Source organism: Mycolicibacterium peregrinum, from assembly GCF_001665625.1.
Lineage (GTDB): Bacteria > Actinomycetota > Actinomycetes > Mycobacteriales > Mycobacteriaceae > Mycobacterium > Mycobacterium peregrinum_B.
On the sequence record NZ_LZSY01000156.1, the window covers coordinates 1 to 42,944 of the forward strand.

The following is a 42,944-nucleotide window of genomic DNA, read 5'->3' on the forward strand; positions in this document are numbered from 1 at the left end:
CCCGCCGCCTCTCCCCGCCTCTTCCTGACCTCACCCCGGTCGCTTCCGGCTGAGCAGACGCGCAGGTACCCGCTGCCCGGGTTTTTCGGGTACCCGCGCGTCTGCTCGGCACGGAGCGCTGTCCCGCGCCGAACTTTTTCTTTACGGATTCCTGACGGGCCACCCCCTTGACCAAGCGCTGAACGCGCGTTTAGCGTATTGAACATGCGTTCAGTCGATGATCGAGATGATCGAACAGCAGTGGCCCGGATCCGCGACGCCGCGATCGAGCAGTACGGGCAACACGGATTCAGCGTGGGACTGCGCACCATCGCCGAGGCCGCGGGCGTCAGCGCCGCCCTGGTGATCCACCACTTCGGTTCGAAGGAAGGGCTACGCAAGGCGTGCGACGCCTATGTGGCCGAGGTGGTGCGCGAGGCCAAGACCGAGTCGCTGCAGAACGGCGACCCCGCCACCTGGATGGCCCAGATGTCCGAGATCGAGTCCTACGCGCCGCTGATGGCCTACCTGGTCCGCAGCATGCAGTCCGGGAGTGACCTGGCGAAGACGTTCTGGCGCACCATGGTCGACAACGCCGAGCAGTACCTCGAAGAAGGCGTGCGGACCGGAGTGCTCAAACCCAGCCGCGACCCGAAAGCGCGCGCCCGCTTCATGGCGATCTGCAGCGGCGGCGGATTTCTGCTGTACCTGCAGATGCACGACGACCCAACGGATCTGCGCCGGGTGCTGCGGGATTACGGCGAGGACATGATGCTGCCGGCCCTCGAGCTCTACACCGACGGTCTGATGACCGACTCGACGATGTACGACGCATTCCTGCACCAGCGCGAACAAGGCATCCCGTTCAGTTCCGGCACCGACGACACCGCCACGACCACCGACAAGAAGGAGCCAGCGTGAACCACTCCGTCGAAATCCGCGGACTGTCAAAGTCTTTCGGACACACCAAGGCACTCGATGGGCTGAATCTGAGCGTGTCCCCTGGCGACGTCACCGGATTCCTCGGGCCCAACGGGGCCGGTAAGTCCACCACGATCCGGGTGTTGCTGGGCCTGCTCCGCGCCGACGGGGGCACCGTGCGACTCCTGGGCGGCGACCCGTGGCGCGACGCGGTCGCACTGCACCGCCGCATCGCCTACGTCCCCGGCGATGTCACCCTGTGGCCCAACCTGACCGGCATGCAGGCCATCGATTTCCTGTGCCGGCTGCGCGGGAACGGCAGCGACACCCGCAGACGCGACGAACTGATCGAACGGTTCGAACTGGACCCGCACAAGAAGGCCCGCACCTACTCCAAGGGCAACCGGCAGAAGGTCGCCATCGTGGCGGCGTTCAGCTGCCACTCCGACCTCTACATTCTCGACGAGCCGACGTCCGGGCTGGACCCGTTGATGGAACGGGCATTTCAGCAGTGTGTAGGCGAGGTGGCCGGGCAGGGTGCCGCGGTCCTGCTGTCGAGCCATATCCTGGCCGAGGTCGAAAAGCTCTGCGACAACGTGACGATCATCCGGTCCGGACGCACGGTACGTTCCGGCACCCTCGCCGAACTACGGCACCTGATGCGCACCAAGGTCAGCGCCCGCACCCGCTCCGACGGCCGGGCACTGCAGAACACCCCGTATGTGCACGACTTCGCGACTAACGATGGCACCGTGTCCTTCTCGGTGGACCGGGCCGACCTTGAGTTCACCCTCGAGCACCTGACCGACCTCGGCATCGAGGATCTGACGGTCACACCAGCGTCGCTGGAGGACATGTTCCTGCGCGAGTACCAGGGGGCGACCCGGTGACCACCGCAATCGCTCCGGCCCGGCCCGCCCGACGGCCGCGAACGGGCACATCGCCGTTCACCGGTATCAGCACGCTGCTGAAGTTGGCACTACGCCGGGACCGGGTCCGGCTGAGCGTGTGGGTCGCCACCATCAGCTTGATGATGGTGTACGCCCCCAACGCAATTCGCCTGGCCTACCCCGGAGAGGAACAACGCCTGGCCCGGGTCAACCTGCTGAAGACACCTGCCGGGATGATGCTGGGCGGCCCGATGTTCGGCGTGAACGAAACCGACCTCGGCGTGATGATGGCCAACGAGCTGACTCTCACCCTGACCATCGCCACCTCGATCCTGGCCATTCTCACCGTGATTCGTCATACCCGCGCCGAGGAGGAGAACGGCAGCGCAGAGCTGGTGCTGTCCTCCGTGGTGGGCCGCTACGCCCGAACGGCTGCGGCTCTGACGCTGGTCGGCGGAGTCAACGCGGTGCTGGCACTCACGATGACGCTGGCGATGGCCTCCACCGGTTTCGCCGTCGTCGACACCGCCGCCATGAGCCTGGGCATCACGGGGGTGGCGATGGTGTTCGGCGCGGTCGCCGCCGTGACCGCCCAACTCTGGCGCCAGTCCCGCACCGCGTCGGGCGCAGCGATGGCGACCCTGGCGGTGGCCGCGCTGGTGCGCGGGGCCGGTGACGTCATCGACAACTCCGGCAGCACCCTGAGCTGGTTCTCCCCCATCGCCTGGGCGCAGCAGATGCGCCCGTTCGTCGATCTGCGCTGGTGGCCGTTCGGGTTGTTGGTCATTCTGGCGGTCGGATTGATGGCCGTGGCCGCAGTGCTGGAGAGCCGTCGTCAATACGATGCGGGGACTATCGCGTCGACGGGTGAGCGTCCCGACGCCCCTGCCATCACCGGCCCGCTGCGGCTGCACCTGACGCTGCAACGCGGCCAGACGATCGGCTGGGCAGTGGGACTGTTCGTGGCCGGGCTGGTATTCGGCTCGATGACGAAAGCTCTGATGGACGCGGCCAAGACCAACGAGCTGATCGCCCGATTGCTGTCCGCGACGGGCAACGACGGCATCTACACCACCATGACTCAGTTCCTGGCCGCGGCGGCCACGGCGTATGTCTCATCGGTGGTGCTGCGGGTGTACACCGACGAGCAGAACGGACTGGGCGAGCCGGTTCTGGCCGGGGCGGTGTCACGGTGGCGCTGGCTGTTGGGCGCGGTCGGCTGCGCGCTTGCCGGGTCGGCGATCCTGATGTTCTGCGCCGGCCTGGGCAACGGCCTCGGTGCCGGGCTGACTCTTGGTGAGCCGGGCACCATCATCCGCCTCACCCTGGCCGCGCTGGCCTATCTCCCCGCGCTGGCGGTGCTCGCCTCGGTCGCGGCCCTGGCCGTGGCTCTGCGTTCGCCCTGGATCGCCTGGCTGGCAGTCACCTTCGTGATCACCGCGTTGTACCTCGGGGCGCTGCTACGGCTCCCGCGCTGGCTGATCGAGCTGTCCCCGGTCGGCCAGACCACCGTGCCGAGCCAGTTCCCGGCCATGGCCCTGGTGGTAATGCTCGTCACCGCAACGGTTCTGGCGGCCATCGCGGGCTTGATCTATCGCAACCGCGACGCGGTGTGAACCCGAACAGGAGACAGTTGATGAAACTTGCACTTCAGACGATCGCTTCGGGCGTGTTCGGCCTGGCATTGTTCGCCGTGACGCTGTTCTGGCCGGCCGGCACGTTCCACTATTGGCAGGCCTGGGTTTTCATTGCCGTGTTCATGGCAACCACCATGGTCCCGAGCATTTATCTCGCGGTCAGAGACCCGGCTGCCCTGCAACGACGCCTCCACGGTGGGCCCACCGCGGAAACGCGGATCGTGCAGAAGATCGTCATCTGGGCGGTCACGGGCTCGGCCTTCGCGGCGTTTGCCCTCAGTGCGCTCGACCACCGGTTCGGCTGGTCCAGCGTGCCGGTCGCCGTCGTAATCCTCGGCAACGTCCTGGTGGCGGTCGGGCTCATCCTCGCGCAGACGGTGGTCTTCCAGAACAGCTTCGCCGGCGCCAGTATCCAGGTGGAGGACGACCAGCCGCTCGTCTCGACGGGGCTTTACGGTCTGGTCCGACACCCGATGTATTTCGGCGCGGTGTTGATGATGTTCGGCACCCCACTGGCGCTGGGTTCTTACTGGGCCCTACTCGTTTCGATCGCCTCGATACCGATCTTCGGCGTGCGGATCGCCGACGAGGAGAAGATGCTGCGAGCCGAACTCGACGGCTACGACGGGTACACGCAGAAGGTGCCCTACCGGCTGCTGCCCTACGTCTGGTGAGGACTGCGACGTGAAGACCGGTCTATTCACCGCCGTGTCGGCCGTCATCGGACTGGTCGTATTCGGTGCACTGGTGTTCGGTCCGGCCGGGACGTTCGACTACTGGCAGGGGTGGGCATTCCTCGCGGTGTTCGCCCTGACCACTCTCCTCCCGAGCAGATACCTGGCGGTGCATGATCCGGAAGCGCTGCGACGCCGGATGCGCGCCGGACCGGTCGCCGAGACCAGACCACTGCAAAAGGTCGCCAGCACGTTGGCGTTCACTTTCCTGGCTGCGATGGTCATCGTGAGCGTCCTGGACCACCGGTTCGGCTGGTCGGCCGTCCCCGCCTGGGTGTCGGTCGTCGGCAACGCGTTGGTGGCCGTGGGACTCGGCGCCGCGATGCTCGTGGTGAGCCAGAACAGTTACGCCGCGGCCAACGTGATCGTGGAGGCGGGCCAGACCGTCGTGTCCACCGGCCTGTATCGGCTGGTGCGCCATCCGATGTACGCCGGGAACGTGATCATGATGATCGGCATCCCGCCGGCTCTCGGCTCGTACTGGGGATTGCTGCTCATGATCCCGGGTATCGCGATACTCGCCATGCGCATAGTCGACGAGGAGAAGCTCCTGCGCGCCGAACTCGACGGCTACGACGCGTATGCCGGGAAGGTCCGTTACCGGCTGCTGCCCTACGTCTGGTGAGGACTGCGATGTGAGAGGCCACGACGCGGACTCAGAGCCGATAACGACGAACCGCCGGGTCTGGGGCGGAGTTCGCCGCATACTGCAGTAATGGAACTGTTGACCGGCTTCGGCCTGGCCACTGCGGCGGGGCTCAATGCCTACATCCCGTTGCTGGCCCTCGGCCTGCTGTCACGCTTCACCCATCTGGTGTCATTGCCGCCGGGGTGGTCGTGGCTGGAGAACGGCTGGGTGATGGCGATCGTCGCGGTCTTGCTGATCGTCGAAGTGGTCGCCGACAAGATCCCCGCGCTCGATTCCATCAACGACACCATCCAGACCTTCGTGCGCCCGACCGCGGGCGGCATCGTGTTCGGCTCGGGCACCGCGTCCCAGACCGCCGCGGTCGCCGATCCTGGCGCGTTCGCCCAGTCCGGCCAATGGATTCCGGTGGCGATCGGCGCGGTGACCGCACTCGTGGTGTCGCTGACCAAATCGACGGTGCGGCCGGCCGCCAACGTCGCCACCGCCGGCGTAGCCGCCCCGGTGTTGTCCACTGTCGAGGACGTCACGAGTGTCGGACTGGTCTTCGTGGCGATCCTGCTGCCGATCCTGGTGCTCGTCGCGCTGTTGGCGCTGATCTGGGGTGCTTTCCGGCTGTGGCGGTGGCGCCGACGACGCAGTGAAGCCAAGGTCGGCATCAACGCACGCAGCAATGCAGCTCCCCGCCCTGCCGCGGTAGACCCCTGGGAGTGAATCCGGTTCGGCGATGCGGCGGACGCGTCAGATCCACACACCCTTGCCGACGGCGACCACGCCGCCCGCGCTGATCGCAAACCGTTCCCGGTCCTTGTCGAGGTCCACGCCCACCATCTCGCCCGGGCCCACCACCACGTTCTTGTCCAGGATCGCGTGGCGCACCACCGCGCCGCGGCCGATCCGCACGCCCGGCATCAGCACGCTGCCCTCCACGATCGCACCGTCGTCGATCACCACGTTGGAGGACAGCACCGAATTGCGTACGGACGCCGCGGAAATGATGCTCCCGGCGCCGACGACCGACTCCTGTGCCGAGCCGCCGTTGACGAACTTGGCCGGGGCCAGATTCTCCGACTCGCCGCGGATCGGCCAGCGCTTGTTGTACAGGTTGAACACCGGGTGCACCGACACCAGGTCCATGTGCGCGTCGTAGAACGCGTCCAGGGTTCCGACGTCGCGCCAATAGCCGTGGTCACGTTCGGTGGCGCCGGGCACCTCGTTGTTGTTGAAGTCGTAGACCGCCGCCATCCCGTCGGACACCAGCCGGGGAATGATGTCGCCGCCCATGTCGTGGTCGGAGTGGTCGTCGTCGGCATCGGCGCGGATCGCGTCGATGAGCACCTTGGTGGTGAAGATGTAGTTGCCCATCGACACGAAGGTCTGCTCGGGATCGTCGGGCGTGCCCGGCGGGTCCGCGGGCTTCTCGACGAAATCCTTGATGCGCCCAGAGTCGTCGGCGTCGATGCAGCCGAACGCACTGGCCTCCGCGCGGGGTACCCGGATGCCGGCCACAGTCGCCCCGGCCCCGCTGTCGATGTGGAACCGCAGCATCTGCTCGGGATCCATGCGGTACACGTGGTCGGCGCCGAAGATGATGATGTAGTCGGGATCTTCGTCGTAGATCAGGTTGAGCGACTGGTAGATCGCATCCGCCGAGCCGGTGTACCAACGCGGACCGAGCCGCTGTTGGGCCGGCACCGGGGTGATGTACTCGCCGGCCAGACCCGACAGACGCCAGTTCTGGCTGATGTGACGGTCCAGTGAATGCGACTTGTATTGCGTCAGAACACAGATCCGTAGGTAACGGGCGTTGACGAGATTGGACAGCACGAAGTCGATCAGCCGGTAAGCACCGCCGAAGGGAACTGCCGGCTTGGCTCGATCGGCGGTCAACGGGTACAGCCGCTTGCCCTCTCCCCCGGCCAGAACGATGCCCAGCACATGTGGCAACTCCCTCATGGGTCCAAACCTATCCGCCAACCAGCAACGCGGCCAGCCAATGGCAACAGAAGTCTGCGGCGCGTAGCTAGACCCGCCAAGACCTACTACCGTCTCGGATATGCGGGTGGCCATGATGACTCGGGAATATCCACCCGAGGTGTACGGCGGTGCCGGTGTGCATGTGACCGAACTCGTCGCCCAGTTGCGTCAGCTTTGCGACGTCGACGTGCACTGCATGGGCGCCCCGCGTGACGGCGCCTTCGTGGCGCAGCCCGATCCCGCGCTGCGTGGTGCCAACCCGGCTCTGTCGACGCTGTCCGCGGATCTCAACATGGTCAACTCGGCCGCCGCCGCCACGGTGGTGCACTCGCACACCTGGTACGCCGGAATGGCCGGGCACCTGACCGGGCTGCTCTACGGCATCCCGCACGTGCTGACCGCGCATTCCCTCGAGCCGCTGCGTCCGTGGAAGGCCGAGCAACTCGGCGGGGGCTACCGGGTGTCGTCCTGGGTGGAGCGGACCGCGATCGAGGCCGCCGACGCGGTCATCGCGGTGAGTTCCGGCATGCGCCACGACGTGCTGCGCACCTATCCGGCACTCGACCCCGGCCGGGTCCACGTGGTGCGCAACGGGATCGACACCGACGTCTGGTACCCGACTCCGCCTGCCGACACCGACTCGGTGCTCGCCGAGCTCGGGGTTGACCTGGGCCGACCCATCGTGGCGTTCGTCGGGCGCATCACCCGTCAGAAGGGTGTGGCCCACCTGGTGGCCGCGGCCCATCGGTTCAGCCCCGAGGTGCAGCTGGTGTTGTGTGCCGGCGCCCCTGACACCCCCGAGATCGCCGCCGAGGTGTCCTCAGCGGTGGCCGAGCTGGCCCGGGCCCGCACCGGCGTGTTCTGGGTGCGCGAGATGCTGCCGATCAACAAGATTCGCGAAATACTCTCCGCTGCAACGGTTTTCGTATGCCCTTCGGTGTATGAGCCGTTGGGTATCGTGAACCTGGAAGCGATGGCGTGTTCGACGCCGGTCGTCGCGTCCGACGTCGGAGGCATCCCCGAGGTGGTCGCCGACCGGCAGACCGGGCTGCTCGTGCACTACGACGCCAGCGATCCACGCTTCTTCGAGATGCGTCTGGCCGATGCGGTCAACTCACTCGTGGCGGAGCCGGAAACCGCCCGAAAGTACGGCGAGGCCGGGCGCCAGCGCTGCATCGCCGAGTTCTCCTGGGCGCACATCGCTGAACAGACCCTGGAGATATACCGCAAGGTGTCCGCCTGAGCGGTCACCTTGCGAGCCGATCAGCTGGTGACGGCCTTGAGTTCGTCGCCCAGCGCAGCGGCCTCGTCGGGAGTCAGTTCGACAACGAGGCGCCCACCGCCTTCCAGCGGTACTCGCATAACGATTCCTCGCCCCTCTTTGGTTGCTTCCAGTGGACCGTCACCGGTCCGGGGCTTCATCGCCGCCATCGAGTGCTCCCTCCAACAGTGCCGACCCGTGTCAGCGGGCCAGGTTGGGGCCGAAGCCGCCCACTCGTTGGCGGCACCCGGCGTTGAACTGCTACTGAACTAGCCCTATTGTTCCTTATCCGCGGCTGTGCTTGTGCAAAGACCCGTCGGATACCGACCGAAGGCATGTTTTACCGGTCACAATTACTGCGCCGGGACCCAGCAGGTCGCGACATGGTCGTCGACCATCCCGGTGGCCTGCATCAACGCATATGCCGTGGTCGGGCCGACGAATTTGAAGCCCCGCCGCTTGAGTTCCTTGGCCATCGCGGTCGATTCCGGGGTGACGGCAGGTACTTGGGCCAGGTCAGCGGGCCGCGGCCGGGCCGGGGGCGCGAACGACCACAACAGCTCGCCGAGGTCTACGTCGAGCTCGGTGACCGCCTGGGCATTGGCGATGGTCGCGACGATCTTGGCCCGGTTGCGCACGATCCCCGCGTCGGCCATCAACCGCTCGACGTCGTCGTCGGTGTACCTCGCGACGGCGTCCGCATCGAACCCGTCGAACGCGGCCCGGAAATTCTCCCGCTTGCGCAGGATCGTCAGCCAGCTCAACCCGCTCTGGAAGGCCTCCAGGCTGATCCGCTCGAACAGCGCACCAGAATCCCGCAGCGGGCGACCCCACTCGGTGTCGTGATAGTCGCGGTAGAGGGTGTCTCCCGCAGCTGAGCTGCTGGCTGAGACTGCCCAGCCGCAGCGGGTCTTGCCGTCGTCGGTCATGACTCGTCCGAGGTGCGGACCTCGCCTGCGGTGGCCGACACTTCTTCCTCGTCGTCGGCAACCTCGTCGAAGTCGTCGGGCACACCGTACGCAGCGCGCACCGCAGCCAGCTCCCCGCGCACCGCGTCGAGTTCGCGGCCCAGCCGATCGAGCACCCAGTCCACTTCGCTGGTCTTGTATCCACGGACGGCCTGGGCGAACTTGAGCGCATCCACATCGGCACCCGTGACACCCGAGGCCGGCAGGACCGTGGCGGTGGTGCCCCGTGGCAGCGGCGGCAGCGTCTCACCGCGGCCGAAGATGACGCTGCCCAGTCCGAACAGCACCGTGGCCACCAGAACCAGCACCACGAGGTACAGCAGTATCAGTGTCACTGCAAACACCACGCAATCACGTAGGAATTCGAGTCCATCAGGGTCCACTATCCACGACAGCACCGACGAGACCTGGCGCCACACCACCGGCCGGTGGTTACGTGGGCAGAAGATGCCGAATCGTCCCAGGAAGGTGGATCAGAATGCCTGGCAACCGAACGCCTGCAACTGCCCTGCTCATGGCTGGAGCCGCGACTGCGATGGCCGCGGTGGTCGCTTGTGGCGGAGGCCAAGCGCCGACGACAGCCAATCCGGACAAGCAGGACGGGACCAGCGCGGCGTCGGCCCCCACCCAGTCCCCGCCGCAGGCGACCGCGAAGGGCAACACCGCTCTGCTGGCGGCAGCGGAGACGGCGCGAGGCACTGTTCCCGGCAGCACCGTGTCCTCCATCGAGACCGAGCGCGACGACACGCAATGGGAGGTTCAGGTCGTCACGACCGATGGCGTCGAGCACGAGGTCGAGGTCTCCGCCGATGGCACCCAAGTTCTGAGCGGCCCGCTCGCCAAGCCGGAGGACGCCAAGGACACAGCCAAACACCGCAGCCGCATCCAGGCCGCCAAGCTCGACTTCCGCGCAGCTGTCGACGCTGTCACCAAGGCCGTCGACGGCCGGATCACCGAATTGAACCTGGACGACCGCGACGGCACCACGGTGTGGGAGGCGGACGTCGTCGATTCCGCGAACACCCTTCACGAAGTCAGCGTCGACGCCGCTACCGGTTCCGTCGTGGCCCGGAACTGAAGGCAGACCGTCAGCGCGGGCGCAGGGTGACCATGGGCGGGCGGTCGGCCAGGGACACCGAAGACACCCGCGGGGTGAAGTCGTCGCCGTCGGCGTAGAACTGCGTCAGCCCCACCCCCGAATCGGCGATCCCGCACCGCGACAGCAAGGTCGCGATGACCTGGCGGCTCATCGAGGCGAGCTCGGTCAGCGGCCGGTTCCGATGCGCCCGGACGCCGAGGTTCACCTGGGCAATGGCATCGAGGCCGAGCCGGTCGTAGGTGTCGACCAGCAGGCCGATCTCCACGCCGTAGCCCGGCGCGAACGGCACCGAGGTCAGCAGTTCGCGGGTGCCCGCGTATTCGCCGCCCAGCGGCTGCAACACGCAGTTCAACTCGGGACGCAACGAGGCCAGCAGCGGGCGCGCCACCAACTCGGTGACCCGGCCGCCACCGTTCGCGTCCTCGGCGCCGCTCACCTTGAGCGGCCGCCGGTAGAACCCCTTGACGAGGTGCACCCCGTCGGCGGTGAGCAGCGGGCCCAGCAGCTTGGGCACGAACATCGGGTCGGGATCGATCAGGTCGGAGTCGACGAAGGCGATGATGTCGCCCGTCGTGGCGGCCAGCGACCGCCACAGCACTTCGCCCTTGCCCGGTTGCGGCGCGATCTCGGGCAGCGCCACCTCGCGGCTGACCACCCGGGCCCCGGCGGCGACGGCGCGGATCTCGGTGTCGTCGGTGGACCCCGAATCGAGCACGATCAGCTCGTCGACCAGCCCGCCGAGCAACGGGGTGATGGTCTCGACGACGGACGCGACGGTTTCTTCCTCATTGAGGGCAGGCAGAACCACCGAGACCGTGCGGCCCGCCTTGGCGGCCTCCAGCTCTTCGATGGTCCAGCTCGGCCGGTTCCAGCTGTGGTCGGTCAGCCAGCGGTGGCCGACGACTCCGTCGGCGACGGACAGATCAGGCAGAGCGGTCATGCCAACCCCCTCACTGTTCGTGCGGGTGCCCGCACTCCCTGGATCGACGCGACCATCTCCAGCACGCGCCGTGTGGGTCCGACCTCGTGTACCCGGAACATCGCGGCTCCATCCGCGGCGGCGAGTGCCGTCGCGGCCAGGGTGCCCTCCAGGCGTTCGGTCAGATCCACACCCAGAGTCTCCCCGACAAAATCCTTGTTGCTCAGCGCCATCAGGACTGGCCATCCGGTCTTAACAAGATCTTTTACGTGACGCAACAAACTAAGACCGTGATGAGTGTTTTTACCGAAATCATGGGTGGGGTCGATCAGTATCCGGTCGCGTGGCACACCCGTTGCTACCGCCCGCTCGGCCGCCGCGGTCACCTCGGCGATGACGTCGTCGACGACGCCGCGTTCGGTGATCCCGTAGTTCACCCGGAACGGCCGGGTGCGCGGCACCGCGCCGCCGGTGTGTGAGCAGACCAGGCCGGCGCCGAACTCGGCGGCCACCTCGGGCAGACCTGGATCCGCACCTGCCCAGGTGTCGTTGATCAGATCGGCCCCAGCCGCGCAGGCCTGCTTGGCCACGGCGGCGCGCCAGGTGTCGACGCTGATCAACTGGTCGGGGTAGGTGGTGCGCAGCCATTCGATGAACGGCACGACGCGGGCGATCTCCTCTTCGGCGTCGACCATGCTGCCGGGGCCTGCTTTGACGCCGCCCACGTCGATCACGTCGGCACCGTCGTCGATCGCGCGCTGGGCAGCGGCCTTGGCCGCGTCGTCGGTGAAGGTGGCGCCGCGGTCGTAGAAGGAGTCCGGGGTCCGGTTGACGATCGCCATGATCAGGGCACGGTCAGCCGCGACCGGGCGCCCGCAGAACGTCGTCAACACGCCTCCATAGTGCCCGGTGGCTCAACCGCAGCAGTATTCGCGCCAGCTTCCGCGTCGTTTTCTACCTGTCGGTCGTCGCCGGACGCGATCGACGACCCAGGCGTGAAATCCGCGCGGAGCTGCAGGCGCCCGCCTACTTCGGCCGCTTACCGGCCGTCACTTCGTCGGGGTATTCCGGGTAGAAGGGCACGTAGCCCTCCTCGCGGCCGGCCAGCACGTACAGCGGATCCTCGATGTCGGATCCATACCCCTGCTTGCGCAGGTCGACCTTCTGGCTCTTGAAGGTCGAGGTGTGCGCCAGTTCGGTGACGACGCGGACGAACAGCGGCACGGCGTAGGCCGGCAGGTGCGCGTAGAACGCGTCGGCCAGCTCCTTGCCTGCGAATTCCTTGCCGCCCTTGAGCTGCACAGCGGCCATCCCGGCGCGACCACCGGCGCCGGGCACCTCGACGCCGAACACGGTGCACTCCTCGATCAGCGGATGGCTCGCAACAGCCGCCTCCACCTCGGTGGTGGCCACGTTCTCGCCCTTCCACCGGAACGTGTCGCCGAGCCGGTCGGCGAACGCGGCGTGGCCCAGCCCCTGGGAACGCATCAGGTCGCCGGTGTTGAACCAGACGTCGCCTTCCTTGAAGGCGTTGCGCACCAGCTTCTTCTCGCTGGCGGCCTTGTCGGTGTAACCGTCGAACGGCTGCAGCGCGTTGATCTTGGAGAGCATCAGGCCGGGCTCGCCGCGCTTGACCTTGCGCAGCCGGCCGTCGGCGCCACGGGCCGGTTCGCCACTGTCGGCGTCGTATTCGACGAAGGCGACGGGACTCGGGCAGATGCCGGTGGACTTCGACACGTTGAAGACGTTGACGAAGGCGGTGTTGCCCTCGCTGGCGGCGTAGAACTCGCAGACGCGCGGGATGCCGAAGCGCTGGGTGAACTCGTCCCAGATGGCCGGGCGCAGCCCGTTGCCGACGATCACGCGGACCTTGTGTGCCCGGTCGGTCGGTTTGGGCGGCTGGTTGAGCAGATAGCCGCAGATCTCACCGATGTAGACGAAGGCGGTCGCGTCGTAGGCGATGACCTCGTCCCAGAACCGGGATGCCGAGAACGACTTGCCCAGGGCCAGGGCGGCACCCGAGTTCAGTGCCGAACCGACCGAGACCGTCAGGGCGTTGTTGTGATAGAGCGGCAGGCAGCAGTACAGGGTGTCGTTGCTGTGCAGCCGAAGCCCGAGGCCACCGAATCCGGCCAGGGCACGCAGCCAGCGGTAGTGCGTCATGACGCTGGCCTTGGGCATGCCGGTGGTGCCCGAGGTGAAGATGTAGAACGCCTTGTCCTTGGCCAGGACGGCGGACGCGCTGGCCGGGTTGGTGGTCGGCGCGGTGGCCGCCAGCCGGCGCAGCTCCTCGACCGTGATCAGGCCGTTGACCTCGGCCCCGCAGTCGGTGACGTGCTCGATCAGATCGGACTCGGCCACCACGGCGGTGGCGTCGAGCAGTCCGAAGCTGTGGGCCAGCACCTTGCCGCGCTGGTGGTAGTTGAGCATGCCTGCGACAGCGCCGCACTTGACGATCGCCAGCATCAGCAGGACCGCATCGGGCGAGTTGCGCAGCATCACCCCGACGACGTCGCCGTGGCCGACACCCTTGGCGGCGAGGACTGCCGCATACCGGTTGACGGTCTCGTTGGCTTCGCGATACGTGATGCGCTCGTCGCCGAACTTGAGGAAAACCCGGTCGGCGTACTGGGCGGCGCGCTCCTGGAACACCTTGCCGATCGAGGTCTTGGCGGTCGGCCGGGCCATCATTCCGGTGACTACACCTCGCACGATGACCGGCGCATCCATCAGCAGACCGGGTACCTGGCTGGCGAGGTCGAGTAGGCCGACGCTGCTCCTGGTGCCCGATTTCTGGTCGGTCATGCGGTCTCCCCCTGCGCGTTGTTATGGGTCTCGAAGTGGCTGTCGTGTGGGCAACACCATAGCCGCGCTGGTAACCGCCGTTACCGCCGGTTCTAGGTAACCGACTCGCACGCCTCGAGCGCGGCGGAGACCTCGTCGACGACAATCAACCGATCCAGAGCTGCATCACTCACGTAACCCGAGGCGACGAGTCCGCGCAGCCATTTCAACAAGCCGTCGTAGTGACCGAACGGGTCGAGCAGCACCACCGGCTTCTCGTGCATCCCGAGATAGCCCGCTGTCCAGGCCTCGAAGAACTCCTCCAGCGTGCCGATGCCGCCGGGCAGCGCGATGAACGCGTCGGAGCGGTCCTCCATCTCCTTCTTGCGCTCCCGCATCGTGTCGGTGACCACCAGCTCAGCGGCGTCCACGTCGGCGAGCTCGCGGTGAACGAGTGCCTTGGGGATCACGCCGACCGTGCGACCGTTGCTCGATCGCGCCGCCCGGGCGACCGCACCCATCGCCGACACGTTGCCGCCACCGGAGACCAGCGTCCATCCGCGCTTGGCGATCGCCACCCCTACCTCACTGGCCAGGGCCAGCAGCTCGGGATGGGTGGGACCCGAGGCGCAATAGACACACACCGCAAACTCGCGGTCAGTTTCACCGGACACGCACACAACCTAGAGGGTGGTGGTGAACCGTCGATGTCGGGTGGCTGATGTCGGGTGGCGGATGACAGGTCCGTTGCTGATGTCTGTTGCTGATGTCTGTTGCTGATGTCCGTTGCTGATGGACTAAGCCCCGGCTCGCAGGGACACTGAGCTGAACGCGGAGGGACGATCCTGGTGACTGACGATGTCGATCAACCGACAAGGTTGAATCGCGAGTTCATCTTGGACACCGCGATCGAGCTGATCGACCGCGACGGTCTGACGAAATTGACCATGCGGCGACTGGGCACGGCGTGCGGTGTCGAAGCCATGGCGTTGTACCGCTATGTGCACAGCCGTGGCGACCTGCTGACCGGCGTGGTCGATCACATCGTGGACCGCCTGTACGCAGATCAGCTCGCCGCGCGCCGACAGGAGGACGGCTGGCAGGACTTCCTGCTACGGCTGGGTCACGGAGTGCGCCAGATCGCCCTCGACCATCCCGACGTGTTCCCTCTGGTGGCGACCGAGGCGCCGGAGGCCCCGTGGGTGCGGCCGCCACTGCGCAGCCTGCGCTGGATGGAGACCTTCCTGGAGACGCTGATCTCCTATGGGTTCAGCGACAGCGCAGCCGTGGCCGCCTACCGGACATACACCACGTTCCTGGTGGGCCAGTTGCTGCTGGAGGTGTCTGCACGCGGTGTCGCCCTCAGCCCGGAGGAAGCGACTCTCGACGCCGAGCCGCGGCCCGATACGTCGCTGGCCGACTACCCGAACTTGCGACGGTTGCAGCCGATGCTGGCGGAGGATCACAGCTCCGACGAGTTCGAGGAAGCGTTGGAAGCCCTCCTCGATCGCATCGAAACCTGGCTCGACGGGCACTGAGCAGCCTCGTTTACAACGTAAACCAAGATCGGTATGCTCGGTTTCATCGTGGAATCGAACCGGCAAGATCACGAGCTGCACTGGATGGCTCACCCCATACCCGAAGGCCTCATCGTTCAGGTCTTCGGACAGGTCGATGCCCACAACGAGCCCACGTGGGAACGCATGCTCGGTGAGTCGGCAGCCGCCGCTCCCGATGGTTCGATACTCGTCGTCGACGGCGGGTCCCTGGATTTCATGAGCTGCGGAGCACTGGTCGCCCTGGCCAAACAGGCCGTCGACAGCCGTCAGCAGGGAGTCACGGTGCGACTCGTCACCACGCTGCCGAGCATCCGACGAGTCATCGCCGGCTGCGGTATGGACGACGCGATCTCGGCGCACCCGGATGTCGAATCAGCGTTGAACGGCGGCGGCCCACCATAGGATTCGGTGGATGGCTGTCGACTGGGTGATCGCACCACGTGACCGTGTGCTCGACGGCCTGGAAGCCGGCCTGCACGAACGCTGCGGCGCGGCGCTACTCGGTCCCGCCGGAGTGGGCAAGTCGTCGGTGGCCCGCACCGCTGCCGAACATCTCACCCCGGATTTCCGTCGCGTCCTGTGGATCACCGGCACGGAATCGGCTGCGACAGTTCCCTTTGCAGCGGTCGCGCACCTGATCGACATCCCCTCGACAGGCAAGACCGCCGAGGTGATGCGCGCGGCGCGTGAGGCGCTCGGATCCGGACTGTTGGTTGTCGTGGACGACGCACATCTGCTGGATCGGTTGTCGGCGGCGCTCGTCTACCAACTCGCCGTGACCGGTGCGGCCAAACTCATCGTGACCGCATCTGCGGGGGCGCCCGACGACGTCGCGGCATTGTGGGGTGACCGGCTGGTGAACCGCGTCGAGATGTCGCCGCCGGGCCACGACGACGCCCGACTGGCCGACCAGGTGGACACGTTTCTCGCCGATCTGCCCGACGACGTGGCCGGGGTATTGCGACAGCTGGCGGTGCACGATCCGCTGCCCGTTGCCGATCTGGCGGCACTGACCAGCACCGGCGCCGTGCAAGCTGCACAGGACAGCGGCGTGGTTCGCGTCGGCGACGGGATGGTGCACTGTGTGCATCCGCTGTTTCTGAGCGCCATGCGTGCCACCGTCGGCGGGCCCGACCTGCGACGGTTGCGCAACGCGGTGGTCGAGAGATTGTCCGCGGCGCCGCGGCCCGGTGTCGTCGACCGGCTGCGTGTGGCGGTACTGGCCCTCGACAGCGACGTGCCCCTTCCCGCCGGGGAACTCGTCGGCGCGGCAGGCGAGGCGCTGCGATTGGGCGACCTGGAGCTGAGCGAACGGCTGGGACGGGCCGCGACAGCGTCCGGTGGCGAATTCACCGGTCTGCTGACCCTGGCGTATGCGTTGGCCTGGCAGGGCCGCGGCCGTGAGGCCGATGCCGTGTTGGGACAGATCGACCCGGCCGACCTGCCAGAGGATCAACTGATGGCGTGGGCGTTGCCGCAGGCGGCCAATCAGTTCTGGATGTTGTCAGAACCCGAACGCGCCACCGCGTTCCTGAAGGCCACCCGCCGACGGGTGTCGACGCCGAGGGCACAGACCACGCTCGACGCACTCGCAGCTACCTTTGCGATGAATGCCGGTGCGCCCCAACGGGCTTTGGGCCTGGCACTGGAGGTGCTGGCCTCCCCCGCCGCTGATGACACCGCGATCGGCTGGGCGGGGTCGACGGCGGCGCTCAGTTGCGCGCGCCTGGGCGCCTTCGACCGGGTGGACGCGATGGCCGAGCGCGCGTTGACGGCAGGGCATCCGGGCCTGTTGCGGTTCACCAGCGGGTTCGGTCAAACCACGGCGCTACTGATGACCGGCCGGCTGGACCGCGCCGAGGAGCTGGCTCAGAGGATCACCGATTTCACCCAGCTGCTGCAGCCCGGTCGCGCGGTGGGCGAGGTGCTGATGGCCGACGTGTTGTTGGTGCGCGGTCAGCTCGATGAGGCGATTGCCTTGTTACGCAAGGCAACTGCCGCGTTGGCGCCGACCGGGTACTCCTGGGGTCCGCTGGCGTGGATGCTGTCGGCTCAGGCCCTCGGGCAACGGGGCATGCCGGTCGAGGCCGGAAAAGCATTGTCACGTGCGGAATCCCGACACGGTCTCAAGTCGATGTTGTTCGCGCCGGAATTGTCCCTGGCCCGCGCCTGGACGTGCTTTGCCCGTAAGGATTCGTTGGGTGCGGTGACCGCGGCGCGCGAGGCCGCCAAGGCCGCCGAGCGCGGCGAGCAATCCGCGGTGATGCTGCGGGCGTTGCACGACGGCGTGCGACTCGGCGATACGCGCGCGGTCGACGCGCTCGCTCGCGTCGAGCTGGATTGCCTGTTCGGGCAGCTGACGCTGGACCACGCGCGTGCGCTGGCCGCTGGGGACGGTGCGGCGTTGGCCGACGTCGCCGAGCGGTATCGCGACGTCGGGATGGTTGCCGCGGCTGAGGATGCCTTACGCCAGGCGTCGCGTTGAAGTGAGTTCACGGATCGGATGTCTGTGACAGGACCGTAAACTTCGATCATGCCGACCGGGGAGACATCGGGGTGAGTGCGCTTGACGGGTTCTATTCGACGTGGAACAAGGCGCGGGAGACCTTCGGGGCGGGCACCCCGGACGACGGCTCGCAGTTCGACGGCAGCGCTCGCCTACGGCAGATGAAGGCCGGGGTCGAGGCGGCCGCACCCGATGCCCGTTGGCAAGGCACCGCGTCGGAGGCTTACGCGGCGGCCAACAAGAAGCACGCCGACATCTACGAGAAACTCGCAGACCTGGACCAGAAGATGGCCGCCGAAATCAAGAACGCCGCCAACATCGTCACCGCCGGCCGCGAGAGCCTCGATCGAACTCGCGACTGGGTCTCCAGCTTGGCAGCATCGGTCCCGAACAGCGAAGCCGGCAAGAAGATGCTGCTCGCCATCATCAGCAAAGGCATGGGAGACATCAGCGAGGTCATCGAAAGTTCCACGGTCGGCATGACCGAGAGCAAGGGCCGGATCGAAGCGCTCAAAGCCGGGTACGACGAGCTGAAGACCCAACAGTTCGCACCCGCAGGCGGCGACGAAAACGGCAAAAAAGACACCCAGATGCTCGGCGACCGATAGAGCAAAGAGGGCGGGGCCGGCAATCCGTGGTTGACTTGCCGCCCGGGCAACTGCCACCCAAATAACCCACGTGCCAGGACCCATGTGCCCGGACGGCCGGACCCCGATCGACGAACTGCCGCACAGCATCCGCCCGCACCGACCGTAGAATGCGCAGTTAGACTCAGCGATCTTGAGGGGGCTCGATGAATCAGTACATCGCCGACATCAGCGCCATGGGCAACTGGCAGCAGCAAATGGGCGATGTGAGCTCGGATGTCAGCAATCTTCTCGGTAGCGCCCCTGGTGCCTCCAGTCTGACCAGCAGCCTCGGCACCATCGCACACCCGGCACTGAATGCGACGAATGGCGCACAGTCGTCGAGGGAGAGCGCGCTGGGCGCCACCCAGTTCGCCGCCGGCAGAATGTCGGAACTACTCGGCCAGGCGTCGCAGGCATATGCGCGTGGTGACCTGGCGGCCGCCGAACGACTCAAGGCCCAGGCCGACCAGATCGAGGGCACCGGCTCCTCGGCATCCGCCGGTGGCGGTGCAAGCTCGGCCGGTGGCAGCGCCGACGGCGCAGGCCAGATGATGGGCCAATTCAGCCAGATGGCCGGGCAGATGATGCAGTCGGTCACTCAGCCACTGCAGGGCCTGACCCAGGCCGCGACGCAGGTACCGCAGCAGGTCATGCAGGGAGTGCAAAGCATCGTCGAGGCCGCCACGCAGGCAGCCGGGGGCGGCGGCGATGCTGCGGCAACGGCTGCCGATGTCGGCGGCACGGGAGCCGAGGACGCCATCAAGGCCAACGCCGCCGGCCATCAGGGCCCCGGGGATGGCCAGGGCGACGGCACTGACGGCGGCCCCGCGGATCCGCATGACGGCAAGCACGACGGAAAAGACGACAAGAACGACGCCGAGCACCGCAAACACGACGGTGAACCCGGCCATCGGGCCGAGGCCGGCGCCAGCGCCCTCGGGTACAACGAGCAGCTGGGCGACCGAGCCTCGGCCGGTGTGCGGCCGGAGGACGGCTATGGCGTCAGCACGTTGCCGGCCCAGGCCCACAACATCAACCAGCGCCGGCAGTAGCGCCCAGCTCGCCGCCATCCAGCCGCAGCCAGCGGTCGATGCCGATGGCCTCGAGAAACCGTTCGTCATGGCTCACCACGACGAAAGCCCCCTGATAGGCGTTCAGCGCCGATTCCAGCTGACCGACGCTGACCAGGTCCAGATTGTTGGTCGGCTCATCCAGCAGCAGTAGTTGGGGTGCAGGCTCGGCATAGAGCACGCAGGCCAGCGTCGCCCGCAGCCGCTCCCCGCCCGACAATGCCGCCACCGGCAGGTGGATGCGGTCACCGCGAAACAGGAACTGCGCCAACAGATGCATCCGCCGAGTGTGCGAGAGACTCGGGGCAGCAGCCGCCAGACTCTCGGCCACTGTGCGGTCCTCGGGCAGCAGATCCAGGCGTTGCGACAGGGAGGCGATACGCCCGTCGGCCCGTTGCACCGTCCCCGAGTCGGGCTCCAGCGCGCCGTCGATGATCCGGAGCAGGGTCGACTTGCCCGCCCCGTTGGGGCCGGTCAGGGCGATGCGCTCCGGACCGCGAATGGACAAGCCAATACCGTTGCCGGCGAACAGTTTCTGGCCGCCACGGCTGATCTGCAGCTCCTCTCCGGCGAAGACCGTACGTCCGGCAGGCACCACGGTGTCGGGCAGGTCCAGCGCGATCACCTTGTCTTCGCGCAGCATTCGTTCAGCTTCGTCGAGTCGGGTTCGCGCATCATCGACCCGCTTCGCGTGTACGTCATCGGCGCGGGCCGCCGATTCCTGCGCATCGCGTTTGAGCTTGCCGGCCACGATCTTCGGCAACCCGGCGTCCTTGACGTTGCGTGCCGCGTTCGACGAGCGTCGGGCAGCGCGCTCGCGCGCCTCCTGCATCTGTCGCTTCTCACGCTTGAGCTGTTGTTCGGCGTTTCGGATGTTGCCCTCGGCCACGGACTGCGCCGCCTCCACAGTTTCCTGGTAGGCGGTGAAATTGCCTCCGTAGAAGATGATTTCACCGCGGTACAGCTCGGCGATCTGATCCATCCGGTCCAGCAACACCCGGTCATGGCTGACCACCAACAGGCAGCCGGTGTAGCTGTCGAGCGCGTCGTACAGGCGGCGCCGGGCCGCACTGTCCAGATTGTTCGTGGGCTCGTCGAGGAGCAGAACACCCGGCCGCTTCAGCAGTTGAGCCGCCAGCCCCAGGGACACCACTTCCCCGCCGGACAACGTCCCCAACTGGCGGTCCAGCGCCAGGTCGTCGAGACCGAGCCGGTCCAACTGGGCACGCGAGCGTTCCTCGATGTCCCAGTCGTCGCCGATGGTGGTGAACACCTCGTCACTGGCGTCACCGGCGGCCAAGGCGGCCAGCGCGTCGAGCACCGGGGCGATCCCCAGCACCGCAGCCACGGTGAGATCAGAAGTGAACGGCAAGCTTTGGGGCAGGTAGCCGACGGCGCCGTCAGCCGTCACCGAACCCGCTGACGGCAGGTACTCACCGGCGATCAGCTTGAGCAGCGTGCTCTTTCCGGCACCGTTGGGTGCGACCAGTCCGGTGCGGCCGGGGCCGACCGAAAACGACAGATCCGAGAACAGCTCGACGTCATCGGGCCAGGAGAACGACAAATGGGAACAGACAATAGACATGCTGGTACTCCAGGGTGATGCGGGCATAAAGGCACCGCACAGAGGGACAGGAAGACGAATCGACTCTCGGGATCACCCGGAGATATCGTCAGTTCCCAGCATGTTTTCGGCCCACCTCGGTTGACAGCAGATGCGTTACCCATAGTACGCACGCATGCAACCGATTTAGATTCAGAAGGTTCCGCGCAGCCGATCCAGTTGGCGCCGTTCACGTTTCGTCGGGCGACCGGCACCCCGATCGCGGACGGGCGCGGCCGCCAGGATCTCCTTGGGCGGCGGTGGCGGACTGCGGTCGATCAGGCACTCCGCTGCGATGGCGGGACCGACCCGCTTGGCGATCGGGCGGATGACCTCCACGATCCGCTCCCGCCCGTCAAGCCGGACCCGCACCTCGTCGCCCGGACTGACGTGCTGCGCCGGTTTGGCCGGCACGTTGTTGACCCGCACATGACCGCCGCGACAGGCGGCCGCCGCCGCGGACCGGGTCTTGGTGATGCGCACCGCCCAGATCCAGCTGTCGACACGGACGGTGCTCACGACAGATAGCGCCTCAGCATGTCGGTGACCGCGGTGATCTGGGCGACCTCGACGCGTTCGTCGACCTTGTGGGCCAGGTTGGGATCGCCCGGTCCGTAGTTCACGGCAGGAATCCCCAGCGCGGCGAACCGCGACACGTCGGTCCAGCCGTACTTGGCGCGGACGGCTCCCCCGGCAGCGGCCACCAGCGCGGCGGCAGCGGGTTTGGCCAGGCCCGGCAGGGCGCCCGGGGCGGCGTCGGTCAATTCGATGTCGACGTCGAGGCCGTCGAACACCTCGTGCACGTGGGCGACGGCCTGATCGACACTTCGGTCGGGAGCAAAACGGAAGTTGACGGTCACCGAGGCGGCGTCGGGGATGACGTTGCCGGCGATGCCGCCGTCGATCCGGACCGCCGACAGCCCTTCCCGGTACACGCAGCCGTCGATGTCGACACTGCGGGGCTGATAGGCGGTGAGCCGGTCGAGCACTGCACCGAGTTTGTGGATCGCGTTGTCGCCCAGCCAGGAACGTGCGGAATGCGCTCGGGTGCCGGTCGCACCGACGACGACGCGGATCGTGCCCTGACAACCGGCCTCGATGTAACCGCCGGACGGTTCGCCGAGGATCGCGACGTCGGCCTGCAACCACTCCGGCAGCTCGCGTTCGATGCGACCCAGCCCGTTGGCGCTGGACTCGATCTCCTCGCAGTCGTACATCACCAGGGTGATGTCGTGACTCGGCTCGGCGATGGTGGCGGCCAGGTGCAGGAACACCGCGTCACCGGATTTCATGTCCGAGGTGCCGCAGCCCCACATCTCCCCGTTCTTGATGTGGCTTGGCAGGTTGTCGGCGGCGGGCACGGTGTCGATGTGTCCGGCCAGCATCACCCGTGACGATCGGCCCAGGTTGGTGCGGGCCAGCACCGCGTCACCGTTGCGGATCACCTCGAACCACGGTGCCTGCGTACGCAGCGCGGCCTCGATCTCGTCGGCGATGAGTCGTTCATGGCGCGATTCGCTGGGGATGTCCACAAGTGCAGCGGTCAGCGCGATCGGATCAGCACGCAGGTCTAGCCCCATGGTGTCCGAGGCTAGTCCAGTAACCTTGGCCAACGTGACTGCAGCATCTGGCGTCGGCCTGGCCACCATCACCGCCGACGGGACCGTCCTGGACACCTGGTTTCCCGCCCCTGAGCTGAGCGCCTCCGGCGACGCCGGCACGGTGAAGCTCACGGGTGACGATGTCCCCGCCGAGTTCGCGGGCCTGACCGGCCCCGATGCCGACCGCGGTGTCGAGGTGGTGGCGGTGCGCACCACGATCACCGACCTCGCGGACAAGCCGGCCGACGCGCACGACGCCTACCTGCGGCTGCACCTGCTTTCACACCGGCTCGTGGCCCCACACGGCGCCAACATGGACGGCATCTTCGGTGCGCTGGCCAATGTGGTGTGGACGAACTTCGGTCCGTGCGCGGTCGAGGGCTTCGAAACCGTGCGGGCCAAGCTGCGCCGCCGCGGTGCCGTCGCGGTCTACGGCGTCGACAAGTTCCCCCGCATGGTCGACTACGTGTTGCCGGCGGGCGTGCGGATCGCCGACGCGGACCGCGTCCGCCTGGGTGCGCACCTGGCCGCCGGGACGACCGTCATGCACGAGGGCTTCGTGAACTTCAACGCGGGCACGCTGGGCACCTCGATGGTGGAGGGCCGGATCTCGGCGGGCGTGGTCGTCGACGACGGCTCCGACATCGGTGGCGGTGCCTCGATCATGGGCACGCTGTCCGGTGGTGGCAAAGAAGTCATCAAGGTGGGCAAGCGCTGCCTGCTGGGCGCCAACGCCGGCCTGGGCATCTCGCTGGGCGATGACTGCGTGGTCGAGGCCGGGCTCTATGTCACCGGCGGCACCAAGGTGACCACCGCCGACGGGCAGACCACCAAAGCCGTCGAGCTCTCGGGCGCGAACAACCTACTGTTCCGCCGCAACTCACTCTCGGGCGCCGTCGAGGTCGTCAAGCGTGACGGCACCGGCATCACGCTCAACGAGGCGCTGCACGCCAACTAGCTTTCTTCCGCCGAACGTCGGCTTGTGTGTCACAAATCGCGGATAGGAGACACACAAGCCGGCGTCCGGGGACTCAGGCTATGTGCAGGGGATCCCGTGCGGGCCGCCGATCCAGTGACCTGGCGGGGATTGCCAAGGGCACCACTTCTTGATCTGCCCTGGCGGTAGATTCGGGCCTGGATTCCAGTCAACCCAGCCCGGACCGGGAACCCACGGAATACGGGGGCCGGGGTCAGCCTGCGCTGAAGCCGCGCCCAACCCGAGGGATCCGGTGCCCAGTGCACCGGCGATCATTGCTGTTCCCACGATCTTCTTGAGATTCACGTGTGGCCTCCAAACATCTGCAGGTTGACGTGCGCTTTCCAACCTCTCTATCGACCAAGCTACGCCTTTTGTTAACACGTCGGCGGAGCCGGACCTACTCGGCAGCGAGTATGCAGAACTCGTTGCCTTCAGGGTCGGCCAGCACCACCCAGGTCTCGTCGCCCTGGCCGACGTCGACGTGTCGCGCACCCAGACCGACCAACCGGTCCACCTCAGCCTGCTGATCGTCGGGGGTGAAGTCTGGATGCACTCGGTTCTTGACCAGCTTGCCCTCCGGCACGGCGGTGAACAACCAGATAGGGCCGGCACCGGGTGGCGGGGTGAGGATCACGTCGCCGTCGGCATCGGTGTGATGGGGCCAGCCGAGTACCTTCGACCACCACGCTCCCAGCGCTTCCGGATCGTGGGCATCGATACAGATCTCGGAGAACCTCAGTCCCATTGCGCCAGTTCCTTTTTCATCACCTTGCCCATGGCGTTGCGGGGCAGCCTGTCCACCAGCCGCACTTCGCGGGGTCGCTTGTGTGCTGAAAGTTGTTGGGCGACAAACTCGATCAATACTTCCGGTGCGGCAGTGCCGACGACGAACGCGACGATGCGCTGCCCGAGATCCTCGTCGGGCATGCCGACCACGGCCACCTCGTCGACGCCGTCATGGCCCAGCAGCACGGTTTCGATCTCACCCGCGCCGATGCGGTAGCCGCCGGACTTGATCAGATCCACCGATTCACGCCCGACGATGCGGTGCATGCCGTCGGCATCGATGACGGCAACGTCGCCGGTGCGGTACCAACCGTCTGAATCGAAGGCTTCGGCGGTGGCCTCGGGCCGGTTGAGATAGCCACCAAACACCATGGGGCCCTTGATCTGCAGCCGCCCGATGGTCTCACCGTCGTGCGGCACCTCGGCACCCTCGTCGTCGACCAACCTGGTCTGCACCCCGGCCAGCGGCAGCCCGACCCAGCCGGGCCTGCGCTCACCGTCCACCCGGGTGCTCAGCGTGATCAGAGATTCGGTGCTGCCGTAGCGCTCCACCGGAGCGTGCCCGGTCAGCCGGACCAACTCGTCGAACACCGGTACCGGCAGCGGCGCACTACCGGAGACCAGCAGCCGCGCCGTGGACAGGGCCAGCGCCGAGTCGAGGTCCTTGACCACCCGTGACCACACCGTCGGCACTCCGAAATACAGCGTGCCCTGGGCCTGCGCGTACGCGGCCGGTGTCGGTTTCCCGGTGTGTACGAAGCGGTTCCCGATCCGCAGCGAGCCGAGCAGGCCAAGCACCAGGCCGTGTACGTGGAACAACGGCAGCCCGTGCACCAGGGTGTCGGCGGACGTCCACTGCCACGCCTCGGCCAGCGCGTCGATGTCGTCGGCGATGGCCTGACGACTGATCGGCACCCCCTTGGGCGCTCCGGTGGTGCCGGAGGTGTACATGATGATCGCGGTCGAATCAGCTGGCGGTTCTTGGTAGCGGTGCCAGGACCGCGCGTGCAGCCGGACCGGGATCAATGGAAGCCCCGCAGGATCATCGCCGTCCTCAGGCATCTCCCCCAGCCAGGCCTGGGCGCCCGAGTCCGCGAGGATGTGCCTGCGCTCTGCCACGCCGACGTCGGCCGGGACCGGCACCACCGGCACGCCGGCGATCAAGCATCCGATGATGGCGAGGACCGTCGTCGGGGTCGGCGTCGCCAAGACCGCGACGCGGCCGGCGACAGCGACGCGCTCGGCCACCGAAGTGGCGGCGCCGACGAGGTCGCTGCGGCTCAGCACGGTCCCGTCGATCGAAACGGCATCGTCAAGTTCGGCCCCCGCGGCGACAGCTGCGGGGTTCAAGGAGGCCAGCAACACCCTTGTGAGGCTACCGTCGGGTGGTATGGGCACAGCAGCTGGACGCGACCGCGACGACTCCGGCCGGCCACGCAACACCCGCCCGCGTGACGCACTCGGCCGGCCGTTGCCGTACGGCAGTGAAGGCGTCGCACGCATTCCCGATGAGCTGGAGCTCACGCCGGCCGAAACTCTCGCCTACGCCCAGGATCTGCTCGACCGTGGTCAGGCGTTCAGCGCTCACGAAGTACTCGAAGCGGCGTGGAAGAACGGGCCAGGCCACGAACGTGCGCTCTGGCAGGGTCTGGCGCAGCTGGCTGTGGGCATCACGCATGTGCAGCGCGGCAACCGGACCGGCGCTGCCGCCCTGTTGCGACGCGCCGCAGCGCGGTTGGCGCTCGTCGAAACACCGGCGCCCTACGACATCGATGTGGCCCACCTCGTCGATTTCGCCGCCACTCTCGCCGACGACGTCGAGAGCACCGACGACATCGCGCCGGAGCGGCTGCGCACCGCCCTGACGGCTGCCATCCGCCGGACTGCGACGCGCGAGGTGTATCGGAACAACTGGCTGACGCTGCGCGAAGACCACATCGTCCGGTCTGACGGCAGCACCGGCGTCTACGCCGTCGTGGACAAGCAGACCTACGCCCTGGTGATTCCGTACGACCCCGATGGCGATCGGTTTCACCTCGTCGAGCAGTTCCGCTATCCGTTGGGGTTGCGGCGCTGGGAGTTCCCTCAGGGCACAGCGCCAGAGAATCAACATCTGGAGGCCACCGCCCTCGCCCACCGCGAGCTTCGTGAAGAGACCGGTCTGCGCGCCGAGACCATGGAAAGACTCGGCCTACTCGATGTGGCGGCGGGGATGAGCAGTCAGCGCGGCTGGGTGTTTCTGGCGACCGGCCTGACCGAGGGCGAACACGAACGCGAGCATGAGGAGCAGGACATGCACAGCGCGTGGTTCTCCCGAGCAGAGCTGAACGACATGATCCGGGACGGCGCGATCACCGATGCCCAGAGCTTGGCGGCCTTGACTTTTCTGCTGTTGCGCGAGAGGGAAATTCAGCGTTGACATCAACTTAGGTTGAGGTTCTACCGTCGAGCGCGTGAGCCAACCAGAGGTGATAGTCGACCAAGTTGTCCTGCGCGACGGCTTCGTCCCGTTGATCGACATCAGCAGCGCCCGAAACGGCGACCCACGTCAACGCCAAGCAGTCGCCGACGCTATCGGGCGATGCTGTGAAAGCAGCGGTTTTCTGCTGCTCGTCGGCCACGGAGTGCCCGATGGCGTGATCGAGGATGTCAACCGCGCGCTGCGCGAATTCTTCTCGCTGCCACGGGCCCTCAAGGAACAGGTCAGGGCCGATCCTGCCGATCCGCTGGCCCGTGGTTTCAGCAGTGCGGGCAACCTCGCGGCCACCAACGACGGGGCCGACCCGGTGGCCGAACACGAATCACCGGACCAGGTCGAGAAATTCGTGTACTTCCCGCAGGGAAATCCGGAGGGATTCGACGGGCCCGGATGGGCCGATGGACGGGTCTCGGTCGCCGAACGATGGCCAGAGGTACCGGGATTCCGCGCGGCCTACGAACGCTATTACGACGAGATGGCTTCGCTTGCGACCGAGTTGTCCCGGCTGTTCGCCTTGGCGCTGGGCCTGCGCGAAGACTGGTTCGACACGCTGATCGACCGGCACAACTCCAACCTGATGGCCAACCACTACCCGGCCGATGATCAGCCGGCCGGCCACATCCGGCTCAGTCAGCACAGCGACTGGGGCAACCTCACGATCCTGCTGCAGGACGAAACCCAGAACGGGCTACAGGTTCGGGACGATCGCGGTGAGTGGCTCGACGTGCCGGTGGTACCCGGCTCGTTCGTCATCAACATCGGCGACCTGTTGGCCCGGTGGACCAACGACCGGTGGGTCAGCACGGTGCACCGGGTAGTGGGCACCGGAGCACCCACCGCAGAGCGGTTCAGCCTTCCGTTCTTCCACCAGCCCAACTTCGACGCCGTGATCGAGTGCATCCCCACGTGTGCGACCGTGGACAACCCGGCGCGGTATGAACCGGTGGTGTCGGGACCGTATCTGCTCGACAAGTTCAAGGTCGCCTACGACCTGAGTCCCAGCTGAGGCCCTGGGTCAGTGGCGCTCGGCCAGGGCCCGCAGGAAGAACGTCAGGTTGGCCGGGCGCTCCGCCAGTCGCCGTACGAAGTAGCCGTACCACTCGTTGCCGAACGGCACGTACACCCGGACGTGGTTGCCCGCGTCGGCAAGCCGGCGTTGTTCGGCGTCACGGATGTTGTAGAGCATCTGGTACTCGAAACCGTCCACGCCCCGGCTGAATTCATCGACAAGGCCGGGTACCGCGTCGATGATCTGCGGGTCGTGTGAGGCCACCATCGGGTAGCCCGATCCGGCCATCAGCACCCGCAGGCAGCGCAGGTAGGAGTCGGTGACCTCGTCTGCATCGCGGTAGGCAACCGTGGCGGGCTCGTCGTAGGCGCCCTTGCACAGCCTGATCCGGGCTCCGGATGCGGCGAACTCACGGCAGTCCGCCTCGGTCCGGTGCAGATAGGCCTGCAGAACGGTTCCCAGCCAGTCGAATTCGGTGCGCAGATCACGCACGATGGACAGGGTGGAGTCGGTCGTGGTGTGGTCCTCGGCGTCCACGGTGACCCAGGCTCCCACCTCGCGGGCCTTGGTACAGACGGTGTGCGCGTTCTCGTAGGCGATCTTCTCACCGTCGCGCGGCAGTGCCTGACCGAGCGCCGAGAGTTTGAGTGACACCTCGAGCGGTCGCACGGAGGCGTCGATGTCGCCGCGTCGTGCCAGCCCGTCGAGCAGGGTCAGGTAGGCCTGCACAGTACGTTCGGCGTCGTCGTTGCTCGTCGTGTCCTCGCCGAGGTAGTCGACGGTGACGAATCGGCCCGAATCTCGCAGTGCACCAACGGTGTCGAGCGCCTCGGGTACCGTCTCCCCTGCCACAAAGCGGTCCACCACCTTGCGGGTGATCGGGAGGCGTTCGGCCGTGTGGCGCAGCCGCGCCGAGTGCGACGCGGCCAGGATCGCCGGGCGGGCGACGCGCTGGAAGACGCCCATGTCAGACCTCCATGTGGGGGTAGGTGTGGTGGGTGGGCGGCACGAAGGTCTCTTTGATGGAGCGGGCCGAGGTCCAGCGCAACAGGTTCAGCGCGGAACCGGCCTTGTCGTTGGTGCCCGAGGCGCGCGATCCGCCGAAGGGCTGCTGGCCGACGACCGCGCCGGTCGGCTTGTCGTTGACATAGAAGTTGCCTGCCGCGTTCCGCAGCCGGTCGGCGGCGGTCAACACCGCGGCGCGGTCGTCGGCGATCACCGCACCGGTCAGCGCGTAGCGGGCACCGGTGTCGACGACGTCGAGGATGCGCTCGTAGTCCGCGTCGGGATAGACGTGGACCGCGAGGATGGGGCCGAAGTACTCGGTGGAGAAGGCCTCGTCGGTCGGATCGTCGGACAGCAGAACGGTGGGCCTGACGAAATAGCCTTCACTGTCGTCGTATTCACCGCCGGCGGCGATGGTGACGCCCGCCGCGCCCTTGGCCCGCTCGATCGCCGCGACGTTCTTGGCGTAGGCGCGTTCGTCGATCACGGCACCGCCGTAGTTGGTCAGGTCGGTGACGTCGCCGTACTTGAGGTCCGATGTGGCCGAGAGGAAGTCGTCGCCCATCCGGTGCCACACCGAGCGCGGGACGAAGGCCCGGGAGGCTGCCGAGCACTTCTGTCCCTGGTAGTCGAAAGCACCGCGGATCAGGGCAGTGCGCAGGACATCAGGGCGGGCCGAGGAATGCGCGACGACGAAGTCCTTGCCGCCGGTCTCGCCGACCAGTCGTGGATAGGTGTGGTAGCTGCCGATGTTCGCGCCGACCTCGCGCCACAGGTGCTGGAACGTGGCGGTCGATCCGGTGAAGTGGATGCCGGCCAGTCGCGGATCCGCCAGGGCCACATCGGAAACCGCGATCCCGTCGCCGGTCACCAGATTGATCACCCCGGGCGGCAGTCCGGCGGCCTCGAGTAGTTGCATCGTCAGGTAGGCCGCGAAGGTCTGGGTGGGCGAGGGTTTCCACACCACGGTGTTGCCCATCAGGGCGGGTGCGGTGGGCAGGTTGCCGGCGATCGCGGTGAAGTTGAAGGGGGTGATGGCGTAGACGAAGCCCTCGAGTGGCCGGTGATCGGTGCGGTTCCAGACGCCGGGGCTGCTGACGGGCTGTTGCGCCAGGATCTCACGGGCGAACTCGACGTTGAACCGCCAGAAGTCGATCAGCTCGCAGGGGGCGTCGATCTCGGCCTGGTAGGCGGTCTTGGACTGGCCGAGCATGGTGGCGGCGGCGATCTTCTCGCGCCAGGGTCCGGACAGCAGATCGGCCGCGCGCAAGAACACCGCGGCGCGCTCGTCGAACGGCATCCGGGCCCACTCGGCCTTGGCGGCCAGCGCGGCCTCGATGGCGGCACTGGCGTCGGCGTGTTCGGCGTTGGTCAGGGTGCCGAGCGTCGCACTGTGGCGATGCGGTTGCACGACATCGATGCGTGCACCGCCGCCCATGGTGTGTTTGCCGCCGATGACGTGCGGCAGGTCGATCGGGGCGCCGGTGAGTTCGCCGAGCACAGTGGCGAGCCGGGCGCGTTCGCCCGAGCCCGGTGCGTAGTCGTGAACCGGCTCGTTGGCCGGCGCGGGCACGGCGGTGATGGCATCCATGAGTCAAGAATCCCCGACGTGACCCACGCAACACTTGTCTGTTCCGCCAAGCCTTGCTCGTCTGATCAGTAGAATCGGACAACATGCGGACCACTGGTGTCAGCCTGGGCCAACTGTTGTTAGCGCTGGATGCCACCCTGGTCAGACTGGTTGAGGCACCTCGCGGCCTAGATCTGGTGGTGGCCTCGGCCGCACTCATCGATTCCGACGACGTGCGCCTGGGCCTGGCCCCGTCCGCAGGCGCCGCGGACGTGTTCTTCCTGCTCGGATTGTCCGAAGAAGACGCGCTGAGTTGGGTCGAGCAGCAGACCGCACGCCGGGCGCCTGCGGCGATCTTCATCAAGAAGCCATCCGATGCGGTCATTGAACGAGCAGTGGCGGCGGGCACCGCGGTGGTTGCCGTCGATCCGCGGGCCCGCTGGGAGCGGCTGTACCGATTGGTCAACCATGTCTTCGAACACCATGGTGACGGTGCGTTGCACGATTCGGGTACCGACCTGTTCGGCCTGGCCCAGTCGGTGGCCGAACGCACGCACGGCATGGTCAGCATCGAGGACGCCCAGTCACACGTGTTGGCCTATTCAGCGTCCAGCGACGAAGCCGATGAGTTGCGTCGCCTGTCGATTCTCGGCCGAGCGGGTCCACCGGAGCATCTGGCGTGGATCGCCCAGTGGGGCATCTTCGATGCGTTGCGTTCCCGACCGGAGGCGGTGCGGGTGGCCGAGCGCCCCGAACTCGGGCTGCGGCCCAGGCTGGCGATCGGCATCTTCGCGCCCGCCGTCGACGAGCGCCGGGCCGCCGCGTTCGTCGGCACCATCTGGGTGCAGCAGGGCAGTCGCCCGCTGGCCGAGGACGCCGAGGAGGTGATGCGCGGCGCCGCTGTTCTGGCCGCGCGGATCATGGCGCGCCTGGCCGCCGCGCCGTCCACCCATGCCGTGCGGGTACAGGAACTGCTGGGGTTGGGTGAGGCGGAGGCCCCCGTCGAAGTGGAGTTGATCGCCCGGGAACTAGGTGTGGCCGTTGACGGCCGGGCCGCGGTGATCGGCTTCGACAGCCGCGCCGGAGCCAATCAGGCGAGCCGACTGGCTGATGTTCTGGCTTTGAGCGCCAGCGCCTTTCGCCATGACGCACAGATGGCCTCGGTGGGATCGCGGGTCTATGTGCTGTTCCCCACCACTGGTAAGGCGGTGACGTCGTGGGTGCGGGGCACCGTGGCGTCGCTGCGCACCGAGTTGGGACTGGAGCTGCACGCGGTGATCGCCAGCCCGGTGGCCGGGTTGGCCGGCGCGGCGGCGGCCCGCACCGATGTCGACCGGGTGCTCGACACGGCCGGACGCCATCCCGGAACGCTGGCCGCCGTCACCTCGCTGGCCGAGGCGCGCACGACGGTGTTGCTCGACGAGATCGTCACCGCCATCGCCGCCGACGAGCGGCTGATCGATCCGCGGGTGCGGATGTTGCGGGCCGACGAACCGGTGCTCGCGGAAACCCTCGGTGTGTACCTGGACTGCTTCGGCGACGTGGCCGCGGCCGCGCAGCATCTGCACGTACACCCCAACACTGTCCGTTACCGGATCCGCCGCGTGGAAGAGCTGCTGGCGACCTCCCTCAACGATGCCGATGTCCGGCTGCTGCTCGCGTTGAGTCTGCGTGCCACAGCGTGAGTCGCCTCCCCTGCCGAGCAGACGCTCAGGTACCCAGATGCTCGGCGTGTCGGGTACCGCCGCGTCTGCTCGCCAGAAATGTGGGCCCCTGTCCATCGTTCGGTTGACATACGAATCAGCCGCGAAGGCGTCGCGCGGACGCGGGCGAAGCGGCACCGTAGGGGTATGACGACCGAAACGGTTCAGCACACATACGAACATCCGTATCTGAGCGGGAACTACGCCCCGGTACATGACGAGGTCACGGTCACCGACCTGACGGTCACGGGGAACATTCCGGACTACCTCGACGGGCGCTACCTGCGCACCGGGCCCAACCCGCTGCGCGCTCCCGATCCGGAACGCCACCACTGGTTTCTGGGCGACGGCATGGCGCACGGGATCCGGCTGCGCGACGGCAGCGCGACCTGGTACCGGAATCGCTGGATCAGGTCGAGTTCGGTCGCGCGCCAGCTCGGCGAAAAATGGGCCGGCGGCGCGCACGCCGGTGGGTTCGACTTCCCCTCGAACACCAACATCATCGGCCATGCCGGCCGGACGTTGGTGGTCACCGAGGCCGGCGTGCGACCCTACGAACTCACCGACGAGCTCGAAACGGTAGGTCCGTCCGACTTCTGCGGCACACTGTTCGGCGGATTCACCGCACACCCGAAGCATGATCCGAAAACCGGTGAACTGCATGCCGTCTCGTACAACCCGTTGCGCGGCAACTTGGTGAGCTACACCGTCACCGGGGTGGACGGAAGGGTCCGGCGCACCGTCGACATCGCCTTACGCGCCCAGACGATGATGCACGACTTCACCCTGACCGAGAAGTATGTGGTGCTCTACGACCTGCCGGTGCTGCTCGATCTGACGACGATGGTCAAGAGTGCCCCGGCGCGTGCCGCCGCACGGTTGCTGACCGGATTCGCTGCCCGGCACGCGGCACCGGACTTCGTCCTGCGCGCCGCCATGCGCGGATCCGAACGCGCCGCGCTGCCGACGACGGCGATGCCGTACCGGTGGTCACCGGAGCACGGTGCTCGTATCGGGGTGATGCCCCGCGAGGGATCAGCCGCCGACATCCGGTGGTTCGACATACCGCCGTGCTATGTGTTCCACACCCTCAACGGGTACGACCAGACCGGACCCGACGGCGAACAGATCGTGCTCGACGTCGTCCGACATCCTGCGGTGTTCACAACCGGTGACCGGCTGTTCACCGACTCGATCACGTTGGACCGCTGGACCGTTGACCTTCGCACCGGAAAGGTGCGCGAGCAGCGACTCCACGACGAGACCCAGGAATTCCCCCGCATCGACGACCGCACAGTCGGGCGGCAGCACCGGTACGGCTACACCGTCAGCCTGCCCCCGGAACCGGACGCGCCGGCCGGCGCCATCCTGCGCCACGACCTGCGTGAGGGAACCACCGACCGGGTCGACTTCGGGCCCGGGCGCGAACCCGGCGAATTCGTCTTCGTCCCGTCCGGACCGGATGCCGACGAGAACGACGGCGTGGTGATGGGATTCGTCTACGACCGAGCCGAGAACCGTAGCGATCTGGTGTTGCTCGACGGGCAGAGTCTGGCACCCGTTGCCACCGTGCACATTCCGGTCAGGGTCCCACACGGATTCCACGGAAACTGGGTGGCCACCGAAGGCGGCGGCGGCCGTTAACATCGGCAGATGACCGAAACCGGTCCGTCCACTACAGCAGTCCTGCGGGAACCGTCGGACTGGCATTGGATGTGGGAGACCTACGTCTGCGGGTTGTGCGTCGCGGCGGTCGTCGCGGTGGTGCTGCTGCGACACACCCTCGGCGGCAACGTAGGAGTGGCGTGCGGCGCACTCGCCGCGATGGTCGTCGTCGTTCTGGTGTTCGGACGCAGCGTGATTCACGATGCGGATCCGATCACCGGCCCGGTGAGCGCACGGACGGCGGCGTTCCTGGCAGTGATGATCGGCCTCTGGCTGCTCGCGCTGCTGGCCGCGGCGCCGGCCGTCGCGGCAATTCCGGCGCTCTTCCCGCTGATCTTCGCCACGTTGCCGCTGACGGCGGCGTTGACGCTGACCTTCCTGGTCACCCTGGCACCGTTGGGCCTCGCCGTGGCCATCCACGGGCTGGGGTGGCCGAGCCTGCCGCTGGTGGCCGCGGTGACCCTCGTCGGTGCGGTTGCCGCCCCGATCATCGGTACCACCATCATGACCACCATGCGCCAGCGACAGAAGTTGGCGGAGACGGTCGCCGAGTTGGCGGCCAGCCGGGCCGAAGCCGCCCGCCTGTCACGGGAGGCCGGCGTGGCCGGCGAACGGGAGCGGCTGGCCCGGGAGATCCACGACACCCTGGCCCAGGGATTCACCAGCATCGTGGCGCTCGCCCAGGCGGTGCAGGCCGAGAGCGACGCCGATCCGGCCGCCGCCGCCCGGCATGTGGAGTTGATCCGCAACACCGCGCGCGACAACCTGGCCGAGGCCCGCACGATGGTCACCAGGCTGACCCCGGCCGCGTTGGAGGAGGGCTCCCTGCCTGCTGCCCTGCGCCGCCAGTGCGAGCGATTGGCCGCCGAGACCGGCATCGCCGTCGACATACACATCGACGACGACCTACCCTCGCTCGGCATGGCCGCCGATGTGGTGTTGTTGCGCAGCGCGCAGGAGGCGATGACGAACGTGCGCCGGCATTCGCAGGCCAGTGAACTCCGGGTCCACCTTGAGCCCGTACCGCACGGGGTACGACTTTGCCTGTCCGACAACGGTATCGGCCTGCAGCCCGACCACGTCGACGGTTTCGGCCTGCGCGGTATGCAGGCCCGGCTGGATCAGGTCGGCGGCACCCTGACGCTGTCGGTGCCCGACGGTGGCGGCGTGCGGGTGATCGTGGCGGTGCCGGCATGACCGGCACTGCGACAAGAGTCCTGCTGGTCGACGATCACCCGGTGGTCCGCGAGGGGCTGCGCGGCATGATCGACGCCGAGGACGACCTGACGGTGATCGGTGAGGCCGGTTCCGGGGCCGAGGCGATCGGGTTGGCCGGCGCGCTGCGCCCCGATGTCATCTTGATGGATCTGCGGATGCCCGGAATCGACGGCGTCACCGCCACTGCCCAGATTCTGGCCGCCGATCCTTCGATCCACATCGTCGTGGTCACCACCTACGAAAGTGACACCGACATCCTTCGCGCTGTCGAGGCCGGCGCGACGGGCTATCTGCTCAAGGATGCGTCCCGCGCCGAGTTGGCCCGTGCGGTGCGCGACGCCGCGCGCGGCAAGACGGTGCTGGCCCCCGGCGTCGCCGACCGATTGGTGAACGCGGTCCGGACGCCGGCGGTGACACTGTCGGTGCGGGAGGCCGAGGCGCTGGCCTTGGTGGCCACAGGTGCCACCAACGCCGATATCGGCCGCGCACTACACATCAGCGAGGCCACCGTGAAGACCCATCTGCTGCGGGCGTTCCACAAACTCGGGGTGTCCGACCGCACGGCGGCGGTCACCAAAGCGATGTCGCTGGGCCTGCTGGGCTGATTTTCTCCCGCGAGCAGACGCAAACTCGCACATTTTCAGCGGAAAACTGATGAGTTTGCGTCTGCTCGGCGGTTAGGAGAGGCGTGCGACCGCAGCGGCGATGCGCTCGTCGGTCGCGGTCAGTGCGACCCGCACGTACTGAGCTCCGGCCGGACCGTAGAACTCGCCCGGCGCCACGAGGATGCCGCGCTCGGCCAGCCACTTGACGGTGTCGCGGCACGGCTCGCCGCGAGTGGCCCACAGGTACAGGCCCGCCTCGGAATGCTCGATGGTGAATCCGGCCGCCTGCAGTGCGGGTAGCAGCAGCGCCCGGCGTTGCGCGTATCGCTCGCGTTGCACGGCTTCGTGCTCGTCGTCGTCGAGGGCGGCGACCATCGCGGCCTGCACCGCCGTCGGCACCATCATCCCGGCGTGCTTGCGGACCGCGAGCAGTTCGGCGACGACAGCCGGGTCACCGGCGACGAACCCGGCACGGTAGCCGGCGAGCGAGGAGGTCTTGGACAGCGAGTGCACCGCGAGCAGCCCGGTGTGGTCACCGTCGCAGACCGATGGATGCAGGACACTGAGCGGCTCGGCTTCCCAGCTCAGGCCCAGGTAGCACTCGTCGGAAGCGATGAGCACCCCACGGTCGCGGGCCCAGGTCACCACCTTGCGGAGGTGGTCGGCCGGGAGCACCTTCCCGGTGGGGTTGCTCGGCGAGTTCAGGTAGATCAGCGCGGGACGTTGCGGACCCAGCTGGGTGAGCGAATCGGCACGCAGCACCTGCGCCCCGGCCAGCAGGGCACCGACCTCGTAAGTCGGGTAGGCCAGCTCCGGGACGACGACGGCATCGCTGGGACCGATCGCCAGCAGCGTCGGCAGCCAGGCGATCAGCTCCTTGGTGCCGATCACCGGCAGCACCGCATCCGGCGCCAGGTCGGTGATGCCGTACCGGCGTCGCAGTGCCGCCCCGGCCGAGGCTCGCAGCGCCGGTGTCCCGGCCGTCGTCGGATAGCCGGGAGCCGAACTGGCGGCGGCCAGCGCCTCCCGGATGACCGGTGCCACCGGATCTACCGGAGTGCCTACCGAAAGGTCGACGATTCCGTCGGGGTGCGAGCGGGCCAGAGCAGTGACGTCCGCCAGGGTGTCCCACGGAAACTCTGGCAATGCCGCCGAACGACGCTGTCGCACCACGTCAGTCTCGAAGCCGGATTCGACCGTGCTCAGTCCTCGGCCTTGGCCGGCAGGTCCTTGATCACCTGCGGATCGTTGTCGGTCTGGCCGACCTTGGACGCGCCGCCGGGCGAACCCAGCTCGGAGAAGAAGTCAGCGTTGGCCTGCGCGTAGCTGCTCCACTGGTCCGGCACATCGTCTTCGTAGTAGATGGCCTCGACCGGGCAGACCGGTTCGCACGCGCCGCAATCCACACACTCGTCGGGGTGGATGTACAGCATGCGGGCACCCTCGTAGATGCAATCGACCGGGCACTCTTCGATACATGCCTTGTCTTTGACGTCGACGCAGGGTTCGGCAATGACGTACGTCACTGATGTCTCTCCTGTCCAGTGGGCTGCTGGGCTCGGTGGTCGGGACTCTGTTGAGTTCGACGTCACAGTATGCGTTGCCGATACTTGGACGCGCGTCTCAGTGTGTCCTAACTTCACGCGTCACCCAGTTATGGGTGGCGCGTGGTAACTGATACTAGCCGTCGCAGATACAGCTCGCCTAGCCGCCTGACCGATTCCTTTTGCCCAACCCAGATCACTCAATTAGTTGCATAGGACCGTCGGTCCCACCTACCCTGCGGACATGGGGTTGACCTATCCGCATCTCTTGTCGCCGTTGGACCTCGGCTTCACCGCGCTGCGCAACCGGGTCGTGATGGGCTCGATGCACACCGGCCTCGAGGACCGTGCCGGTGACACCGCGAAGCTCGCCGAATACTTCGCCGAGCGGGCCCGCGGTGGCGTCGGGCTGATCATCACCGGTGGCTACGCCCCCAACAAGACCGGTTGGCTGCTGCCGTTCGCCTCACAACTGGTGTCCTCCGCCGAAGCGCGACGCCACCGCCGGATCACCGGTGCCGTCCACGATGCCGACGGCAAGATCCTGCTGCAGATCCTGCACGCCGGACGCTATGCGTATCACCCACTTTCGGTGAGCGCATCGTCGATCAAGGCCCCCATCAACCCGTTCCGGCCGCGCGCCTTGCGGGACGTCAAGGGCACCATCGACGATTTCGTCCGCTGCGCGCTGCTCGCCCGCGAAGCTGGTTATGACGGCGTCGAGATCATGGGCAGCGAGGGCTATCTGCTCAACCAGTTCCTGGCACCGCGCACCAACAAGCGCACCGACGCGTGGGGCGGCACCCCGGATAAGCGCCGTCGCTTCCCGGTCGAGATCGTGCGACGGGTGCGCGAGGCGGTCGGCTCCGACTTCATCATCTGCTACCGCCTCTCGATGGCCGACTACGTCGAGGACGGTCAGACCTGGGAGGAAATCGTCGCGCTGGCAACCGAAGTCGAGGCGGCCGGCGCGACGATCCTGAACTCGGGCTTCGGCTGGCACGAGGCGCGGGTACCCACGATCGTCACCTCGGTGCCCAACAGCGCCTTCGCCGACATCAGCAGTGCGGTGGCCGAGCACGTCTCCATCCCGGTGGTGGCGTCCAACCGGATCAACATGCCGCAGAGCGCCGAGCAGATCCTGGCCGACACCCACGTCCAGCTGATCTCGATGGCGCGTCCCCTGCTCAGCGATCCGGACTGGGTGCTCAAGGCCGCCGAGGAGCGGGCCGACGAGATCAACACCTGCATCGCGTGCAATCAGGCCTGCCTCGACCATGCCTTTGTGCACAAGAAGGTTTCGTGCCTGCTCAACCCGAGGGCCGGGCGAGAGACGACATTGGTGCTCAGCCCGACGCGTCGGGCCCGTTCGGTGGCCGTCGTAGGCGCCGGCCCAGCCGGGTTGTCGACCGCGGTCAACGCCGCCCAGCGCGGTCACCGGGTCACGCTGTTCGAGGCGGGGTCGGCCATCGGCGGCCAATTCGACCTGGCCAGAAGGATTCCCGGCAAGGAAGAGTTCAACGAGACCATCCGGTACTACACGACGATGCTCGACAAGCTCGAGGTCGACGTGCGATTGGGGGTTCGCGCCGGAGCCGACGACCTGGCCGGCTTCGACGATGTGGTGCTCGCGAGCGGGGTCACACCGCGCCTTCCCGCCATTCCAGGGATCGACCATCCGAAGGTGCTCACCTACGCCCAGGCCATCACCGGTGCGCCCGTGGGCAAGTCGGTAGCGGTGATCGGCGCCGGCGGAATCGGCTTTGACGTGAGCGAATTCCTGACCACCGATGCTTCTCCCACCCTGAATCTCAAGGAGTGGAAGGCCGAGTGGGGTGTGGCCGACCCCCAGGAAGCCCGTGGCGCGCTCACCACTCCCCTGCCCGCCCCCGCCGTGCGCGAGGTGTATCTGCTGCAGCGCACCAAGGGCCCACAGGGCCGCAACCTCGGCAAGACCAGCGGGTGGGTTCATCGAGCATCACTGAAAGCCAAAGGGGTGCATCAGCTTTCCGGAGTGAACTACGAGCTCATCGACGATGAGGGTCTGCACATCAGCTTCGGTTCCGAACACCGGGACCGACGCGTGCTCCCGGTCGACAACGTGGTGATCTGCGCTGGACAGGAATCGGTACGTGATCTCGAAGCGGACCTTCGGCGCAACGGCATCGAACCCCACATCATCGGAGGCGCTGCTGTGGCAGCCGAACTCGATGCGAAACGAGCAATCAAACAGGGCACCGAATTGGCCGCGGCACTCTAGGCTGCGCTGCGCGAACTTTCCGAAAAGCCCGCAATGACGCTGCCCCGTCGGTATTTTTGACCCCGTCGAAGATTCCGCACGTGCGGGTTCAGATGCCGCCCGCACCCATGTGGTGGGGGGAGCAAGCGCATGGCCGTCGAGGAGTCCACCAGCCAACCACTGATCGGCAAGGGCTGGGTTCAGGGCGTCGCCCTGGTGATGATCTTCGGCTTCTTCATCATGGGGCTGCTGGCCTACCGGACCTACACGGCATCGATGCCGATGCCCGACAAGGTGGTCACCGAATCCGGGCAGGTGGTCTTCACCGGCGACGAGATCACCCGCGGGCAGGAGCTCTTCCAGTCACGCGGCCTGCAGGAGTACGGGTCGATCGTCGGTCACGGTGCCTACCTCGGCCCCGACTACACCGCTGATTACTTGCGCCGGGCAACCGAAGATGTCGCCACCCAGCTGCGGGACGGGGGTATGGCCGACACCCACGACGCCGTCGTCACCGAATTCCGGACCAACCGCTTCAACCCCGAGACCCGAACCCTGGTGTTCACCGGCCGACAGGCCGAGGCCTTCGACCGGATCACGCAGCACTATGCTGAATTCTTCGGGGAGGACTCCACCAAACACGGGCTGCTCCCCCGGCTCATCACCGACCCTGCCGAGATTCACGACCTGACCGCGTTCTTCGCCTGGACCGCATGGGCGTCGGCCGCTGACCGGCCCGGCCACAACTACAGCTACACCAACAACTGGCCCAGCGAACCCCGCGTCGACAACGGCCCCACCGCACAGCTCATCGTCTGGTCGACGCTCTCGTTGATCATGCTGCTCGGCGGGACCGGCATCATGTTTGCCGTCTACGGGCGGTGGAGTCAGAAGATCGGTTGGCACAGTGCCGAAGCCCCGATGCTGTCATTCCGCCAGCCTGGCGAAGTTCCGCTGACGCGTGCACAGCGGTCGACCATCTGGTTCTTCGCCATCGTGTCGCTGCTGTTCTTGGCCCAGGCCCTGCTCGGCGGCGCCGTACAGCACTACCGGGCCGACCTGTCGAACTTCTTCGGGCTCGACCTTGCCGCCATCCTGCCCTACAACCTGGCCCGCACCTGGCATCTGCAGCTGGCCCTGCTGTGGACCGCCGCGGCGTTCCTGGCGGGTGGAATTTTCTTGACCCCGTTCATCTCCCGGCGTGAGCCGCGACGGCAGCACTGGCTGTCCTACGGCTTGCTCGGTGCGGTGGTGATCGTCGTCGTCGGCTCACTGATCACCGAGGCGCTGTCGATCTACGGGATCGTCCCGTCGGGTTCACTGTTCTCGCAGCAATGGGAGTACCTGGATCTCCCGCGGCTGTGGCAGATCCTGTTGATCGTCGGCATGTTCTTGTGGATTGCGATCATCTGGCGCGGCATGAGGGCCCGGCTCAAAACCGAGTCCAAGTTGAACATGCCATGGGTGTTCTTCTTCTCGGGCCTGGCGATTCCGATGTTCTACGCGGTGGGCCTGCTCGCCGGCAGCGACACCCACCTGACGGTGGCCGACTTCTGGCGCTTCTGGGTGGTGCACCTGTGGGTCGAGGATTTCCTCGAACTGTTCACCACGGTGATGGTGGCCTACATCTTCGTCATGCTCGGGGTGGTCAGTCAGCGCATCGCGCTCGGGGTGATCTTCCTCGACGTGATCCTGTATTCGGCAGGCGGCGTCATCGGCACCATGCATCACCTGTATTTCTCCGGAACTCCGGTGGAACACATGGCCCTTGGCGCGTTCTTCTCCGCAGCCGAGGTGATCCCGTTGACGTTCCTCACCGTGGAGGCATGGGCCTTCCTCCAATTGGGGTCCAGACAGACCACCGGAGATGCCAAACCTTTCCCGCACCGCTGGGCAGTGATGTTCCTCGTGGCAGTCGGCTTCTGGAACTTCGTGGGCGCCGGCATCTTCGGCTTCCTGATCAACCTGCCGATCGTGTCCTACTACCAGATCGGCACCGCGCTGACCGCCAATCACGCTCACGCCGCGATGATGGGTGTGTACGGAATGCTCGCCGTAGGGCTGGCCATGTTCGCGTTCCGGTATGTGATTCCGGCCGACAAGTGGCCGGAGAAATGGGCGCGAGTATCGTTCTGGTGCCTCAACATCGGCCTGGCCTGGATGGTGTTCGCCAGCCTGTTGCCGTTGGGTGTACTGCAGCTGTATCACTCGGTCAACGAGGGCTACTTCGAGGCGCGCTCGCTGGGCTACATCACCCAGCCCGGTAACGCGGTGCTGGAGTGGCTCCGGTTGCCCGGTGATCTGATCTTCATCATCGGCGGAGTAGTCCCGTTCGTCTGGATCGCCCTGCAGGCGGTGCGGCACTTCAAGTCCGGCCCGACCACCGACGAGATGCCCGAGAATCCGCTGTACACCGAGGTCAGCCCGACGCCCGTGCCGGAGGCGCGATGAGCCCTCCGAGCACCGCGGTGTGGCTGATGGCGGGGTACGCCCTGGCACTGGTCGCGGTGGCCTGGGGATTCGACATGATGGCGCGGCGCGCCTCGATGCGCGCGGCGCGTTGGCGCACTGGGCAATTCACCTATCACGCCGATCACGACGCCTGGATGTGCCCGCAGGACCAGTGGTTGTGGCCCACGTCCTTCGACCCGGCCAACCGGGTGATGAGGTACCGGGCGAAGCCGTCGGTGTGCAACAGCTGCCCGGTGAAGTCCACTTGCACCAGCTCCGATCACGGCCGCGAGATCAGTCGGGAGGTCGATCCGTGGCCGTACTCGGAAGCCGGACAGTTTCACCGCGGGATCGCCTGCGCGGTGGCCGGATTGGCGCTGGTCATGGTGGCGGCGATGGCGATCGGGCAGCACGGTGCCGGTGATGTGGTCGTCCTGGTGGTGACGGCGACGGCCATCGTCGCCGCCGGTGTGCCACTGGCGCGCCACCTTTGGGCCAGCCCGGCCAACGCCCCCGACCATCTCCCGCACCGCACCGGTGAACAGGACATCACGGCCGTCAGCGTCGACCGGTTCACGACGAAGTGGGGCGGCGGCTGGGCCGACAGGAAGGAGACCCAGTGACCGGATTGTGGTTCTTGCTCGCCGCGGCGGGGCTGATCGTATTGGTGGCGTTCGCGTACTTCTCGCTGAAGGTGCTGCGCGAGTACGAGCGGGGCGTGGTGTTCCGGATGGGCCGGGCCCGCCCGCTGTACGGGCCCGGACTGGTGGTCCTGCTGCCACTGGCCGATCGGATGGTTCGGGTCGATCAGCGGGTGGTGACGCTGACCATCCCGCCGCAGGAAGTGATCACCCGCGACAATGTGCCGGCCCGGGTCAACGCCGTCGTGATGTTCCAAGTCACCGATC

Annotated in this window: 41 protein-coding genes and 1 pseudogene; 25 read left to right on the top strand and 17 right to left on the bottom strand. The window is 67.0% G+C overall.

The features are described from left to right. Positions 1–204 precede the first annotated feature (204 nt). The 6 genes from A5779_RS24085 (at position 205) to A5779_RS24110 (ending at position 5,521) form a co-directional block, all read left to right on the top strand. Positions 205–900, top strand: a complete 696-nt coding sequence (locus A5779_RS24085; RefSeq protein ID WP_064886264.1) for a TetR/AcrR family transcriptional regulator — start codon at positions 205–207, stop codon at positions 898–900. Then, positions 897–1,790 carry an ABC transporter ATP-binding protein gene (locus tag A5779_RS24090; protein WP_064886265.1) on the top strand — a complete coding sequence of 298 codons (894 nt, stop codon included), beginning with the start codon at positions 897–899 and terminating at the stop codon, positions 1,788–1,790. The genes A5779_RS24085 and A5779_RS24090 overlap by 4 nt, the downstream gene beginning before the upstream one ends. Further along, the gene (locus A5779_RS24095) at positions 1,787–3,406 is read left to right on the top strand and encodes an ABC transporter permease (RefSeq protein WP_110777679.1); all 1,620 of its coding nucleotides are present in this window, start codon (positions 1,787–1,789) and stop codon (positions 3,404–3,406) included. The genes A5779_RS24090 and A5779_RS24095 overlap by 4 nt, the downstream gene beginning before the upstream one ends. Before the next feature lie 20 nt (positions 3,407–3,426). Next, complete coding sequence (locus A5779_RS24100) at positions 3,427–4,101, top strand: methyltransferase family protein (protein WP_064886266.1); 675 nt, start codon at positions 3,427–3,429, stop codon at positions 4,099–4,101. A gap of 10 nt (positions 4,102–4,111) precedes the next feature. Next, positions 4,112–4,786, top strand: coding sequence for a methyltransferase family protein (locus A5779_RS24105; RefSeq protein WP_064886267.1), 675 nt, complete (start codon positions 4,112–4,114; stop codon positions 4,784–4,786). Between the two features lie 90 nt (positions 4,787–4,876). Beyond that, positions 4,877–5,521: a DUF4126 domain-containing protein gene (locus A5779_RS24110; protein ID WP_064886268.1), complete on the top strand. Its 645-nt coding sequence runs from the start codon at positions 4,877–4,879 to the stop codon at positions 5,519–5,521. Between the two features lie 27 nt (positions 5,522–5,548). Here the strand turns inward: A5779_RS24110 and glgC are convergent, their stop codons facing one another. Continuing rightward, positions 5,549–6,763 (bottom strand): glucose-1-phosphate adenylyltransferase, encoded by a 1,215-nt coding sequence (gene glgC / locus A5779_RS24115; RefSeq protein WP_064886269.1) that lies wholly within the window; start codon positions 6,761–6,763, stop codon positions 5,549–5,551. 100 nt (positions 6,764–6,863) lie between these two features. Between glgC and glgA the strand changes: the two genes are divergently transcribed. Continuing rightward, positions 6,864–8,027 carry a glycogen synthase gene (gene glgA, locus A5779_RS24120; protein ID WP_064886270.1) on the top strand — a complete coding sequence of 388 codons (1,164 nt, stop codon included), beginning with the start codon at positions 6,864–6,866 and terminating at the stop codon, positions 8,025–8,027. 20 nt (positions 8,028–8,047) lie between these two features. Here the strand turns inward: glgA and A5779_RS24125 are convergent, their stop codons facing one another. From A5779_RS24125 to A5779_RS24135, 3 genes are all read right to left on the bottom strand, one after another. After that, a complete protein-coding gene (locus A5779_RS24125; protein ID WP_003885506.1) occupies positions 8,048–8,215 on the bottom strand; it encodes a DUF3117 domain-containing protein in 168 nt (55 codons plus the stop codon). A gap of 183 nt (positions 8,216–8,398) precedes the next feature. After that, positions 8,399–8,974, bottom strand: coding sequence for a DNA-3-methyladenine glycosylase I (locus A5779_RS24130; protein ID WP_064886271.1), 576 nt, complete (start codon positions 8,972–8,974; stop codon positions 8,399–8,401). Then, complete coding sequence (locus A5779_RS24135) at positions 8,971–9,348, bottom strand: DivIVA domain-containing protein (RefSeq protein ID WP_064886293.1); 378 nt, start codon at positions 9,346–9,348, stop codon at positions 8,971–8,973. The genes A5779_RS24130 and A5779_RS24135 overlap by 4 nt, the downstream gene beginning before the upstream one ends. Before the next feature lie 143 nt (positions 9,349–9,491). Here A5779_RS24135 and A5779_RS24140 point away from each other — a divergent pair, with 143 nt between their 5' ends. After that, positions 9,492–10,091 carry a PepSY domain-containing protein gene (locus tag A5779_RS24140; RefSeq protein WP_064886272.1) on the top strand — a complete coding sequence of 200 codons (600 nt, stop codon included), beginning with the start codon at positions 9,492–9,494 and terminating at the stop codon, positions 10,089–10,091. Between the two features lie 10 nt (positions 10,092–10,101). Here A5779_RS24140 and A5779_RS24145 read toward each other — a convergent pair whose 3' ends face one another. From A5779_RS24145 to A5779_RS24160, 4 genes are all read right to left on the bottom strand, one after another. Continuing rightward, positions 10,102–11,052 (bottom strand): glucosyl-3-phosphoglycerate synthase, encoded by a 951-nt coding sequence (locus tag A5779_RS24145; protein ID WP_064886273.1) that lies wholly within the window; start codon positions 11,050–11,052, stop codon positions 10,102–10,104. Then, complete coding sequence (gene folP, locus A5779_RS24150; protein ID WP_064886274.1) at positions 11,049–11,924, bottom strand: dihydropteroate synthase; 876 nt, start codon at positions 11,922–11,924, stop codon at positions 11,049–11,051. The genes A5779_RS24145 and folP overlap by 4 nt, the downstream gene beginning before the upstream one ends. Before the next feature lie 133 nt (positions 11,925–12,057). Next, positions 12,058–13,836 carry a long-chain-acyl-CoA synthetase FadD6 gene (fadD6, locus tag A5779_RS24155; protein ID WP_064886275.1) on the bottom strand — a complete coding sequence of 593 codons (1,779 nt, stop codon included), beginning with the start codon at positions 13,834–13,836 and terminating at the stop codon, positions 12,058–12,060. A 92-nt stretch (positions 13,837–13,928) separates the two neighbouring features. Next, a complete protein-coding gene (locus A5779_RS24160) occupies positions 13,929–14,489 on the bottom strand; it encodes a cytokinin riboside 5'-monophosphate phosphoribohydrolase (protein ID WP_055116475.1) in 561 nt (186 codons plus the stop codon). Between the two features lie 174 nt (positions 14,490–14,663). Here A5779_RS24160 and A5779_RS24165 point away from each other — a divergent pair, with 174 nt between their 5' ends. From A5779_RS24165 to A5779_RS24185, 5 genes are all read left to right on the top strand, one after another. Then, positions 14,664–15,353 carry a TetR/AcrR family transcriptional regulator gene (locus tag A5779_RS24165; protein WP_269085850.1) on the top strand — a complete coding sequence of 230 codons (690 nt, stop codon included), beginning with the start codon at positions 14,664–14,666 and terminating at the stop codon, positions 15,351–15,353. Between the two features lie 33 nt (positions 15,354–15,386). Continuing rightward, the gene (locus A5779_RS24170; RefSeq protein ID WP_064886277.1) at positions 15,387–15,776 is read left to right on the top strand and encodes an anti-sigma factor antagonist; all 390 of its coding nucleotides are present in this window, start codon (positions 15,387–15,389) and stop codon (positions 15,774–15,776) included. Positions 15,777–15,786: 10 nt separating this feature from the next. Next, positions 15,787–17,859, top strand: coding sequence for a hypothetical protein (locus A5779_RS24175; RefSeq protein ID WP_064886278.1), 2,073 nt, complete (start codon positions 15,787–15,789; stop codon positions 17,857–17,859). 71 nt (positions 17,860–17,930) lie between these two features. After that, positions 17,931–18,488 carry an EspA/EspE family type VII secretion system effector gene (locus A5779_RS24180; RefSeq protein ID WP_064886279.1) on the top strand — a complete coding sequence of 186 codons (558 nt, stop codon included), beginning with the start codon at positions 17,931–17,933 and terminating at the stop codon, positions 18,486–18,488. A gap of 185 nt (positions 18,489–18,673) precedes the next feature. Next, positions 18,674–19,561 (top strand): type VII secretion target, encoded by an 888-nt coding sequence (locus tag A5779_RS24185; protein WP_064886280.1) that lies wholly within the window; start codon positions 18,674–18,676, stop codon positions 19,559–19,561. Here the strand turns inward: A5779_RS24185 and A5779_RS24190 are convergent. From A5779_RS24190 to dapE, 3 genes are all read right to left on the bottom strand, one after another. Beyond that, on the bottom strand, positions 19,542–21,164 hold the full coding sequence (locus tag A5779_RS24190; RefSeq protein ID WP_064886294.1) for an ABC-F family ATP-binding cassette domain-containing protein: 1,623 nt from the start codon (positions 21,162–21,164) through the stop codon (positions 19,542–19,544). The two genes, A5779_RS24185 and A5779_RS24190, sit on opposite strands and share 20 nt — an antisense overlap. Before the next feature lie 171 nt (positions 21,165–21,335). After that, positions 21,336–21,701: an Hsp15 family ribosome-associated heat shock protein gene (locus tag A5779_RS24195; RefSeq protein ID WP_064886281.1), complete on the bottom strand. Its 366-nt coding sequence runs from the start codon at positions 21,699–21,701 to the stop codon at positions 21,336–21,338. Then, on the bottom strand, positions 21,698–22,762 hold the full coding sequence (dapE, locus tag A5779_RS24200; protein ID WP_064886282.1) for a succinyl-diaminopimelate desuccinylase: 1,065 nt from the start codon (positions 22,760–22,762) through the stop codon (positions 21,698–21,700). Before dapE ends, A5779_RS24195 begins: the two co-directional genes overlap by 4 nt. A gap of 34 nt (positions 22,763–22,796) precedes the next feature. Here dapE and dapD point away from each other — a divergent pair, with 34 nt between their 5' ends. Beyond that, complete coding sequence (gene dapD / locus A5779_RS24205) at positions 22,797–23,741, top strand: 2,3,4,5-tetrahydropyridine-2,6-dicarboxylate N-succinyltransferase (protein WP_064886295.1); 945 nt, start codon at positions 22,797–22,799, stop codon at positions 23,739–23,741. Between the two features lie 418 nt (positions 23,742–24,159). Here dapD and A5779_RS24210 read toward each other — a convergent pair whose 3' ends face one another. Beyond that, on the bottom strand, positions 24,160–24,507 hold the full coding sequence (locus tag A5779_RS24210) for a VOC family protein (RefSeq protein ID WP_064886283.1): 348 nt from the start codon (positions 24,505–24,507) through the stop codon (positions 24,160–24,162). Beyond that, a complete protein-coding gene (locus tag A5779_RS24215) occupies positions 24,498–25,913 on the bottom strand; it encodes an acyl-CoA synthetase (protein WP_064886284.1) in 1,416 nt (471 codons plus the stop codon). Before A5779_RS24215 ends, A5779_RS24210 begins: the two co-directional genes overlap by 10 nt. Before the next feature lie 25 nt (positions 25,914–25,938). Between A5779_RS24215 and A5779_RS34640 the strand changes: the two are divergent. From A5779_RS34640 to A5779_RS24225, 3 genes and pseudogenes are all read left to right on the top strand, one after another. Then, a pseudogene (locus A5779_RS34640) lies at positions 25,939–26,418 on the top strand (DUF309 domain-containing protein); the annotation flags it as partial. After that, positions 26,410–26,967, top strand: a complete 558-nt coding sequence (locus A5779_RS34645; RefSeq protein WP_064886296.1) for an NUDIX domain-containing protein — start codon at positions 26,410–26,412, stop codon at positions 26,965–26,967. The pseudogene A5779_RS34640 and the gene A5779_RS34645, both read left to right, overlap by 9 nt. Positions 26,968–27,001: 34 nt before the next feature. Further along, on the top strand, positions 27,002–28,033 hold the full coding sequence (locus tag A5779_RS24225; RefSeq protein ID WP_082941827.1) for an isopenicillin N synthase family dioxygenase: 1,032 nt from the start codon (positions 27,002–27,004) through the stop codon (positions 28,031–28,033). 9 nt (positions 28,034–28,042) lie between these two features. Here A5779_RS24225 and A5779_RS24230 read toward each other — a convergent pair whose 3' ends face one another. Together A5779_RS24230 and pruA are read right to left on the bottom strand one after the other, a co-directional pair. Further along, positions 28,043–29,002, bottom strand: a complete 960-nt coding sequence (locus tag A5779_RS24230) for a proline dehydrogenase family protein (RefSeq protein WP_064886285.1) — start codon at positions 29,000–29,002, stop codon at positions 28,043–28,045. Position 29,003: 1 nt separating this feature from the next. Next, complete coding sequence (gene pruA / locus A5779_RS24235; RefSeq protein WP_064886286.1) at positions 29,004–30,632, bottom strand: L-glutamate gamma-semialdehyde dehydrogenase; 1,629 nt, start codon at positions 30,630–30,632, stop codon at positions 29,004–29,006. An 83-nt stretch (positions 30,633–30,715) separates the two neighbouring features. On the opposite strand from pruA, the gene A5779_RS24240 reads away from it, so the two are divergent. The 4 genes from A5779_RS24240 to A5779_RS24255 all read left to right on the top strand — a co-directional run bounded on the left by A5779_RS24240 (position 30,716) and on the right by A5779_RS24255 (position 35,802). After that, positions 30,716–32,296: a PucR family transcriptional regulator gene (locus A5779_RS24240; RefSeq protein ID WP_064886287.1), complete on the top strand. Its 1,581-nt coding sequence runs from the start codon at positions 30,716–30,718 to the stop codon at positions 32,294–32,296. 165 nt (positions 32,297–32,461) lie between these two features. Continuing rightward, a complete protein-coding gene (locus tag A5779_RS24245; protein ID WP_064886288.1) occupies positions 32,462–33,958 on the top strand; it encodes a carotenoid oxygenase family protein in 1,497 nt (498 codons plus the stop codon). Positions 33,959–33,967: 9 nt separating this feature from the next. Continuing rightward, positions 33,968–35,176 carry a sensor histidine kinase gene (locus A5779_RS24250; RefSeq protein ID WP_236734866.1) on the top strand — a complete coding sequence of 403 codons (1,209 nt, stop codon included), beginning with the start codon at positions 33,968–33,970 and terminating at the stop codon, positions 35,174–35,176. After that, positions 35,173–35,802: a response regulator gene (locus tag A5779_RS24255; RefSeq protein ID WP_064886289.1), complete on the top strand. Its 630-nt coding sequence runs from the start codon at positions 35,173–35,175 to the stop codon at positions 35,800–35,802. Before A5779_RS24250 ends, A5779_RS24255 begins: the two co-directional genes overlap by 4 nt. Positions 35,803–35,874: 72 nt before the next feature. Here the strand turns inward: A5779_RS24255 and dapC are convergent, their stop codons facing one another. Both dapC and fdxA read right to left on the bottom strand, forming a co-directional pair. Then, positions 35,875–36,975, bottom strand: coding sequence for a succinyldiaminopimelate transaminase (gene dapC / locus A5779_RS24260; protein ID WP_064886290.1), 1,101 nt, complete (start codon positions 36,973–36,975; stop codon positions 35,875–35,877). Between the two features lie 29 nt (positions 36,976–37,004). Continuing rightward, positions 37,005–37,328: a ferredoxin gene (gene fdxA / locus A5779_RS24265; protein WP_003882174.1), complete on the bottom strand. Its 324-nt coding sequence runs from the start codon at positions 37,326–37,328 to the stop codon at positions 37,005–37,007. Positions 37,329–37,590: 262 nt separating this feature from the next. Here fdxA and A5779_RS24270 point away from each other — a divergent pair, with 262 nt between their 5' ends. The 4 genes from A5779_RS24270 to A5779_RS24285 all read left to right on the top strand — a co-directional run. Beyond that, positions 37,591–39,606: an NADPH-dependent 2,4-dienoyl-CoA reductase gene (locus A5779_RS24270; protein WP_110777682.1), complete on the top strand. Its 2,016-nt coding sequence runs from the start codon at positions 37,591–37,593 to the stop codon at positions 39,604–39,606. 129 nt (positions 39,607–39,735) lie between these two features. Next, complete coding sequence (locus A5779_RS24275) at positions 39,736–42,036, top strand: nitric-oxide reductase large subunit (protein ID WP_064886291.1); 2,301 nt, start codon at positions 39,736–39,738, stop codon at positions 42,034–42,036. Further along, the gene (locus A5779_RS24280) at positions 42,033–42,659 is read left to right on the top strand and encodes a hypothetical protein (RefSeq protein WP_003882177.1); all 627 of its coding nucleotides are present in this window, start codon (positions 42,033–42,035) and stop codon (positions 42,657–42,659) included. The genes A5779_RS24275 and A5779_RS24280 overlap by 4 nt, the downstream gene beginning before the upstream one ends. After that, positions 42,656–42,944 (top strand): SPFH domain-containing protein (locus A5779_RS24285; RefSeq protein WP_268875826.1); only part of this gene is annotated, 289 nt, incomplete at its 3' end. The genes A5779_RS24280 and A5779_RS24285, both read left to right, overlap by 4 nt.

Bases quoted from the DNA above. Each gene is read 5' to 3' on its own strand.
- A5779_RS24250 (WP_236734866.1), top strand. From the start codon at position 33,968: ATGACCGAAACCGGTCCGTCCACTACAGCAGTCCTGCGGGAACCGTCG.
- A5779_RS24240 (WP_064886287.1), top strand. From the start codon at position 30,716: ATGCGGACCACTGGTGTCAGCCTGGGCCAACTGTTGTTAGCGCTGGAT.
- glgA (WP_064886270.1), top strand. From the start codon at position 6,864: ATGCGGGTGGCCATGATGACTCGGGAATATCCACCCGAGGTGTACGGC.
- A5779_RS24175 (WP_064886278.1), top strand. From the start codon at position 15,787: ATGGCTGTCGACTGGGTGATCGCACCACGTGACCGTGTGCTCGACGGC.
- glgC (WP_064886269.1), bottom strand. From the start codon at position 6,763: ATGAGGGAGTTGCCACATGTGCTGGGCATCGTTCTGGCCGGGGGAGAG.
- A5779_RS24230 (WP_064886285.1), bottom strand. From the start codon at position 29,002: ATGGGCGTCTTCCAGCGCGTCGCCCGCCCGGCGATCCTGGCCGCGTCG.
- A5779_RS24275 (WP_064886291.1), top strand. From the start codon at position 39,736: ATGGCCGTCGAGGAGTCCACCAGCCAACCACTGATCGGCAAGGGCTGG.
- A5779_RS24145 (WP_064886273.1), bottom strand. From the start codon at position 11,052: ATGACCGCTCTGCCTGATCTGTCCGTCGCCGACGGAGTCGTCGGCCAC.
- A5779_RS24190 (WP_064886294.1), bottom strand. From the start codon at position 21,164: ATGTCTATTGTCTGTTCCCATTTGTCGTTCTCCTGGCCCGATGACGTC.
- A5779_RS24255 (WP_064886289.1), top strand. From the start codon at position 35,173: ATGACCGGCACTGCGACAAGAGTCCTGCTGGTCGACGATCACCCGGTG.
- A5779_RS24130 (WP_064886271.1), bottom strand. From the start codon at position 8,974: ATGACCGACGACGGCAAGACCCGCTGCGGCTGGGCAGTCTCAGCCAGC.
- A5779_RS24270 (WP_110777682.1), top strand. From the start codon at position 37,591: ATGGGGTTGACCTATCCGCATCTCTTGTCGCCGTTGGACCTCGGCTTC.
- A5779_RS24185 (WP_064886280.1), top strand. From the start codon at position 18,674: ATGAATCAGTACATCGCCGACATCAGCGCCATGGGCAACTGGCAGCAG.
- A5779_RS24110 (WP_064886268.1), top strand. From the start codon at position 4,877: ATGGAACTGTTGACCGGCTTCGGCCTGGCCACTGCGGCGGGGCTCAAT.
- A5779_RS24210 (WP_064886283.1), bottom strand. From the start codon at position 24,507: ATGGGACTGAGGTTCTCCGAGATCTGTATCGATGCCCACGATCCGGAA.
- dapE (WP_064886282.1), bottom strand. From the start codon at position 22,762: ATGGGGCTAGACCTGCGTGCTGATCCGATCGCGCTGACCGCTGCACTT.
- A5779_RS24100 (WP_064886266.1), top strand. From the start codon at position 3,427: ATGAAACTTGCACTTCAGACGATCGCTTCGGGCGTGTTCGGCCTGGCA.
- A5779_RS24125 (WP_003885506.1), bottom strand. From the start codon at position 8,215: ATGGCGGCGATGAAGCCCCGGACCGGTGACGGTCCACTGGAAGCAACC.
- pruA (WP_064886286.1), bottom strand. From the start codon at position 30,632: ATGGATGCCATCACCGCCGTGCCCGCGCCGGCCAACGAGCCGGTTCAC.
- A5779_RS24140 (WP_064886272.1), top strand. From the start codon at position 9,492: ATGCCTGGCAACCGAACGCCTGCAACTGCCCTGCTCATGGCTGGAGCC.
- A5779_RS24245 (WP_064886288.1), top strand. From the start codon at position 32,462: ATGACGACCGAAACGGTTCAGCACACATACGAACATCCGTATCTGAGC.
- A5779_RS24280 (WP_003882177.1), top strand. From the start codon at position 42,033: ATGAGCCCTCCGAGCACCGCGGTGTGGCTGATGGCGGGGTACGCCCTG.
- A5779_RS24170 (WP_064886277.1), top strand. From the start codon at position 15,387: ATGCTCGGTTTCATCGTGGAATCGAACCGGCAAGATCACGAGCTGCAC.
- A5779_RS24085 (WP_064886264.1), top strand. From the start codon at position 205: ATGCGTTCAGTCGATGATCGAGATGATCGAACAGCAGTGGCCCGGATC.
- fadD6 (WP_064886275.1), bottom strand. From the start codon at position 13,836: ATGACCGACCAGAAATCGGGCACCAGGAGCAGCGTCGGCCTACTCGAC.